The sequence below is a fragment of the Deltaproteobacteria bacterium genome (assembly GCA_029858205.1).
GTDB lineage: Bacteria > Desulfobacterota > GWC2-55-46 > GWC2-55-46 > DRQE01 > JAOUFM01.
Map to the genome: position 1 here is coordinate 1 of JAOUFM010000005.1, position 57671 is coordinate 57671.

Genomic DNA, 57671 nt, shown 5'->3' on the forward strand with positions numbered 1-57671 from the left:
TTGGCGTCCCCACGGGGATTCGAACCCCGGTTACCGCCGTGAAAGTTAGAACCTATAAAAAACTGTAACTCCGCGGCTTGCTTGGCTTTCTTCCAATTTATTGATTTTTAAGGGTTTCTATAGATTCCAATGATTCCGAGGATTCCAATAATTCTGTGGATAACTGCAGGGAGGGGGCACAAAAAGGGGCACAGTAGAGATACTTAGCGCCGTAACCCCTCACCTTAATCCTCTCCCCAATGCGATTGGGGAGAGGAATTTTTGGGGAAAGCCGCAATTGTTTGCGCATGAGAATATCTGCACCTGCATATAAAAATCCCTCTCCACGATAAAATTCGGGGAGAGGGATAAAGGGAGAGGGGCACCGGGCTTGATTTGCATTTCGTAAGCTCCGTGGCTCGGCTGGCCTCGTTTCTAAAAATTTGGTGGGCGGTGCCACCCTACCCGGCTACGCCGAACCATAATTTTTACGATTAACCCAAATATATATTCTTGTCTTTAAAAAAATATAATTGCATAACTTCTTCAGAATCATCGAGAAAATCTGCTGTATACATCAACCCGTAATTACGCCTCTTTCCGGTAAATCTCAATACTATCGGCGTTTCCTTCAAATATATAAAACTCTCTCTCGATGCCTGAAATTTGAACCCATCCGAAGACAAACCTCCATATACACTCTTAAAAACGCGAAAACTCGTACCAACACCAACCCCGTCTTTCAACTTAAACTTCTTGCTACTCGTAATAACACCAAGAACTTTATCTTTACTCCGTATCGTGTCACCTTTAGAGTCCAGAAGAACAATAAACACATCTCCATCCTTTACAATTTCACACCTGTAAAATGAAACAGTTTCACTTACAGACCACTTCCCCCTCAAAGAACCGTCAAAATAACACTTCGCCCTAGGTTCAAGATCCTTATAGGTCATACCCAGTTTTATACCAAGGTAATCTTCGACCTCGGCGATAACCCTAGCATCCCCGCCATGCGCCGCTTGTTCATTATTATTGACACAACCAAAACAAGCCACATAAACGAACATACAAAAACCTATTGTCAGCACTTTTGACACCTTTTTAACTCCTCTCCTATTTTACTTGTCTATAATATCTAATTTCAATATAACCATCCTCATAATATTGTGGCAAAGAATAGGCCCCTTCTGGACTGGTTGTCATAGTTCCCTTTGTATACCCACCTTCACTTGCAACACGTATCCCGTTTTTATCGCTTTGCACAACTATGCCACTATGCACTATCCCATTGGTATACGTAGGCTCCGACCCATCCTCCGTAAATCCTTGCCAATCCCAATAGATCGCCACATCATTAACCTCCGGAATCGAAACTTGCTTATAACCTTCATCCATCAAAAGTGTGGCAATACCAGAAATAATCCACATATCAGACGTACCAAATGTGAACCCGTGACAATTGTTTCTATACTCTTCGTCTCCTTTTATGAATTTAACGGCTTGAAGTGGGTTCCCCCTATCTGTAAATATAAATCCCTTCTGCACCATTGCACTTATTACTGTACCATCCTCTAATTTATACGAATCGAAATAAATCTCTGTACTTGGTACAAAAATAGGCCTTCCCTGGGAATCCCTTTGTCCAACCCCGACGGATCCGTGAACCTCACCGGATTCCCTGAGACGTACGCGTACAGGTTCATGCCACCCTTGAAACCTATCGGGTCCTTCGTTATAAACCGGCCTGCTTCTGCGTCGTAGTAGCGCGCGCGGTAGAAGTAAAGGCCCGTCTCTCTGTCGTACTCTCTTGCAGTATACGTGTACGGCTGCTTAATCCGGTTCTTTAAATCCTTCAGGTCGCCGAAAAATCCGTATTGATAGTCCTGCACAACGGTCTGGTTTTTGTCCGTCAGCGCGACAATCGAGCCCAGTCCGTCCGCATGATAAAAGTATACACCCTTGTCCGTTGTCAGCGCAAGCGGCTCGTCGATCCCCGAGCCGTGCGTATAGCGGTTGCCTACGTTGCCGCTGCCGTCGTACTCTACGAGTATATCCTCTCCGTCATAGAAGTAGCGCGTAGTCTCGCCGGACGATGAGATTGCTTCGCCGCCGCTCGCAATGACAGCCTTTTCGATTCTCCGCCCGAACACATCATATTTAAATTCGACAATGCTTCCATCCGCATTCACAACCTTAATCAGCCTATTCTCAAAGTCATAGCCGTAACGCGTCGTGCCGGTCGCGCTTGTCTTGCTTATGAGGTTGCCGTTTCTGTCGTACACGTAAGTTGCGTCCTTATCGCGCACGAGCTGGTTTGCCGCGTTGTACTCGTATGTCCTGTTCTTCTCGGCAGTGAGGCGGTTGCCGAGCGGGTCGTAGGTGTAATGCTCGGTCTGGTTCCCTATTGCAGTCGCGTTCGCCGTCTTTGCCGCGTTCTTGCCGCTTCCTGCCTTACCCTTTATGCTGCTCTCCACACCGCTCCATCCGGTTGTCGAGTAATTGGCGGACGTGAGGCGGTAGTTATCGTCATACGAGTACGCGGCAGTCCTGGCTTCATTCGTGTTGGTTACGCGGTTGCCGACGTTGTCAAAGGTGTACTCGTTCTTTGCAAAAGTTATTCCCGTAGATGTCGTATTATAAAGGCCCGTAAGGCGTCCGACATTGTCATAGGTGTACGCGGCCGTTACGCCATTCGGGTAGCTAAGACCGCTTCTCCTGCCAAGCGTATCGTATGTAAAGGTAAACGTGCCTGCCACAGAGCCAATCGAGCCCGGGCGGCCGTTACCATCATACACGTAAGACGTGACATCTCCAAGCGGCGACCTCATGGCAGAGAGCCTTCCGGCAGAGTCATAGGCAATTAAAATATGATTGCGCTGGCCGCGCGGCCGAGGTTTGGAAAAATCAAGCGCCGTAACCCCTCACCTTTATCCTCTCCCCAATGCGATTGGGGAGAGGCAATTTTGGAAGAGCAACACATTTATCGTGCAAAAATAAAATCCCTCTCCCTGCATCAACGCGGGGAGAGGGAAAAAGGGAGCGGGGCACCGGGCTTGGTTTGCATTTCGTAAGCTCCGTGGTTCAGCTAACCTCGTTTATAAAAATTTGGTGGGCTGTGCCCACCCTACCCGGCTTTTACATTCAATATCTCCCATGCAAATATCCATAATAAGCTCGTTCTGCATTTTCTTTTAAATATTTAATAGGGCAACTTACGATATAATTACTAAGTTTTTCTTCTGCATCATCAATCGGTCGCTTTTTACCATACAATTCATCTGCTTCGAGAATAGCTTGCATAAGTTTGCGATTCCAAAACGAATGAAAGGACAATATTTTCTCAACGATACAAACAAAATCTTTTGAAGTAATATCTGATGGAAATTTAATATCCATACCAATATATAAAGCCATTTTCTTTGCCAGAGCAATATTTTCGCTATCAAATAAATTCTCAATTTTATCGACACTACAAGAAGCAAACTTTTCCATAAAAGAATTTATAATTTTCATTTCGCTATTAGTACTCAACACACACCTCCCGCATCAATATTTCCAAGGGCACATGCGAAATGGCCAAATATAATCCTGTGCCAAACAATTTCTCAAGCACATTCCACAATCACCAGTCATCTTACCATTCACACACAATAAATATAATTTTTGACAACTATCGTAACCCCCACCGTCTCCACTTTTCCCGGATTCTGTTGAAGAACAATAATCAGGTTCCTCCCAATAAAAACTGGTTTCTTTTCTTGCCGATGACGTTTTATAATAAGGATCTTTACCGTCATGTGCCACAGACTCCGTAGCATTATCCTTACCTAATTCATAAAGCTTATATGTAACATAGGTGCCGACCACTATTGCTACTACATATAAATTGCCTACTCTAGCAGATGCAGGTTGGGGTGCGGGCGCAGGTGGTGCTGGAGCAGGTACAGGGGCAGGTGGTGGAGCAGGTACAAATATTGGAGGTACCGCTTCCTCCCCCCACGGGTCTATAAAGTTCACCGGATTCCCACCGACGTACGCATACATATTCATGCCGCCACGGAAGCCTATCGGATCTTTGGTGATAAAGCGGCCTGCTTCTGCGTCGTAGTAGCGGGCGCGGTAGAAATAAAGGCCCGTCTCTCTGTCGTACTCTCTTGCAGTGTACGTATACGGCTGCTTAATCCGGTTCTTTAAATCCTTCAAGTCGCCGAAAAATCCGTATTGATAGTCCTGCACAACGGTCTGGTCTTTGTCCGTGAGCGCGACAATCGAGCCCAGCCCGTCAGCATGATAAAAGTATACACCCTTGTCCGTTGTCAGCGCAAGCGGCTCGTCAATCCCCGGGCCGTGCGTGTAGCGGTTGCCGACGTTGCCGCTGCCGTCGTACTCGAAAAGTATATCCTCTCCGTCGTAGAAGTAGCGCGTTACTTCGGCGCTTCCCGATGAGATTGCTTCGCTTCCGCTCGCAATGACGGTCTTTTTCTCAATCCTTCTGCCGAACACGTCGTACTTGAATTCCACGCGCGTACCATCGGGGTTTGTCACGCTCACGAGCCTGTTCTCAAAGTCATAACCGTAACGCGTCGTGCCGGTCGAAGAACTCTTTGAAATCAAATTGCCGTTTCTGTCGTACACGTAAGTTGCGTCCTTGTCGCGCACGAGCTGGTTAGCCGCGTTATACTCATACGTCCTGTTCTTCTCGGCAGTGAGGCGGTTGCCAAGCGGGTCGTAAGTGTAGTGCTCGGTCTGGTTCCCTATTGCAGTCGCGTTCGCTGTCTTTGCCGCGTTCTTGCCGCTTCCGGTCTTGCCCTTTATTGCGCTCTCCACACCGCTCCATCCGGTTGTCGAGTAATTGGCGGACGTGAGACGGTAGTTATCGTCATACGAGTACGCGGCAGTCCTGGCTTCGTTCGTGTTGGTTACGCGGTTGCCGACGTTGTCAAAGGTATATTCGTTCTTTGCAAATGTTATTCCGGTAGATGTCGTGTTATAAAGGCCCGTCAGGCGGCCGACATTGTCGTAGGTGTACGTTGCCTTTACGCCATTCGGGTAGCTGAGGCCGCTTCTCCTGCCAAGCGTGTCGTATGTAAAGGTAAACGCGCCTGCTGCAGAGCAATCGAGCCCAGGCGGCCGTTACTATCATACACGTAAGACGTGACATCTCCAAGCGGCGACCTCATGGCCGAGGGCCTGCACCCGAACGAAAAGCTGTCATTGCGAGGCCGTAGGCCGGAGCAATCTCACGTTGTCATTCCCGCGAAGGCGGGAATCCAGTGTCTTACCTTATTTCCTCCCCTTTACAAGGGGAGGCACGGAGGGGTAAAATCTGTCTGTCATCTTGAACTTGATTCAGGATCCATTTTTTCAAAATCGAGATGCTGAAATTAATTCAGCATGACAAATGCCTTTGCGCTGGCCGCGCGGCTTTGGCCGTAAGGTCTGCAAGGCTGCGACCCCGCCGCACAGCCGCCCCGCTCCAAACCCTGCCTTAAATCGCTTCGCTTATGCGCCCTCGGTTTGACGCCCGCCTCCTGCGCGGCCCGCTTAAGCCTTGCGTGACCTCACGGCCGGGGTTTGGAAAGAAACGCGCGCCGTAACCCCTCACCTTTATCCTCTCCCCAATGCGATTGGGGAGAGGAAATTTTTTAAAGAACACCGCTGCTATCGCGCATGAGAATGTCCGTGGCAGCAGGCGTGACGCCTGCACCCGAATATAAAAATCCCTCTCCACGATAAAATTCGGAGAGAGGGAGAAAGGGAGAGGGGCACCGGGCTTGGTTTGCATTTCGTAAGCTCCGCAGATTTTTTGTCGGGTTACGCTTCGCTAACCCGACCTACCCGGCTTCCAAGACGGTATCTACTTGGCTACATATCTTTTACATTTTCAGCTTTCATCTTTTCAATTTTCTCATCACGCCAAACTTCATATTCTTCCCGTAATTTGCTCAAGACAACGTACGGGTCTTCACTAGGATTTATATCCTTCACTATAGAACTTATATCGACAGTAGTACCATAACCTTTCTCTGAACCAACAAAATGTCCCCATACCAAATCACTGCCAGCAGGATCTATACCATTTAAAATCAAAAAAATATCATCCAACATGTCCCATCTAGCCACAAGCTCACCAAGAGAGCCATACATTGCCCCTCTCTTCCTGGATGCTTCCATGTAGCCTTTTATAAAAATAATAATTTTATCTAGTTTTTCTTCCATTTCTTTTCCGATAACATCTCCCTTATTTCGGAATTGTTACTATAACCTCTTCTACTATTGGTGCATATCCGCCAAGTACTCTTTGCCCAAACATGGACAGATATGCTTCGGCCTCCATACCTGCAGGACCAGTAATACCATCATAAATAACGTTTCCGACTCTCACCACAAAGTGTTCACCACGCTCTGCAAATTTTATCCCATTTATCGTGAAAACCTGAGCCCTGTGCGGATCAGTTATTCTTAAAAGCTGTACCGCAAGATCCTTTTCCGCTGCAAACATATTATACAAACTTCTAGCTATATCCTCACATTTACCAGCCGCTAAATTAACCCCTCCCAAGACTCTATTTAAAACAGCCTGCCAATACCGCAACTGATTGACGGTAGCTCCTGTAATTCCTCCCGCTTGAGCAAATGCAATTACATCTCTCACCGAGTTGTTAGCTAATGTCTCTAATAGTTTTGCCCTATACGAATCTCCTCCAAAGAGCCCAGCCTCCCCCCACGGATCCGTGTAGTTCACCGGGTTGCCAGAGACGTATGCATACACATTCCAGCCGCCCTCAAAGCCAATCGGGTCTTTGGTTATAAAGCGGCCTGCTTCTGCGTCGTAGTAGCGGGCCCTGTAAAAATACAGCCCCGTCTCTCTATCGTACTCCCTTGCCGTATACGTATACGGCTGCTTAATCCGGTTCTTTAAATCCTTCAGGTCACCAAAGAATCCGTACTGATAATCCTGCACAACGGTCTGATTTTTGTCAGTCAGCGCGACAATCGAGCCCAGTCCGTCCGCATGATAAAAGTATACACCTTTGTCCGTTACGAGCGCAAGCGGCTCGTCAATCCCCGGGCCGTGCGTGTAGCGGTTGCCGACGTTGCCGCTGCCGTCGTACTCTACCAAAATATCTTCACCATCATAGAAATAACGGGTAACCCCCTCACCCCCACCCTCTCCCGCAAGGGGCGAGGGAGTTGTTTTCTTTTCTATGCGTCTGCCGAACACGTCGTACTTGAACTCCACCCTCGTACCGTCCGGGTTTGTCACGCTCACGAGCCTGTTCTCAAAATCATAGCCGTACGTGGTCGTGCCGGTCGCGCTTGTCTTGCTTATGAGGTTGCCGTTCCTGTCGTACGCATAAGTCGCGTCCTTGTCGCGCACGAGCTGGTTTGCCGCGTTGTACTCATATATCCTGTTCTTCTCGGCCGTAAGGCGGTTGCCGAGCGGGTCGTAGGTGTAATGCTCGGTCTGGTTAGAGATTGCCGTGGCAGCAGGCGTGACGCCTGCACCCGCATATAAAAATCCCTCCCCCCGTTGAAGTTCGGGGAGAGGGAAAAAGGGAGAGGGGTGCGGGCTTGAGGTGCATTCAATAGGCTCCGTGGTTCAGCTAACCTCGTTTATAAAAATTTGGTGGGCTGTGCCCACCCTACCCGGCTTGAAATGATATTTTAGGTAAAACATTTTGCAATATTACTTTCGCCAAATCTTCACCATAAAAAAACAACTCGTCATCAACAGGTTCTATGAAGCAAACTATTTCATCCTTAACAAAAGCCTCTACTTCTTTAATTGTGCTCATTTTCCCTTTGGCAAACGCTTCTATTATTTTAGCTTCCATGCCAATTTTCCCAAAAAACATGTGAAATCGAGAAAAATGCCATACCTTCTTAGATAAAACCTTAACACCTGTCTCTGCAGATGTAATATCTTTTATTATATAAAAAATATTACCCTTATACCTCCCCAATTCTATAGATTTTTTTCTAAAAATATCCAAAATAGAAGGGCTTAAATTTACAATAACTATCGCAAATCCTTCTTCCAAAACTTTATATACTATAGTCTTGAAAAGTTCTTCCTTTCTATGCCTACTATCTAATATCGCAAACGGTACAGGCATTGCTTCCTCCTAATTTCATTTTTTCAATAACCAATGCTTTATATAGCCCCCAAGCGCATCGATATGCCACTTTATAGCCCTTGTGGCTTTTCCTGCCTTGTCATATATAGTAAGCATATGTTTTTCCAATCTAAACAAATTGCCATAATCTATTAAAGTATAGGCTGGAGTGCCATCCGCCAAATACCATATTCTGCCTGCATTCCTCAATCCATATGCACCACAAAGCGTACCTGCTGTAGCAAAGTATGTTTCTGGCGTCCACGCCGACGCAATAACTCCTCCAACCCAATATGTTGCATTACCTGTCTTCTGATATTGTTCTGCATACCACATTGCTGAATCTTCCGCAATTGGTTGCCCCAAAGATTCGGATACTGGCGTAATTGGATCGGCTGATGGATCCCAGTTAGTATCCCATATACAATCCTCACCATAACAAACCTTCAACCCCCACGGATCCGTGTAGTTCACCGGATTACCGCCCACGTACGCGTACAGGTTCATACCGCCACGGAAGCCAATCGGGTCCTTCGTTATAAAGCGGCCTGCTTCGGCGTCGTAGTAGCGCGCGCGGTAGAAATAAAGGCCCGTCTCTCTATCGTATTCGCGGGCAGTGTACGTGTACGGTTGTTTGATTCTATTTTTCAGGTCCTTTAAATCCCCAAAAAATCCGTACTGATAATCCTGCACAACGGTCTGGTTCTTGTCCGTTAGCGCGACGATCGAGCCCAGTCCGTCCGCATGATAAAAGTATACACCCTTGTCCGTTGTCAGCGCAAGCGGCTCGTCGATCCCCGGGCCGTGCGTGTAGCGGTTGCCGACGTTGCCGTTTCCATCGGTCTCGACGAGTATATCCTCGCCGTCGTAGAAATAGCGCGTTACTTCGGCGCTTCCCGATGAGATTGCTTCGCCGCCGCTCGCAATGACAGCCTTTTCGATCCTTCTACCGAACACGTCATACTTGAACTCCACCCTCGTATTGTCAGGGTTTGTCACGCTCACGAGCCGGTTCTCGAAATCATAGCCGTAACGCGTCGTGCCGGTCGAAGAACTCTTTGAAATCAAATTGCCGTTTCTGTCGTACACGTAAGTTGCGTCCTTGTCGCGCACGAGCTGATTTGCCGCGTTGTACTCGTATGTCCTGTTCTTCTCGGCAGTGAGGCGGTTGCCGAGCGGGTCGTAGGTGTAGTGCTCGGTCTGGTTCGCAGCAGGCGTGACGCCTGCACCCGCATATAAAAATCCCTCTCCCCGTTGAAGTTCGGGGAGAGGGTGAAAGGGAGAGGGGCACCGGGCTTGGGGTGCATTTTCTAAGCTCCGTGGTTAGATTGACCTCGATTTAAAAAACACGCGGCGGGTATGACCCCGCCCTACCCGCTTACATTTTCAGCCTTCATCTTTTTAATCTTATCGTCCCGCCACGCTTCGTATTCTTCACGTAGTTTTGTCAAAACGACATACGGATCTTCTTTAGAACCTATATTTTTAACTACCGCATCAATAGGAGCCATGGTGCCATAATTCTTTATAGAACTAATAAAATGCCCCCAATTCAGATCCGTTTTAACCGGGTCTATCTCATTCAAGATAAAAAAGACTATATCCAACGTTTCCCACCTTGCTTCAAGAACATCTAGAGAACCATACATTACTCCCCTCTTTTTGGAGGCCACCATAAAACCTTCTATGAATTCCTTAAGCTTATCTATTTGCTCTCTTGCCTGCATCGTTTATCTCTCTATTTAGGGACCGTTTCTATAACCGTTTCCACGACAGGTGCATATCCACGCAAAACTTTATCCCCAAACATACTGAAATAGGCTTCTGCTTCCATTCCTGCCGGACCAGTGATAGCATCATAAATCCTATTCCCGACTCTTACCACATAATGTTCGCCCCGAATGGCAAACCTTGTACCATTATACACAAAATTCGTAGCATCGTGAGGATCTGTTATTCTTAAAAGCTGTGCCGAAATCCCCTCTTCCGCAGCAAACATATTATACAATCTTTCAGCTATTTGTCTGCATTCACCAGCCGCTAAATTAGCTCTGCCTAGCACTCTACTTAAAACAGCCTGCCAATACCGAACATTCGTTAGTAACTGGGTGACTTCAGCTGTTGCCTTATGAGCACTTAATACCGCCATGGCCCCAGCGAAATCTCCAGATGCAATCAGCGCAAGTGCATCAGTCTTAACCTTAATTATCAACCCCCACGGATCCGTGTAGTTCACCGGATTCCCGGCCACGTACGCATACATATTCATGCCGCCACGGAAGCCTATCGGGTCCTTCGTTATAAAGCGGCCTGCTTCTGCGTCGTAGTAGCGCGCGCGGTAGAAATACAGCCCGGTCTCTCTATCGTATTCTCTTGCCGTATACGTGTACGGTTGTTTGATTCTATTTTTCAGGTCCTTTAAATCCCCGAAAAATCCGTACTGATAATCCTGCACAACGGTCTGGTTCTTGTCCGTGAGCGCGACGATCGAGCCCAGTCCGTCCGCATGATAAAAGTATACACCCTTATCCGTTGTCAGCGCAAGCGGCTCGTCGATTCCCGGGCCGTGCGTGTAGCGGTTGCCGACATTGCCGCTGCCGTCGTACTCTATGAGTATATCCTCACCGTCGTAGAAGTAGCGCGTTACTTCGGCGCTTCCCGATGAGATTGCTTCGCCGCCGCTCGCAAAGACAGCCTTCTCGATTCTCCGCCCGAAGACATCATATTTAAATTCGACAATGCTTCCATCCGCATTCACAACCTTAATCAGCCTGTTCTCAAAGTCGTAGCCGTAGGTGGTCGTGCCGGTCGCGCTTGTCTTGCTTATGAGGTTGCCGTTTCTGTCGTACACGTAAGTCGCGTCCTTATCACGCACGAGCTGGTTAGCCGCGTTGTACTCATACGTCCTGTTCTTCTCGGCCGTGAGGCGGTTGCCGAGCGGGTCGTAGGTGTAGTGCTCGGTCTGGTTCCCTATTGCAGTCGCGTTCGCTGTCTTTGCCGCGTTCTTGCCGCTTCCGGTCTTGCCCTTTATGCTGCTCTCCACACCGCTCCATCCTGTTGTCGAGTAATTGGCGGACGTGAGGCGGTAGTTATCGTCATACGAGTACGCGGCAGTTCTGGCTTCGTTCGTGTTGGTTACGCGGTTGCCGACGTTGTCGAAGGTATATTCGTTCTTTGCAAATGTTATTCCGGTAGATGTCGTGTTATAAAGGCCCGTCAGGCGGCCGACGTTGTCGTATGTGTACGTTGCCTTTACGCCATTCGGGTAGCTAAGACCGCTTCTCCTGCCAAGCGTATCGTATGTAAAGGTAAACGTGCCTGCCACAGAGCCAATCGAGCCCAGGCGGCCGTTACCATCATACACGTAAGACGTGACATCTCCAAGCGGCGACCTCATGGCCGAGAGCCTTCCGGCAGAGTCGTAGGCGTAGGAGATGCTTCTTGCCTCGGAATCCGTGATGCCCGTAACCCTGCCTGCAGAGTCGTAGGCAAAGGAGTACGCCGTGTTCCGATTGCCCGCGTATGTCAGGCGGCCAACAGAGTCGTAGCCAAAGCCCGCTGCAGTGCCGTCTGGGTAGAGCTTTCTCTTCAAGCGGCCGAGTTGGTCGTATTCGTAGCTGATGGTGTTGCCCTCGGCGTCAGTGCGGCTAGCTACGTTGCCGCGCGAGTCGTAGGTGTAATAAATCGAATTCCCGAGCGGGTCGGTCTCGTGCGTCATGCGGCCCATGAGATCGTAGTGGTAAGCAGTCCTGCTGCCGTTTGCGTCGGTAACGCTCGTTAACCTGTCTGCCCCGCCGCCGGAGCCGCACATGCCGCAAGTGCCGGTCTCGCCGTAACCGAGCACGGTAGACTGCCCCATCGCATCCGTCACCTTGATAAGGCGGCCCTTTGAGTCGTATTCGTAATACGTGGTGTTTCCGTTTGCATCGGTCACACTTGTCCTGTTGCCTGCGGCGTCGTAGGTGAACACGGTTACCTTACCGTCTGCCGAGGTTACCTTTACAAGCCTCCTCATCGAATCGTACTCGTAAGTGGTAGCGCCGCCAAGCGCGTCCGTTGCCGTAAGAAGGTTCCCTGCGTTGTCGTAGGTAAAGGTCGTCACGCCGCCATCCGGGGCAGTGACAGTTACGAGGTTATTCTGCTCGTCGTAGCCAAAGCGCGTGACCGTGCCGTCTGCGGCTGTTATGGCCGAGACATTGCCCTTTTCGTCGTATTCGTAAGACGTGCTTGTGCCGTCGGCATTGGTAACGCTTATGAGATTTCCGCTTGCGTCGTAGGCATACGTCGTAGTGCTGCCGTCCGCAGTCGTAACGCTTGTCACCTTAGAATATTCGTTATAGGTAAAGGAGGTCGAGTTGCCTTCGGAGTCCGCGACCGAAAGCACGTTACCCGCGCTGTCATAGGTAAAGTACGACGCGCTGCCGTCCGACCTGGTCTCGCTTATAAGGTTGGCATGGGAGTCGTAGCTGTAGTACGTAGTGTTACCCTCTGCGTCTGTCTTGGATGTGACAACACCCATGTCCGCATCATAGCTGTACGTCCACACGCCGCCGTCCTTTTCCGTAACCGTGGTAGTGGTGGAACCGCTCGTAGCCGGATAGGATACGGTGCGCTTAAGGCCCTCGGGGTCTGTTGCGGATACAACCTTATAGTCAGAATCGTACTCGTAGGTCGTAACCCCGCCCGCGGGAGAGGTCTTGGTCTTCATGTTGCCGTAGGAATCGTAGGTAAAGGCCCAGCCCGTGGAATCGGCAAAGATTATGGACGACACGTACCCGCCGGAATACGCAAGTGCTGCGCTACCGCCCGCAGAGCTAACTCCGGTAAGCAGGCCGCTGCCGTTATATGAGAACTCAACCGTCCTGCCATTTGCGTCTGTAACCGAGACAAGGCGGCCGTTTAAGTACGCGAAGGTCACCGTGCGGCCGTCGAGCGCGACAACTGCGCTTGCCTTGCCGCTTGCGTTGAACTCGATACGCGAGCCGTCCTTGGCGGTGAGCGTGAAGGTGCCGTCGGCGTTCTTCGTAATCGTCGAGTACTCGCCGACAACGTCCGCTGTCCTGTACACCGAGCCGTCGAAGTTATAGAAGTACGGCTGACCGCTGCCTGTGACAAAGAGGAGCCTATCCGAGCCAAGCTCCCTTATCTCCATCTCGTAGCTGTGCCTCCACTTTGTGCCCATGACGCCGGGGACAAAGAGCCTGCTGTTGTACTTAAACCCTACGCCCGGAACCGCGCCGGGCACGCCGAAGTTATCATGCAGCGCGCCGGTAGCGATATTGGCTGCAGAGGCTATCTGCGCAAGCAACCTGCATTCAGGCGTTGCGTCAAGTAGATACGTGGCGGTCTTTGTCTGCTTACAACTTGCATTGTTTTTCTCATGTGCATCCAGAGAAACCGAGAATTCAACTGGCTTTGGAGCCTCACTAGTATTGGTATTCGACGGCAAGAAAGAACTAACTGTAATCAACCAGCTAGCCGTATAGCCCAACGAACTCACACCGCCACTCCCTAACGTATACTGCCATATGGCATCCTCGGCGCTTGCGGGCCCCGTTATGTATGCAAAAAATTCAATATAGTTCGTGGTGGTAACATTTAGCACATCCCCCACGTTCCTTATAACTCCCCCATCTGTATGCGCCTCTATATCGCTAAGCTGCAGAGTGCAGCAACCGGCAGCCGGAGTCTTTGCAGAATCATTATCATCGCAGTCGAAGATGATTCCGCTCTCATCCCTTTTAATACCGTTGAAATATTCGCCATTGATGTTAACATCATACGCCGCACTGTAACCATCTGGCTTGATGCAGGCGGACGTGCTCTCATGACTACCCTCGGCGTTCTTAAAGGCATACAAATCCTGGTCAACGTCCTTTATCCACTCCTTTTCGAGCGTAGCCTCAGGCGCGGCATTCGTATCGTCGCAGTCGAAAACGATAACACTATTGCCATTTTCATCGATCTCGGTCTTTATATCTCTCCTCGCGGTATAATGCAGCAGATTCGGGTTATTACAGGCCAGCACGCTCTGTATAGTGCCACCGGCATCGAATGCATACTTATCCAAATCAGAATCCTTTACCCATTCCGACTTTATACACTTACATCTCTCAGGCACGTCCTCCTTGACGATTCTTTGCACCACTCCAGTCGTCGTGCCCTGGCCGTTTATTGCGTCCACACGATAGTAGTAATCCGTATTAACGGCAAGATTTTCGAAAGTATACGTAACGGTATACGGCTCGACTCCTGTCTTTGAGTTGCCGTCGGGGTACGAGGAAACCTCGGTCATGGCGTTAATATCGGGACTCGTGCCAAAGTAAATCTTATAACTCGAAGAGCAGAAAGTATTGGGCTGGATGGTGGCGTTTATCTTATACTTACCGCACTCAACCTCATCGAACTTGCCTGTAGAATACGTTACCTTTGGCGCAAGATTCTTGGTGGCTACTATAGGCACTTTGACCTTTGCCGTATAGGACGTAAGCACAATATCACCATTATTCTCGTTTGACGGCAACAGCGGAGGATACACTCGTACCGTAGTGCTGCACTCCCCTTTGGTGCAAGTCGTGGAGTACGGAGCAATGGACAACCAGTTCATACTATTATTCGCCTGTTCGTCGCTTGCGCCAATCGTATAATAGCGCCCAGGCGCGCTAACCGTTACATTTAATTTATGCACCCAATCACCGCCGGAATATGTCCATCCGGATTCCGCTGGAATGGTACATCCCGGCACTTGGGCAAAATACAACGCTTGCTCGACAGGCGTAATAACCGGCTCGACAATCTGTTCAATGAACTCAAACTTAAACACATCCTGTTTGACTATGCTACCAGTAAAAGGCGTCACAGTCACATCTGCAGGATATATACCAGGCGGAGCATATATTGTTGGGTAAGGGTACGATGGTGTAAAAACAGTAAGAGAAACCTTGCAGGTCAAATCCACGCTTCCGCCGGTAGCTGCATTATTCGTACAACCGTCGCCCACGCTTGCAAAGCCTTCGTCTCGTATCCATACGACCGTCGAACCTACGTAAAAAGATACCGTCCCTTTACCCGGGCTCTTGACATTATATTCAAATGGCACATCATAATAACTGGCATCGGGCCCGGTAACGATGCCAAACGGCATGGACAAAAGAGTTACCGTAAACGGCACAACCTCCAATGTAACCGGAATGCTCTCAACCATGGCCGAACCGTTTTTCACGGAAACACTTCCGGTATATTCAATGCCATAAGCACCGTCACTATTGTAGGCCCTTGCAACAATGTTTACTTTTATCTTGCCGGAATTTGGGGAACATCCACTTACACACGTTGCCACAATCCAAGTATCCGGCGAAGAAACGGTATAAGCAGTAGTGCTTGTATTTGTTATATCAAGCGTAACAGTTGTATCATTGGTTAACCCTGGGCTTGTTTGCAGCACTACAGATGCAGCAAACGAACTTGCGGAACTTGAGAATAATATGAATACAAAAACCGCCGACCAAAATTTAATCATTGCATTTAAGCGCTGCTCTCTCATGATGGCAAACCCTCCGTCTGGAATTACGACCGTTAAATTCTAAAATCCCCCTCAAAACAAAAAGCCCGCCGATAAATCGGCGGGCTCACGCATTGGCCCTTTGCTGCTTACTTCACTTCGACAGCCCCTCTATCCTTTTTATTCAGGACAGGTGGCTTTGCGTCCCACGATTACCCGTGGTTTGCCCTTATCGGTGAAACTCACTATTCAATTGTCATTGCCATTGTACTACAATTTGTCGTCGTGTCAAGATTTTTTTAAACCAACAGGCCAAATTTCTATTTACAGCTTTGCGTAATACCTGTAACACCGTGAAATCATGTGAAATTATACACGTCAGCAGATGACAATACACTATCCGTCACCATGGAGCATGGTAGCAATAACGGCCCAATCCGAACATTAATTGCCGACCATTTCCATAAAAAAATCTATATACACATCTTCATTTTGAAAAAACATAGCACAAACGCTGGCGGCTTGGGTAGCCAAAACATAAAAATCGCTTTTTACTCCTTGTCGTAGTTCCGGAAAATATCCTACAAAATTTAAAGAAACGAAAAAAATATGGTCTTTTTCAGCATGTCCTCTTAAAGTTTCGATCTCCTAAAGCCTGCTCCAGCCGCGTCTTCTTCAGTGGCAAAACATTGCTCGGGTTTTGTTTTATCATAATATGTTCCGCCGGGGAGGTGGTATATCATCGTTCCTTTTCGTGTGTTGATATTGCCCTTTATAGGATGGTCTTCGGGGCAGTTCCACTCACTTACAGGCGATACTCCTTTGGAAAATGTCGTAGTGGTTTGGATCGGAGATTCTTTCTTCGGGGCGCAGCCGGATAAGTTTGGGTAACAAGCACAATAACGCACTTGATTGTGCACATGGTAGCCGCCGCGCTTGCGGTCGCCATGTCCGCCACAAGAGTCTATTCCGCCGCCATGAGAAAATGCAATAGAAACGGCTGTGAATAAAAATATAAAAAGCAAACAGACAGCAACCGGAACAGTACGTCTACTCACCTGAAAACCTATTCTTTCCTGTTAGGGGTGTTGCTTCTTTTACGCCGTTTGGCACCTGCTCGGGCACAAGGATGGACGGATGACACAGCGGTATGCTCACCTCAAACTCGATAACATGAGGGCAGCTGTATCTACCCTCGAAGAGGAGACAGGGAGGGGGCACAAAAAGGGGCACAGTGAAACACATTTATTTTTTAGCACACCATACAAAAATCTAAATTTATATTCTTATAAAAGCACTCTTTTACGGTGTGCGTGCCGTTGGGAAGGTAGACCTTGCATCTTATACGCCAGCTGCCCGTCTTATGTTTTTACTGGTTCGGCATGGAGGGTTGCCCTTTTTAACCCTTATACCACAGGCAGGAGAGGATGAGTAGGGAAAAAGTGTGATTGATTATCATGGTTGCCTTTTTAGAGGCGTGTGGATATAATATTTTTGCTTGCAGGAGGGGTGGATGAATGGGTTGTCCAAAAACGAGCTTATCCGTACCCTGGAAATAATCGACGCCGCAGCCCGCTGCAACACGCGGGAAGAATTCAAAGAAGCGCTTTGTCTCATGAAGGAACTTGTAGGTGCCGATTATTGTATCGCCGCTTTCGGCGACATGAACTGGCCCCAGGCATTTAATATTATAAAGTGCGATTATCCTTCCGCCTGGGTCAATCAGTACTTCGAAGAAAAATACTACAACATAGATCCAGTCGTAAGATACCACCGTCAATATACAATGGTATTCGACTGGGCTGACAGCTTCAGGGCTTTCGACGGCAAGAAAGAGCGCGGATTTCTTAACGAGGCCCGTTCTTACGGCATAAAGTACGGAGTGACCGGCGGCATATATTCACCTGTATCCGGCATGACGAGTATTGTTTCGTTTGCGCATAAAAACGCCATCGACGCGAGATACCGTAGAGCGATAGATCGCGCCGCGCCGCATTTGCACGGAGCTTTGGAAAGGGTGTTGAAGACAATGTAGCGTTTCTAATGGGGAGGAGCGCATCATGAAACTCAACGGGGTAAGCAAGCCGGATTTACAGGTCATGTTGGATATCATCCATGGTTCTCTCTTATGTAAGACCGAGAGCGACATGACCGGGCTGATAAGAAAGACCAAAGAGCTGTTCGAGGCAGAGCGCGGTATCTGTGCCGTCGGAGACATTGATTCAGTCAAGCTTACGAAAATTATCAACCTGGATTATCCGCCCTCCTGGCAGGAGTTCTATGTCGCGGAAGAGCTGTACAACGTAGACCCCGTTATACTCTACAACAACAAGAGGTTTTCTTCGTTCTTTTGGTGCGAAGCTTTGCGCTCCCTGGATGCCAATAGTTGCCGTGATATGATGAACAAGGCAGGGGAGTTCGGCCTAAGGCATGGCATTGCCAGCGGCAACCACGCTCCAGGAAACGGCCGAGGGACTATATTTTCCTTTTCATCGTCGTCCTTGAAACGCCGGAAGTTCAGGGACGTTCACAAGGAGATGCTGGACGTTCTGGCCCCGCATCTTCATACGGCGTTGCTCAGGGTGTGCGCCGCTTCTCCGGAATGCTCCGCCGATCTTACGGGGCGGGAGCTCGAGGTGCTCAAATGGGCTCGCGAGGGCAAGAGCAACTGGGAGATCGGCGGTATCTTAAAGATATCCGAGCGGACCGTGAAGTTCCATTTACAGAATGTAGCCGACAAGCTCGATGCCGTCAATAAGGCGCATGCCGTTGCCATCGCTATGGAGCGGAAACTTGTTTGAGAACAGGCTTTAATCCCTCCTGCATCCATTCCAGCAATTCGCGTTTTTTCTCGTATGCCTCGGTCTCGAACCTCTTCCAGTCGAGCAGGCAAACGGCCGCTTGCACGCCGTCGGGCATTATCACGAAAGGAGCCACGGCCTCGGTAGGCAGCCCGGTAAGGCACAGCAGCCTGTAAAAACGTTTATCAACGACCATCCACGAATAACGTATATCGTTATATATATTCCAGTGGTACAGTCCTTTGTAAAGCAACAGTGGCACGTTGATGTCGGCAATGGAGCGGTATTCTTTTTGAACGCAAAAGCGTGTTACCTCGGCGGAGTCTGCTGTCTTTGTGATGGTCATGCCATGCGGCAGCATGCACGAGAACTCGCGTTCTATCATATAACGCTCTGTATGGCGTATCAGGCGCATGTAGCCGATAAATCCTTTTGCGGTAAATACGCCAAGCCCTTCTGAGCAGGCGTCGTATCCGTCCACCTCGCGCCGGTCTTCGCGCTCCGGCACCCACTTGAGCTCCTCGGCAAAGACTTCGTGCCTTAAGCGATAGGCTGCCTCTGTCTCGGCCGGTGTGTCGATAGTTTTTATGCGGTATCCATCGTGATGAATATCAAGGCGCATGCCCTATGAGTATCAGATAAATGCTTTGCGCGTAACTGTCCGTCAGGCGTATTGGAAATATACCAGTATGGATATATAATAAAAAGTTCGCCCCTGTCCCTTCGGACAGGGGCGTTTTTTTGCGTAATTCGGTAAAATTCGGATAAAGGCCAATATGGACAACAAGAATTTTTCGACACTGGCCGCGCTGCTCGGCTTCTGCTATCCCCCGGCAGAGGCCGCGGCGCTGGCCGAGAGGCTGTTTCGGAAGTTCAATACCCTGGCGAACGTAGTGGACGCAGGCGTGCGCGAGCTGATGAGCGTGAAGGGCATGACTGACGAATCAGTGAGGCTTCTAAAGATGCAGACCTCCATAGCCGAAGCCTGCCTTGAGGACAAGGTGCGCTCCTCCTCAGACGTCGTAAGGTGTAAAGACGACCTGCTCAAATATCTTAACCTTAAACTCGGGCGGAGCCGCATCGAGAAGCTCATGGCAATTTACCTGAACGCGAAGTGCGGCGTGCTCGGAATGGAGGTGGTGACAAAGGGGTCTGTGGACCATGCGGTTGTATATATGCGGCGCGTGGTTGATTCTGCGTTAAGGCATAACGCGCGAGCTATTATCTTCGTGCACAACCACCCGAGCGGGGATCCATCCCCGTCAAAGGCGGACTGGAACATGGCCGTAACGCTTCGCCGCGTGCTCGGGTCGGTGGATATAACGGTTTACGATTACCTTATCATCGGCAGGGGCAATCACTTCAGCGGCCGAGAGAGAGGGTGGCTCGCCGGCGCGGAGAACTCCGCCATGCCATCATACTTCGTACATGAAGGATAAATATACGGCATTAAAATGAACGCAAAAACAACAAGATAGACATGCTGACAACAACCGTAACAGCAAGGCTACATTACTTTTTTTACCTGTTAGAGGTATTACTTCTTTTTTTCCTTAACCTATATCTCTGCCCTACTTTCCTTTTCGGGTCGACGCTAATAAGCATAGTGATTGTATCGAGCATCCCGATAACAGCCTTCTTAGTGGCCGGATCGCGCATTAGCGAGACCAATTTGTCTATGGCCTTCTTCTCCTCGGCCGAGTACGTTTGGCACAAAACTTTTTTTTCTAACGCACTAATATTTTTGCTAATTTTATTTTCCAAAAATCCTCCGAAACATGATTGACATGTCCCCAATAGTTGTACCGCCATTGTATCATCAGGGTGAATTTCTACGCATTTGAGCACCAATACTTACATTGAAATATACTCCTACCTCAATGAGACCCTTCGACATGCCCACTCTATAATATCTGGGCTTTTGGCTTCCGAGGTGCAAAGATACTTAGAGGCCGGGCGTATCATAACCCTGCCAAGATCCAGCCTGTCGGCATCCCAGCAGGTCATTACAGTAATATCTGCCTCAGTCCTGCCATTTTCATGATCAAGGCAAGCCTCGCATAAAAGCTCAAACTGTGCATCTGTCAAGCATGTCAGATCTTCACGAATAGACCGCGCGAACTCAGCCGCCCTTTTGCCATGCCCTTTATCAATTCCTTCGCTCTGCCTACAACAATCATGTAAATATGCAAAACACTCAACAACTATCACATCCGCACCGGTCATAGGGGCAAGCTTAAGGCCGTTCTCCAGCACACGCCTCCAATGCTTAATGCCGTGAATGCCGTCTATATCCAGCGCATACCTTTCTATTGCCTTTTGAAGTACATGCCTCACAGACAGAACCCCTTACTCAAACGGTTCATTGTTAAAAATTAGAATCATTACTTACCACCTGTCTCGTAAATAATTTTTCTATCGTGGGTAGACATATACTCTCTTACTTCCTTCACCCCACCAGAAGATGTACTTTTAGTACTATTTATATCATCCCCATAGAATTCAAAATACGTGCCGTCATCGAACAACAAAAAAACTTGCTTTGCCGGTGGCCTCTCCCCGGCTTTAGCAATTATGCCACTTATTTTCTTGCCGACTATTCCTTCCAAACCATCATTAATCGACATAATACCCTCCTTTATTTCCGAAATACCTTATCATCTGTTACCATCTCCACTGCCTCATTATATCTACAGTAATCGCAATCATCCGAGGCCTCGGGGATAACGCCTGCATTCAGGCATTTATGGGCATCCAATAGTGCACCTTCTACCCATGAATCATTGCCGGTATAGGGTATTAAAGTAACATCGAAATCCAGTTTCTCGTTAAATGCGTCTCTATCTGCCTTGCCGTTACAATAAACAAAATACCCGGTATCAAACACCGTCAGGCCATTTCTTCTTAGCAACCACTGGTAAAACTCCATCTGGCGCTTATAGCCATCCTGCCAATCTTCATTGAGTTCCACTATCTCTTTTGTCTTGGCCGTTGCCTTGTAGTCAACAACGATATGCTCGCCCTTGGAATTTTGCCAAAGGTCATCGATTGCCCCGAATACCAGGAAGTTTGTTTTTGCATGATGATACTGAACACCTGCAAAATTAGTCCGCCATTCATTCAACTTCTCATGCGGGGCCGGGCGTGCATCTACCTTATAACGCTCTATCAAGGGATGTTTTGTTCCAGCGGCCCTATAGCTGTCGAATTCCTTCTTTAACAGTTGATCCACAGCGCTATTGATGGCAAAAGGGAACCCTGGAGGCCTTCCAACACCAAGCCTCCTGTCTATATAGAAGCACCTCGGGCATTCTATGAACAAATCTATTTTAGAACGGCTGATCTTGAAAGGTTTACCGTCTGCAGGGTCATAGAGATTTCTAATGCGCTGTGGAGTATAGTATTCTGACATGTGTAATTAACCTATAAATTCACACCCCTACCATTCATTCTTAATTTCCTTCACCTTCAAGTTATCTCTTTTATTTTCTATCTTTCATAATCTCTGCTAAGTAATCATACCCTTCACTTCTTTCTGAAAACAATATATGTGCCTCTGCAAATCGCTTCTTACTCCAAGTACCATCATCATATTTTCTACTCAGCACATCATAAGGAGTGCTGGAAATAACAAAAGAATCTAAAATTATTTTCTTGTATCCTCCCCTATCCCCCATTGCCTTTGCCAACTCAGGCAATCTCTCATGCAACCTTGCCTTTTCATCGTGCATATAAGCATTAGCATGGATCATGCCGTGCGGTTCGATAAAAACAATTTTCTGATTGTCATTATTTTTAATCCATAAAATAAAATCGGGGTAAAAGCCGCAACTTTCAAAAAAACCTATCCCCTTTCCTCGACTAAGGTTCCTTAACAGAAATAGTTCTTTAGCAGCAAGAGATTTATTCTTCTCCTCACGACAATAAGCACGCATATCTTCGATAAACTTACGCTCACTATCACTCAATCCTGGCGGTTCACTTTTAAGTTTATCACCACGTTCTACAAGAAGAGGCTGGTAGAGATGCCTGTCGAAGTGGATGCTTGGCAAGTCCATTAATTCTTCTTTGTAGATTCGATTTCCCTCGTCTATCAGATCCTTTACTGCATTTATTAAAGCTGTCTCCGTGCGAGGTATCTTGACCACATAATCATGAAAATTTGCATCACTTGCATCAAGCGGCTTGTAAATCATGTTCTCGGAAGCCCATCTCCCTTGCTTCATACGGTAGAATTTATCAGTGTACTTTCTTATAATGGCCTGGACCGCCTCCTGCAAGAGATACCTATCAGCGAAAGACACGGGGGTTATAATAGATTCATCGGCTACAAGGCTATATAATCTCGCAGGGTCTTTGGTTGTAAAAATTTCCTTTAAAGTATCTTGGCACACAACCAGATTTGTCATCCCTTTTATTTCTTTATACTCAAGAAGGTCGATAAACGCCGCCTCCCAATCAATGAGTTTCAGGCTTTCTTCGGGAATGTGGCATTCCTTTCCGGCATGTGCAACCCCGGCCGTCATACCGCCCTGTCCACCCGCAAAGGTTTGAACCTTTAACGACATGTCCACACGCACTCGCGCAGACTCATTGGGTTCAAGAACAATGGCAACCTCGTTTTCAAAATTTAGATCGTCACGCATACGAGGCACAACGAGGCCTGCCTTTAGAAAATCCTTATTCGGTTTTATGGCAAGCGGCAGTTCGACTCCGCCAAGGGACTCAACGCCTTCTTTCTCAAGATACTCGCGGAATTGGGACATGTAATTGGCGCGAACGGCAAAGATATTCAACGTCTCAAGGTGATTAATGTGCTCAGGATGCTTACCATCGAGAGCAGAACTACGCTTCAAGGTAAAATTCCTGCCGCGTAACCTCACGCCTCTACCAAAAAGCTGGATAATCTCGGACCCTTCCGTACGCCCAATATTCAAAAGTCCCATGTTAGAGACTCGCCATGAATTCCAACCCTCCATGAATTTCTTGGCACCAATCAGTATGTCTATGCTTGTACCGGGGTCATTAATGCCCTTGAACAAAGACCCGGTAATGGCATCTTCTTCCAAAACGACACCCGATTTATCATCCTCAACCAGTTGCTTAAACGTGCCAGTATCGCCAATATAAATGAGTCCGAAGTAATCGCTACTACCGCCGGCCTTTAGACCCAGTTCACCGGGGCAACCACGGATATCGGCCAAATGCAGTCCGCTTCCGCCTGACGCATGGAAAACTTTTGCAAGAATGTCCTGATAAATCTCGGCGGGACTCAACTTGGCAGAACGCAGGTACTTAAATTTATCACTGAAAACATCGATGCCGTCAGACGTAACCAACCCAGTCTTACCCTCAAGAATCTTCTTAATGGCCTTTCCGGCCCAACCAAGCTTGTTTTCAAGTAAATGATGTAAAAAACGAACGACATTCAAGATGTCGCTGCGTTTTTGCCTGTTCTCGGTATAAACCGCGTTCACACTGCTGCCAACAAAGACCCACAATGGCTTTTCAAGATTATACGGTCTGAGCGTATCTGCCTTCTCCTCAAATACGCACTGCTGTTCATAAAAGGAAAGCAGATTGCCAAGCAACAACGTTTCGGTCATGTCGTCCGAAATATCGTCTTGAAGATTTAGAATGTGAAAATCTTTTCCATAACCATCGCCGTGAAAATACCGATAGGAATAATCAAATAAAATGGCCTTACCGTACTCTGCCGTAAGCTCATCTCGCCCGGCAGCAGTGAGGGCTTGACCGAATGTAGCACTGTACTCGAATGTGACGCCTGTCTCGCCGAGTTTATCCCTGAAACTACGCCAAGCTTCTCCGCCCGAACCCTTATGCCCTTCATCGACGAAGATGAGGTTATTGCCCTCGAATGCCTCGACAGGCACGCTTTCACCGCCGCCGCGCTTTTCATGGACCAATTTAGTTATCTCGATAACACGAACCGCGTTCCTTACGTTCACACCCAAGCCGCTTTCATTAAGATCAAAACGACGGCAAGGAATGCCGGACGCGGCCATTTCGCTTAAATGCTGCTCGCTAAGGCCCTCGTTGGGAGTTAGGAGTAGAATGTTGTCGAGCGGCTGCTTATTGTAATGAAGAAATTGACGATAATTCATGTGCATGATAAGCGTCTTACCGCTTCCGGTCGCCATCCAAAAAGCGAACTTCGTAAGGTCTCGGTCCGAAAACCCTTCGTCCTCTGGTTCTCCGGCCGATTTGGAAGCATTGCGTTCTTCAATGAATGTATTGAGATCTCTTAGCAACGTGCCACGATGGTTGAAGAACCTGTCCAGCAATATCTCCGTATAAAGCAGCGCAAGATACTGAAAGTACCGAAGGGTTATCGGCTCCGGCCTTCGTGCGTTCATTTCACGAAGGTGCTCTCTTATGTTATCGTCATAACGCGCAAGGTCAGAGGACAACACCTTTACCTTGCTTCCGCGCGATTCCAAAAGATGATAAATATAACTACGGCCAGAGGCATCGAAGCCCTCTGCGGCTGTTTTTATGTCGGAGAGAAGATCGCGATTGGCGTTATAGCCAAGAAGGCTATTCAGCCATGCAAGCAGGACCAGTCTTTGTTCGAGTTTTACATATTGCGTGCCATTGGCCATGAGCTACGCCTCCACTGGCGAAAACATCCTGGCTTTGAAAACCGGCTCCAGCGCACGGGCATTTACAATGAATGAATCGCCGTTCACAAACACTTCGTCTGCGCCCTGGGCGAGTTTTTTTTCTTCAACAAACTTCTTGTCACGTTCGAAGTCTGCCTTTTTCCAGTCCTTGGTTTCACGCCAGATGACGGCTATCTCGCGACGGTCGATGCGCCCGCGATAAACAAGGTAGCGGCGGTCCTTGTCATGGAAAACCTGCCGCCTTGAGACGTGAAGGCCGAGAAGATAATTGAATGTTTCAGGTATGTCCACTGTCCTCTTGGTCGTCTGTCCATCACGGTGAACATGAAGTGCGTAGCTGAACGGACTGGCGAGTTTTTCCACGTTAAGCATGGTTTCGCTCTTACGCGCCTCCCAATGGAGCATGTACTTAAAGAGATAATCGTCGAATTTAAGCCCCGCCTGGCCCGACGCATCGTCGAGTTGAATGTTATTGAGCGCGTCTTCGTAGCTCTCAAGGCGCATGTACTTTACGATGCGCGGACTGCGCTCCGCCTCCTCTTTCGTTGCCATGCGTGTGGGCTTGCCGTCCTTCCAATCGGGAGAAAAGGTAACTTTTTTGATACGGGGCAAAATAATTGTATCTAAATAATTATTTACTTCTGCAAGAAAAAATTTTCTTCCAACCATATCTTCACGATTAAGTTCTATCACTGCATGCGCAGTTGTCCCAGAACCAGCGAAGAAATCGAAAACAATATCATTGGGCTCACCACACGCTGCCGCAATAAGCGTTCTATATAGCGACACAGGATGACAATAAGGAAAATCCAAGCTCATTTTCGCAACATCCGTCTTGCCTTTCTTTCCATCCTGGATCATCGACGAAATTTGCATGGTTGACTCTGGGGTCAAAAATCGCTTTTGCTGTGGTTGCACTGTTTCATCTTGTCCAAAAATAATCTCTCCTTTTTCTTCCATTGCTTTTAATGTCTCCGGTGTACGTGAAAAGCCATTTGGTGGTACAGGACAAGGCTTTTGGGTAATCGGATGCAAAAGAGGTTCATGAAATTTTGAATCTGTTCTTGGCTCTGGCGCTCTCAAACTCACTCCTCTGTAAACCCGTCCTTGATCATCCAAATATCGATATGCTTTTTCTCCTCCACTTAGTTCTTCATTTGAATTAATCCATCCTGCATATTCTTTTCTGGCCACCTCACTAACACCACCATGTTTTCGAACAATATCAGCGGCCGCTTTCAATATCGACAATATATTTTTATTAGACATGCAAATTGGTGACTCTTTATTGGAGCGCCACACAATATACTCATGTTGTGTAGCAATCCCCCTCCCCGCATTCATAGGGTTTCTTTTATCCCATGCGATTGTTCCAGCATTTGCAACCGAAAAGTTATCAAAAAGAAGTTGGAGACGTTCATACTCGTTTTCGTCAATGTGGCACAAATACGATCCGAATTTCGACAATAAGGACATCCCGGCACTTATTCTGTTTTCCATCATCGCAAGCCAGCTTGAGTGCTGGTAAGTATTCTTGTATAGAAATCCGCTTGTTTGTGTATTGTACGGCGGATCAATATGTATGCACGCTATTTGCCCTCTATATTGCTCTCTTAAGAAACACAGTGCCTGAAAATTCTCACTATGCACAAGCAGGCCATCGGTCATCTCATCCAGATTTTCAAAAGAAGCCAGTAAGCGGTCAGAGAACTCCTGCTCAAAGTGCTTCGTATCCAGCACCAGCGTCGGGTGGGCCTTTAAAAACGCAGCGCGCTTTTCCTTCTTGTTCTTCCCTGCCGTAAAAAGATCGGCCTGCTCATCATTGATGTGGAAAAGCTCCTTCCACTCTGCCCACTGGGACTCACAATCCGCAATCTCCGGGTAAAAATCCTTGTCAACATTACCGACCGTTATGCAGTACTGTGTCTCGGTTATGAACTTCCTCTTCTCCCAAAGCATCTTCTGGAAGTTCTCAATTTGCGAGAGAAACTCGATGATGCTACCGCCAACCGCCTTGATGACACGCATGACCTGGAACCAGCCCTCGGCGCGCCCCTCTCCGGCAGCCTCCATCTCATCGAGACTCAGGACCTCGTTTTTCAGGTAAAAATCCAATTCGCGGGAGAGAAAGCCGTGCAGGTCCTTGTGAATGAAAAAATCGGAGGTATTTGCGCGCGTATATTGCCTTAGATGATGCCCAAGGAAAGTCACGGGATTGTCTTTCGAGTCCTTTCCCCGTTCCGCCATAATGGCGCGCATAGCATCATCGGCCTTTTTAAGTTGCTTTGGAATGTCCTCCAGCGCCTTTGCGTTCACAGCATCCTGCTGGTTCTTCTTACCGTAACTTATTTCCTCCTGCCCGGTCAGAGGCCTGTACTCGAATGGAATGACAAGGAGACTTGCCTTTTCGTCCCATACGATACCCTTACAACAGGGGATAAAGAAACGCTTATCGCCTTTTACGTTGTTCTGCTCGACGTCGGCAGCTTGAATCTCGAACCTGACTGTTACACCCTTTGAAGCGAATGAATAGCTGGTAAAATGCTCGGCTGTCTTTATGTAGTACTGATCATGATTGGCCCAGTGAAGATGGACCTCCTCGCCATTATAGGGGATAGCGTACTTCTGACGCTTGGAATAACGGCGCTTGGAGATGAAATCGCCCTCATGATAATACCGGCTAAAAAACGAATACAGGTGGTTAAAAATGGCCGCTTCGACGGCCCCGTGGCCACGTCCGCCAGCGGCCTTTGCTTTTAAGTCCAAGTACTTCTTACCAAGCGGCGTTTCACGGTAAGTCTCGGCCAGATTCCCGTCTGCGTCGATAGCGTCCTTGCCAAGGGTCTTGCTGATTTGTTCAGAAACTTCCGCCAATTCTTTTGCAGACCGGGACTGCTCGGCCAGGGCACCACTACTCAACTCATCGGAAACGGCCTTTGGCAACTTCTTGGTGATGAACTCCTCCACGGCATCACGCTTGTAATTCATTATGCGGTATATGCCAAAATCAAGGTCCGCACAGTCGAATTGAAAAAGCTCGCGAAGCAGTGTTTGAAATTTTTCGAGTTCAGCGCTCATGCCAATAAATACCACCCTTCTTTCAACACACTAAAGTACCAAGATTTTATACCAAAATACGGTGACAAATGACAAGAAAAACAGCCGACACGCAACCACGCATCCATGCTGCCTCCGGATATATGGGAATTTACCGGCAAATCATATCACTAAAGAACCTAAAATATCAATATGACAAAACCTTCACTGTTGAACTTGTCCGCAATACATGGTATTTTCCAAATAAACACAACAACCAGCAAATCACCTTTCAACAATGCAGAAAAAAATCAAAACAAAATGTTCCTACTGCAATCGCAAATTCCCCAACAAATACGCCTTTGGAGGGCATATAAAAAGTTGCACCGCCAAAAAGAATGCTTTCGAAAGAAACAGAAAAATTATCGACTCACTAAGGCCCCCTAACGATAACGCGCCTATTTTACAGCAAGAAAACAGAACTCTCCCTTTTATGATTTTAAGAGGATGGAAAAATATCGCCAATTTTCTGAACATTCACCCCCAAACAGCAATCAGGTGGCACAAAAAATCTCTTAAAAAATTTCGAAGAACAAAACGCCTATCTGACAAAATGCCGATCAGCAAATTCGGCACAGTCGAGATCTCAACTCATTGTCTTAATGCCTGGCAAAAAGGTCTGCTAGAAGAATATTATGATACTTTTAACGAAATAATAAGGCTAAACAGAGAAATTTTCGACCTCCTCGGAAAATCACATCACAAAAATATTTCCGAAAACTTACTTACTCTAACTGACCAAAGCAAAGCACTCTGGGGGCACCTCGAAGAAATGAATTCTTCCCATAATAAGAACCTTACTTCGAGAACAACACACATTATGTCAAATAATGATAAAGCATCCACCCAAAAACCACCCAAAAAGCACTAATCATTACGCCATTTTCTTACTAAAGTAACTACCTAATCACCGCCCAGCTGCTTTGACAAAACACATCGGGGGGGCTTTAGACTAACAGTAAATACTACAAATTTCTTGGAAGAACAAGACATGAAAACCTATCGTTCTAAAAAATATTCCCGCATGCTAGCATTTGTCGCGCTACCCTGGGAACTCCTTAACAGCAAAGCCTATATTTCACTGCCACCATCTTCAGGAAAGACTTTGCCATACTTCCTTGGCAAAGTAAAACTTCCATTTAACGCCCCCGAACGCTACACCATCCACTTTACATTTTCCTATACCGAGGCGAGGCGATTAGGGTTTTCCAACGGAACACATCACCGAAACATTTCCGAACTAATGGCAAAAGGCTTTATAGACCCGGTCTGCAAAGGTGGAAAAAGAGGCTTCGGCTTAAGTTCCAGCCTGTTCAAGCTCTCCGAACGGTGGAAAAAATTCGGCATGCCGGATTTTAACGAAATTATTTGGAGTGAAATTTTACCGGAATTCAGAAAACCAAAAATCACTCCAAAAACAGAAACGTACAACTCTAAAAATGGGGCGACAAATGCAAATAACAACGTATAACATTTCCAAAATTGATGCTGCAGAAGAACTAAAAGGCCTGGAATCATTTCCAAATTTAGAGAGTATTCTATATATAGCCATTGGTAGGTAGGTTTTTATATGCTCTCTGTCAGTACTGTGCCATAAAGATGATGTAAAAATCCTTAATGATTTCGGAAAGCGACTATGCGGAGACAAAGAAAAGAAACAGTGGAAAATTGCCGAGCATTTAATTTGACGGCCCTAAAAAGCAAGCTACCAAGAGGCACCACTGCAAACGATATTTCCTTAAGCGTATCGTATTCGATACATGAAGAAAATATTATGACATCCATTATGTTAGCAAAAACGCCCTGCCACTTCGGAGGGTTCCGCTGGTGGCTTTTGTGCCCAACTTGTAGCCGAAGGGTTAGAAGTTTATATAGGCCTCACTACGCAAGATATTACTGCTGCCGACACTGTCATGATTTAACATATATCCAGCGACAACTTCACAAACACGCTTGGTTTGAAAATATGCAAAGGACCTTTTTTATGCGACAAAGACTAATAAAAATACTTGAAGGTGTAGGACAAAAAGGCTTTAGCAAGCTCAAAACAGTACAACTTCTTAAACTTGAGCGCCGAATACTGGCTTTTACCAAAAAATCAAAATAAAACTTGGTTTACCTAAAACTACCAAAGAAACGTATGTGGCTAACGATAAAAGACATAGCTGAACACACCAAGATCAAAACAAAGACCATCTACCACCTCGTGAGTATTGGCGAGATACCGCACTTTCGCATAGGCAGGCTCATACGCTTCAAGCTCGACGAAGTGGAGGCATGGATGATTTCTAAAAAAGCCGCTACCCCTGCCCCGGACCTCCGCCTTGAGAAATTCGGCTTCCAGCGGTATAATAATACCGGAAGAAAGCCAGGCAACTTCGGAGGAAAGGAGGTGTAATGGGACTCTACCGAAGAGGCAATGTCTGGTGGACTAAGCTCAAGTGTCGAGGCAAGACCATAAGACGGTCTACCGACACAACGAACATTACGCTTGCAAGGCGTGTTGAGCAGAAGCTCCTGTATGAACTCGCTTCGGGCAAGTGGTTTGAAGTAAACCCTGCCGATGAGATACTCTTTAGCGAGGCATGGGAGCGGTATCTAAGGGAAGACGCGAAGTTCAAGTCAAAGAGCACCTATTCAAGGGCTCTGCAGGTCGGGAAGCTGATAATTCCCTTCCTTAAAGACCTGAAACTTAGCGAAGTGACTCCCTCGATACTCTGCTCATACAGAGCGCACAGGCTCGGACTCGGGCTAAAGCCGAACACGGTAGCAAAAGAGTTGCACTTTGTGCGCCGTGTGTTTTCGCTATGCAAGCGGGAATGGCAGGTTATAAAGCAAAGCCCGTTTGAGTTCTTCACCATGCCGTCCGAGGACGACAGGCGCGTGAGGTATCTCGAACCGGGCGAGATTGACACCCTGCTTTTCCATAGCCCGGCCTGGCTTAAGCCGATGCTCGTACTTGCCAGGAACACGGGAATGAGACGGGGTAACATCCTTGGTCTTACATGGAGCGAGGTTAATATGCAGGAACGCGTCATAAACCTTGAGCGCACTAAGAACGGCCAGCGCCTTACCATACCGCTAAACAATGCGGCCTACGACGTCCTGGACGGCCTTAAAAACGCCAAGATCAAGCTCCTGCACTATCCAAACGTGTGTTTCACATGGACGGCAAGCCGTTTGACCCTTACAGGGTCTCTATGGCCTTTAAAAGGGCTTGCAGACGCGCTGGCATAGAAAACTTCCGCTTCCATGACTTAAGACATGACTTTGCTTCGAAGCTTGTACAGAACGGCAATGACCTTTACGTCGTTCAGAACCTGCTCGGGCATAAGGATGGACGGATGACACAGCGGTATGCTCACCTGAAGCTCGACAACATGAGGGCAGCGGTATCTACCCTCGAAGAGGAGACAGGGAGGGGGCACAAAAAGGGGCACAGTCAAAATGAAAAAGGGTTAGCAAGCACGCTAACCCCTTGATTTAATTGGCGTCCCCACGGGGATTCGAACCCCGGTTACCGCCGTGAAAGGGCAGTGTCCTTGGCCTCTAGACGATGGGGACGTATAAAAAACAGTTGCCGCTTATCCGTTATTGGCAACCAATTACTTACCGATATCTCACTTCTCTTTTTTATAAAAATAACGCGACAATTGTATTTTCTTAACTTAACGGCTGCTAACCGCCTTCAATAACCCGGCAATTACAACCTGCCAATAACTACCGCCGACAACCGATAACCGTCAGCCGATAACTTTTCTGGTGAGGCGCCCGGGATTCGAACCCGGGACCACCTGCTTAAAAGGCAGATGCTCTACCGGCTGAGCTAGCGCCTCGCTAGGATAACTCCAAAACGCCGAATTATATTATTTAACATACGCCGCAGTTTTTGTCAAACCCAAAACCCGATTGCCCGCCAACACAACCTCAACCAAAAACTTGCAACATACGCCGCAAAAATGTATAGTATATCTTCCCTGAAACACGCGCCTATTTGCTTGCGCACGGCCCTTATTCTGGTATAATCACCGGGCCCGGGGTTCGTAAAGTTTTCTCTGCTGGCACACACCTTAATATATAACTCTTCGGAGGTCTTGGACATGGCAAAGAAAAAATTCGTATACTTCTACGGCGGCGGAAAAGCCGAGGGCAAAGGCACCATGAAGGAGCTCCTTGGCGGAAAGGGCGCCGGGCTCGCCGAGATGACCAACATCGGGCTCCCTGTTCCCGCAGGCTTCACAATCACCACAGAGGTCTGCGACCTCTTCTACAAGAACAATAAAAAGCACCCGGCCGGATTGAAGGAAGAAGTCGCCAGCCACCTAAAGAGGCTCGAAAAGCTCGTTGGCAAGAAGCTTGGCGACCCAAACGACCCACTTCTCGTATCGGTGCGCTCCGGAGCGGCCATGAGCATGCCGGGGATGATGGAAACGATACTGAACCTCGGACTAAACGACAAGAGTGTCGAGGGGCTTGCCAAAAAGACCTCCAACAGGAGATTCGCGCTAGACGCGTACCGCCGCTTCATCACGATGTACGGCTCGACCGCGATGGGGATTGCCAGAGAAAAGTTCGAGGCCGAGTTCGAGGACGTAAAAGAGCGCCGCACAAAGGTCAGGCTCAAAATCCGCACAGCGCACGTCGTCGACACAGACGTTAACGAAGAAGAGCTCGGCGAGCTGATTGGCAGATACAAGGGCATATATAAAGACCACACCAAAAAAGACTTTCCGCAGGACCCTGTCGAGCAGCTCTGGGGCGCGATAGACGCGGTCTTTAATTCATGGATGGCAGAGAAGGCCGTCACATACCGCCGCGTTGAAAAAATCACCGGCCAGCTCGGCACCGCTGTAAACATCGTGCAGATGGTCTTTGGCAACATGGGCGAGAACTCGGGCACCGGAGTGTGCTTTACAAGAGACCCGAACTCCGGCTCCGACGAATTCTACGGCGACGTATTAATGAACGCGCAAGGCGAGGACGTTGTCGCCGGCATCAGGACCCCTATACAGCTCTCAGACCTCAAGGGCACCATGCCAAAGATATACAAGCAGCTCGTTGACGTAAGAGCAAAGCTCGAGCGCCACTATAGGGACATGCAGGACATCGAGTTCACTATCGAAGAAGGCACTCTCTACATACTGCAGACAAGAAACGGCAAAAGGTCTCCGCAGGCCGCGTTTAAAATTGCGGCAGACATGGTAAAGGAAAAGCTCATTGCAAAGGAAGACGCGGTACTTCGGATAAAGCCCAAGGACATCGAGGGCCTATTCTACCCGGTAATCGACTCATCCATCTCCCCTGACGAACTTAAGTCCAAGCTCTACGCAACAGGAATCGCCGCGGTCCCGGGCGCAGCCGCGGGCCAGGTCGTATTCAACGCAAAGGACGCAGAAGAGTGGACGGCAGCGGGCAAGAAGGTAATACTTGTAAGAAAGGAAACAAGCCCCGAGGACGTCGGCGGCATGCACGCGGCAAAGGGCATACTCACGGCAAGGGGCGGCAAGACCTCTCACGCCGCGGTCGTTGCAAGAGGCTGGGGCAAGTGTTGCATCGTCGGGTGCGAGGACCTTCGCATAGACTATAACACGAAGACGATCACCGTTGGCAAGACCGTCATCAACGAAGGCGACGACATAACGCTAAACGGCTCTACCGGAGAGGTATACCTCTCAGCCCTTCCGCTTAAAAAACCAGAGCTGCCAGAGGCATACAACACAATCATGGCCTGGGCGGATTCGATAAGAAGGCTAAAGGTAAGGACCAACGTCGACACCCCGTACGACGCCGAGAACGCGATAAAGCTCGGCGCAGAGGGCATCGGCCTTTGCAGAACAGAGCACATGTTCTTCGATACCGACGAAAGACGCCTTGCCATACAGAAGATGATAGTTGCAGAGGACGTTATGTCGCGTAAGGTCGCTCTCGCAGAGCTTCTGCCCATGCAGAAAAAGGACTTTATCGGCATATTCCGCGCGATGGAAGGCAAGCCCGTTACAATAAGGCTCCTTGACCCGCCTCTTCATGAGTTCGTACCGCACACAGAGAACGACCAGAAGCACCTTGCGCAGGCCCTTGGCATTCCGTTCCACATGGTCAAGTGGAAGATAGAGCGTCTCTACGAGGCAAACCCCATGCTCGGGCACAGGGGCTGCAGGCTTTGCATCACGTACCCGGAAATACTCGAAATGCAGGTCAGAGCCATAATCGAGGCAGCGTGCGAATGCAAGAAAATCGGCGTAAAGGTCATGCCGGAGATCATGCACCCGCTCGTCATAGACAGAAAAGAGCTGCAGATACTTGCGGACACGACAAGAAAGGTCGCTTCCGAGGTCATGGAAGAGTGCGGCCTGAAGGTGGACTACCTCGTCGGCACCATGATAGAAGTGCCGAGAGCGGCGATACTTGCACACAGGATTGCCGAGGTTGCCGAGTTCTTCTCCTTTGGCACGAACGACTTAACACAAATGACGCTTGGCATGAGCAGAGACGATGCCGGACGCTTCCTGCCCGACTACGTGGACGAGAAGAAGACCGGGATATTAAAGGACGACCCGTTCCAGTCGCTAGACCAGGAAGGTGTTGGAGAGCTCATTACAACGGCAATCGCAAAAGGCCGTTCAACGAGAAAGAACTTGAAGATCGGAATATGCGGAGAGCACGGCGGAGACCCGGCAACTGTTGAGTTTTGCCACAGAACCGGGTTCGATTACGTCTCTTGCTCGCCGTTTAGGGTGCCGATTGCGAGGCTTGCGGCAGCACAGGCTGTGCTTAAGGATAAGCCTAAGAAGGCTTCGAAGAAAAAATAAAGCAGCGATTTTGCCGTGATGCTTCGTTGCACAGGAATTTTTGATCCTCGACGTATCTGACGTGATACGCCTGCGGTCAAAAATTCCGTGCGCCTCGCCTAACGGCAAACTTGCCGCTTTGATGGGTTGGAAACAATCTCCTACACCATTTTATTGACAAACAATACTAGTTCTGCAAACTATAAAATTATGGCCCACTTCAACCAACAACAAACAACAATAACTCCTTGGGATAACTTGGCAGATAGTGACTTGAAATCATTTTTTCGTAACTGGCAATGGCTAAATAGGCCCATGCGGCAAACTACTATAGATTTTAAAAAAACAAACTTCTTAGCACCATGGGCAATTACATTATTTGCCACCTACACACTATGGCTCAAAAAAACTTTGCACAAAAATATCACGATCGACATTAATTTAAACTCATCTTCTGGTGGCTATCTTATCCGCACAGGTTTTTGCGATCTATTAGAAGTACCATACCAACAGGAGCAAATAGATGCCCACATTGCCGACAAAACAGCAAAACTCAAATTAATTTCTAACAGCTCAGAAATATACCCTGCCGTGCAGGAATTAATGCGCCTACTTGAAATCGGCGATACAGAAATAGAAGGCGCAATTAGATATGTCCTAATCGAACTACTTAGAAATGTAGTACAACACTCGCAAAGCTCTATTGGTGGAATATGTATGGGGCAATACTATCCCAATACCGGGCTGGTTGAACTTGTTGTTGCTGACATAGGCGTGGGAATACAAAAGACCCTTCATAGCAAATATCCCGAGATTGATAATGATTTAAAAGCAATAAAATTTGCTCCTCAACCACACATTTCCGGTACATTTCCCAAAGCTGCGTATTCATCTATGAGTGAAAATGCCGGATTAGGACTTTTTTTCATAAAAGAAATCGTGACTCGTTCTGGCGGAGGATTTTTTCTGGGGTCGGGAAGTGCACTTGTTAATATATGGGGAACCGAATCGGCAGACCCTTACAAAGAGTATACTATTGCTGACAAGAACGGTTGGGCTGGCACCTTCGCTGTAATACAATTCAAACGAAATAGTATCCTCGAATTCGAAGCAGTTCTTAGTACCTGTAGAGAACTAGCCGCAAAATCTAGGAATTTACCAGAAAAATATTTAATAGACTTTATAGAAGGAATTCCAGCGATACCGGGTCTTACCATTATACCAGTGGCTGAATTCGAAGAAGATGTTGAGCGGGCTTCAAAAATACGCGATACCACTATATTCCCAGCACTCTCAGAAAGAAAAATAGTCGTTCTCGATTTTACAGGAATTAAATTTGCAACCCAATCCTTTGTACATGCGCTTATCTACAAAATATTGCGAGACAACCCTGAAGCAACTACCGGTCTTTCTATAGCAAACTGCACAACCTCGACTCGAGAATCAATTCTTACCGTTGCCGCCTATGCAACAACAAAACCTAAATCATAAACTCTACAGTCCGTAGGGCTGGCACTGCCCGCCCTTCATTACCGTCCCATTCTACCACACCGAAAAAAATTTTATTGTTTTTCTGAAACCACGGGTATGGGGCTAAGCGACGGGCTTAAGCGGGCCGCCAAGGAGGCAGGCGGCAAGCCGGGGCTGCATGAGCGAAGCGATTTAAGGCGGGGCTTGCCGCGAGGAGGCTTGGCGGCGGGGCCGCAGCCCTCGCACGCCCCATACCCAAAAGCCGCCCCGCAGGGGCAAAACATCGAAGACACTGGATTCCAGCCTTCGCGAGAATGACGGCCTGCGAGATTGCTTCGCTTTGCTCGCAATGACCGCCCACACTCACCCCTCACAGGCCGCCAAGCCTGTCCCGTACTTGATACGGGATTTCGCGTCAGGTGAGGAAGCGGTATTCTGTCTGTTCCACCCATCATAAGGCGGCAAGTTGGCTGTCAGGCTAGGCGCGCGGGGATTTTCGACCGCAGGCGTATCACGTCAGATACGTCGAGGATCGAAAATTCACGCGCAACGACGCATGGCAGCCAACTCGCCGCCTTACTTACATCAAGCCCAGCGCCCTCTTCTACTTAAGTATCTCCACTATCCCCTTAAACCCATTGGCTGCCGCGAGCTCGGCAGCAGTCTGGTTAAAGGCACGGGTGCGAAGTTTCTTATCCGCGCCTTTATTCAGGAGCAGCCGCACCAGATCCATGCGTCCGTACTCGGCTGCGTAGTGGAGCGCGGTGTACCCGAAGTCGTCCTGTGCGTTCACGTTCGCGCCGCGCGAGATAAGCAGTTCCATGGCCCTGTCCTGTTTGCCATACGTCGCGACATGGAGCGGCGTCATACCGCCGCCGCCTTTTATATTCACATCAACGCCCTTATCGAGAAAAAGCGGCATGAGGTATATGCTGCCCGCACTGGAGGCGCGGTGAAGCGGCGTATACCCATCCGCATCCTTTATGGCCGGGTCAAGCCCCTTATCGAGAAGGTGCTTGATAGAAACTTCGTCGTTGGTTTTTATGGCGTTGAAAACATCCTGGTCGTACTTTTGGCAGAACTTTGGAATAAGCACCAAGGCTGCAATAACCACAACTGCTATTATGATGTTAAGCTCAGGCTGATGTCTCGGGAATCCGCTCATAGGCACACTCCTTTTTTAATGCGTCATGTGCCGATTATACCGCCGCAGGGCTCAAAAAATCAACGCCATATATCTTAATGTACCGGCGAAACCACCACCCCGTCCCCCGCCCATCCACGCAAGCGATTTTACTGCCAGACGAAGCTTTGCGCCTCTTAGCAGTTGCATAAATTTTCGGGTGCAGGCGTAACCCCTGCACCCGAATAAAAAATCCCTCTCCCCGCATCAACGCGGGGAGGAGTCGCTTGACTCACAGGAGAAAGGGAGCGGGGTACCGGGCTTGTGGTGAACTCAACAAGCTCCGTGGTTTGGCTGGCCTCGATTATAAAACACGCGGCGAGTGTGCGCCGCCCTACACGACCGAACATTTTCTAACGACCCAGACCCAAACGAAAAAGGGACCGTAAAAACAGCCCCTTTTTCCTATTCCTGCGTCTCCACTGGAACGACGCACGCGCATATCCTTAAGGCCCGAAACAGCCTCAACAACTCATCACACCTATAACGACTTATGTTTTTCCAGATACTGCAATACGGTCCATACGAACGCTGAGTGACTCCATGTAAGAGGGGAAACTGAAAGAGAAGAACCGTCTAAAGGATGCACCTGTTCGGCAAGCACGCCAGATGGCTGTGCGTTCTTCACGCACCATTCGAGGTACGGTATGGCCTGATTGAGCTCCCGAAGGTTACTGGCGCTGGCGATACTATACTCCCCCAGCCAGAGCGTGGAGATAAACCAGGGATTGCCCGTAATGCCATCGGGTATACCATCGGGCCGCTGGTATACATCGTTACTGTAGCGGGCACAACCCCCGACAAGAGTATCGAGCCACAGTTGGCGGCGTATCGCCTCCATGGTCCTCGTCATCCGAGGGTCGTTCGGAGCCACTACTCCGAAAAAGACCAGTGCGGCTATACTGATATCAATGACTTCATCCAACTCGTACCCGTATTCTCTTCTGTAACCAGAACGGGCATACCTCTCAAGCCCCTCATGGTACAGGTGCCTGGTCAATCCCTCCACTATCCGCACGGCCACGCCTTCATACTTTTCAGCCAGAGAAACATCCTGGAATAGTCTCGCGAATTTCGCTGCCGCCCTAAGTCCTGCGACCACCGCGGCAACAGTAAACGTGTGCACTCCGAACCGCTCTTCCCACAAGTCATAACACGGGATTGGCAACCCGGTCCCGGCATCGATGTGTGTCGCCATAAAGTCGGCCGCTTTTCTGATAAGCTTTCTGTAAAGCGTCCTGATGAATTCAATATCATTTGAATTTTCGTAGTGTATCCAAAGCGCCCAAAGGATCAAGGCGGTCGAGTCCTCCTGTATAGGGAGCACTTCCTTGTCCTCATGCAGCCATGAATGCCAGTTGCTGGCCAGCGAGCCGTCTGGGTTGTAATGCTGGTAAAGGTAACCTTCCTCGGAAATGATGCCGGCGCAGAAATTGAAATACTTCATGCACAGGTGCGTATGTCCGGCTTTTGCCAGCGCGGCGGCTACAAAAGCCCCGTCACGCCCCCACATATACGAATAGGTGTCTCTCCCGAAGCGCACTATGTCCGAATCATTCGCCGCGATTATCGCACCCTTATTGTCTATCTGTGTTCTCAAAACAAGAAGACTGCGTTTATAGATATCGACAACTGCCGGCGGGAGATCCGCGAAGGACCTGGCCGCTTTATTGGCCCAGGCTCTCCAGTAATCGGATGAACGTTTGATAAGCTCGTCGGGTGTGTTGCCTATCACGTCACGGTTGAGTTGAGCCACCTCCTCATAGTGCGTTCCTGCCGCTATCCAGTAAGATGTATCTGCTTTCCCCTTTGCCGGAAGATGCAGCCATATGCCTATCGCGGAATCGGCAGAACCCCACGATGCCGGGTTGCCGCTGAGTTCGCCATCCTCGGCATCCTTCCACACTCCCTCTCTTCCAGGCGCCCCTTTGTCACCGCATGCGTAGTGGTCTATGCCCCATTTCTCGCGCGTACCGCAATTGATCAGAAAGTACCGGTTTTTCTTGTAATGTATTATGGAGCGTGTCCTGGGGTCAAAGTAGGCGGTATCTCCGATATCTATGCCGTAAAGATGAAAGTCGTGACAAAAAAAGAGTCTTACCCGACGATCGTAATCATATAGATTTACTACCTCTATCTTTTTGATATATACGTTCAGGTCCACATCAACCACGTCATGACAACGCAGTTCCAGACCCATGGACTCGTTTTTCAGATATACATCGGTAACGAGGCTGTCCTCATGATACCTCAGATCCTTTTCCCATTCCGGGCCCATCCACGACAAATGTCCGTCCGCCCAGACACCGAATCTGAAAATGGCCCCGTTTGAATGGTTCTCCTGGCCGACAAAAGGAAAATACACGTCTCTGATCTGATAGTCGGAGTCGAAGTTCAGGAGAAAACTTCCGTTGCTTACCGGGATGTCTTTAGGCATCTTGTATCCTCAGGTATCTGCGCATTTGATATACCGGCGCTCAAGATTCTTTTACTCAACGACGGCTGCATCCGTACGACACTTTCATGTTCGCGGATTGCTCGTTGGTACAGAGCCGAATATTTGCCGGCCATCCTCGTGATCGAAAACATAGTTTCTACGCGTCTCCGGCATTCTCGCGGGTCCACTTCGTTGACGCGCGCAACGGCTCCGACCATCTCATCCATCGTGTCCACCACGAAACCTGTCTTTCCATCCACAATTATTTCAGGAACAGAACCTTTATTAAATGCAATGACCGGTGTGCCGCACGCCATGGACTCTATCAACACAAGACCGAACGGCTCTCCCCACTGTATCGGAAATAAGGTGGCGCGCGCATGATGATACCAAAGTTTCGCGTGTTCGCTACCGAGCTCTCCTATGTAGACAATCTGACTATCGCTGTCCAGCAGGGGTTTCATTACCCTGTCATAGTAGTCTTTATCCGGCAAAACTTTGCCGGCTTCAACAACCAGGTCCAAGGAATCCTTGATGCTGGCAAAAAACTTTCTGTCTGCGGCCTTGTTCTGAACACATCCTGCAATAATAAGCTTGGCGCCTGTTCTTCTGGCAACCTCTATGGCTCTATTCTGCCCCTTGTCAGAGGTTATCCTGCCGATGGTAAACAGGTAGCTGTCTTTCTTAGGCGAATCCTTGACAGGAAACTCGTCAACAGCGACTCCATGATGGACCACCGTGGAATCGTAAAGTAAAGAGCCGTACTGTTTCTTCTGGTATTCGCTTATCGCGGCGCAGTAGACCAGGGGCTGCGACAGGGGCTTGCACCAGCGCTGGTACGCTCTGTGAAACAAGCCGGCCTTCGCGGATACGTGCAATGTCTTGATAATCGGGATATTCAGGTCGAATGCGTGGTCATACATTCGTTCGACCGCGTCCGCGTCATGCATATGAATAATATCGATATCCCCCATCATCGCTCTGAATATCGCACTTGACATATGTTTATCAATGATACTGAGGTAGGCGGGTGTTTTGTCGCTGCAATAATCACCGATGCTATGTTTTACTGTCGTGTACTGTTCCCCGGCGACACTGGAATCTCCCGAGCAGGCGACAATAGACCTGTGCCCCAGCGCTGTAAGCCCTTTGTCTATGTTATAGATGACGGTTTCTATCGGAGCGTAACCGAGGTTTGCTCTTATCGAATGGTTGACCGTTGCTACGTGCAAAACTACAGGTCTTGCATTACCACCTTTTGCTATCATACGCCTCCTGTCCCAATGAAGATGGATTTCATCAGACTGACCCGGAGGTTGATGACAGATTTATCTGGTGATAGTCTCTATTAGGTTACTTAATTATACCATTAAATCGGCCAAGTGAATCACTTAATTTGATTATCTCGAATCAAGCAATTCTATCAGGCGAAGTGGGCATCTAGCTGCTAATGCCCAGGGGGTTCGATTTATTATTCTTATCCTGCTTCTTTTTCAATTCTTGCACTTCTTTTTTCGCCTTTTGCTTCTGTGTTTTGTCTTTGTCCTTTTTCCCGCCCTTATCTCCCATTGCATGGCTCCTTTTTGTAGTCAGTTGAATTTGCTGCTGTTAAGACAGCATACCACAGAATGGGGATTAAGGGTGGTTAATAAGTCGCGGGGTATATTCCCCGCCTTCGCAGGAACGAAGGAATGTGCCAATAGACAGGAGATTGCTTCGCTTCGCTCGCAATGACTGCATTAACATTCGGTGCAGGCGTGACGCCTGCACCGAAATATAAAAAATCGTCATTCCCGCGAAGGCGGGAATCCAGTGTCTTTTAAAAGAGTCGCTTGACTTACGGAAGAAAGGGAGAGGGCGCTGGGCTTGGGGGGGGGGGTGAACTCAACAAGCTCCGTGGTTTGGCTGGCCTCGACTACAAACCACGCGGCAAGCATGCCACATCCTGCGCCGCATTTATAATTTATGGCAATAACATTTTATCAATTTTGTAGACCGCAATACCATTCTTACTTATGCTTTTGTTCTTTAAAATTATTTCAGGGTCGACAACTATAGAAAAATCGCTCTCGGGTTGATCCAAATAATCATATCTTATACTGTCGATCTCGCAGCCAAGACAACCAATATAATTCCCTTCATTTTCAAATATAACGTCTTCCCAGTGTATGGTAATACTAAATTCTTTTCTGTCCCCCTTCCCATAGAGAAATCGTTTCCACATGTTATCTGCGGCCAATTCATCCTTACCCAAGACATCGGGCTGATGTTGCAAGACTTCGCCAGGCCACTTAACAAGTAGCTCCGGATTGTTTGGGTAGCCCTTGATAATTATTTCCTTAAGAGATGGTTCGATGCTTACCGTTCCTACATATTCAAGATTAACATGACGTATTGCATAGCATCTCCAAAAAAACACTCCAAACAAAATACCTATTAGTAATATAATCCAACCATACCGTGTCGCTATGAATGAGCGGCTTCTTTTAATGGCACCTTCCACAATAACACCACCCTTCATACATACACCTCTGTGCCTACAAATCTGCGGGGTGGGCATCGCCCCGCCGTTCCTTAACACCCCCATTCTACCACGCCGGAAAAAGAATTTTTATTGTTTTTCTAAAACCCCGGGTATGGGGCTAAGCGATGGGCTTAAGCGGGCAGGCTCCGCCTGTTTAATAACGCATAGCAGGCAACGTGGCACTTGCAACTCATGGGCTAATAGAAAAATATTCGGGTGCAGGCGTCACGCCTGCCGCACGCCCCATACCCAAAAGCCGCCCCAGAAGGGCAAAACATCTTGTCATGCTGAACTTGGTTCAGCATCCCGCTCTTATATAGAGACGAGATCCCGAAACAAATTCGGGATGACAAACAGATTTTACCCCTCCGCACCTCCCCTTGCAAAGGGGAGGAAATAAGGTAAGACACTGGATTCCCGCCGGAGTTTACCCCGTACTCGATACGGGGCGGGAATGACGGCCTGCGAGATTGCTTCGCTTCGCTCGCATTGACCGCCCTACCAACTATACAAGTTTCGCATCCGTATCACCGGCTATCTTTCGCATCATGCTGCGCTTCATGTTCCTTCAATCTTTCAAGCGTAACGTCCGCGCCCCATCCGGTTTTGGCAAAACCAAGCGCCTTGCCACAGCTTTCATCGGCCAAGGCCTTCTCGCCAACCTTTGTATAAAGGCCGCATAAACGGTACAAAGTTACCGCCCGTTCCTTATCAAGAAAAGCCGTATTTATCACATAACCCTTTGCATCTGCCGCAGTCTTAACTTCCTCATCCAGAAAAACAAGCCAGCTCCTGAGCTCGTGAATGCCGATTTGCGGATTTGCATCCATGTATCCTGCAGCCATATGTTTTTGCATGCGATTGTACACGCGTTGCTGCAACTCAAAGTCCCAACTCCTTTTATATTTAATACTTGCAATCACGGTTCCAAACGCCACACCAATAAAAACTAAGAATAAAGAGAAAATAAATTTCTGATACCAGTTCATAAACCCTCCGAACATGACTCATGCGTTTCTTCCGCCTTAAGAACAATTTCGTTTCCGCCGTCAGAGAGCAGCACTGCGTCGCTGACATTCCAAATATCGCTTTGTTGAACCAGTATAAAATAAACCTTCCCTTTATTTTTAGAACCATGCACGACCAGGGAAAAAGAAAAAGTAGCACCATCTCCCGGCCCGTGATACTGATAAGCCGCAATGCGCGGACTTACCCGGTTTATCTCGCCCAATTCTTCTTTAACCTTATCCGACGACAAAATAAAATCCCTCGCAACATTATATGACTTTGTTCCAGGGAAATACCAAAGTAAAAATATCGCCTCCCCCGCGAAAACAACTGCGAAAATCAATGAAAGCCTGACAAAGATTTTTTTATATTACTTTTTGTCAGTATCCCCATATAACTCCGCAGTCATCAAGGCTGTAGGGTGGCACCAACCGTCATTTTTTACCACCCCATTCTACCACCCCTCACAGGCCGCCAAGCCTGTCCCGTACTTGATACGGGATTTCGCGTCAGGTGAGGAAGCGGTCTTTACCCCATCATAAACCCGCAAGTTTGCTGCCAGACGAGGCAGCGGTATTCTATCTCTTCCACCCGCCCAAAACCGCCAAGTTTTGTGCGAGACAAGGCGGCAAACCAGCCTCACCCATCCACGCGTGCAAGTTTGGCGTCAGACGAGGCAGCGCGGCGGTTTTGTCCGCAGGCGTATTTCGTTAATACGTCGAGGAACAAAAACGCCGTGATAACGAAGTATGGCGGCAAAATCGCGCGTGTGCCCACCCCCAGATTTTATTTGACCCCAGTATCCCGATTATGTTATAAAAACATGTCGATTTCCGGTAACACATTGCCAGTGAGTAACGAACAACATAATAAAGACAGCGTCAAGGGCAGATTAATGCTCGCCTCACTCGGGCTGACGCTTGCCTTAACAACTATCGTAGGGTTCTTTGCCGGGTATTATCTGGACCAGTGGCTGAAAACGTCGCCGTGGCTCGCTATAATATGTCTGGTGCTCGGCGTGCTGGCCGGTTTTAAGAGCGCGCACTCGACACTCAAGAAGTATGGCAACTGAGGCGGTGGAAAGAAACGAAGTAGAAACAGCGTCGGCCCTTATCGGCGCGGTGGCAACAAAGGCGTTATACTTAACACTCGCGGCGTCGGGGGCAGGCACACTCATCGCCCTGGCCTTTGGACAGGAGACCGCGGTAGCTTACGCAGCGGGCGCCCTCTCCGGGCTCGTTACGCAGAGGATGCAGATAAAGAGCGCGGCAAAGTCCGTGCTCCTTGGCCCAAGCAAGGCCGCGCTGTACTCGCAAATCAGGTTTTACTCGCGCATAGCATTAACAGCACTGCTGCTTGGCGCGTTCATAGGCATAGTAAAGGTAGCTGCGCTGCCGCTTCTTATAGGGTTTTTCGTAACGCACGCGATAACAATAGCTGCGGCAGTGGCCGCGCTCAAAAAGGAGCTTAAGACCTAAGATGGAAGAACACGGCCTGACATTCCCTACGATACCGGGGCTCCCGGTGCACACGAGCTTCATGATCTACTCAAGCGTGCTGCTCATCATCTTCTCCTTCATAGTAAGGGGCTCTCTTGCTCTCGTACCCGGAAAGCTCCAGAACATAGTCGAGTACATCATCGAGGGCTTCTCGAGGCTTGCAGAGGACATGATGGGGCATAAGGGCAAGGCCTATCTCCCGCTTGTTTTAACGCTCTTCCTTTATATACTCGTATCCAACTCTTTTGGGCTTTTCCCGACACTTGTGCCTCCGACAGCCAACCTGAACACAACGCTCGCGTTGGCGCTCATGGTGTTCATACTGACGCACATCGTAGGGCTAAAGGAGCACGGCTTTGCTTACATAAAGCATTTTCTCGGGCCAATGCCGATACTTGCACCCATAATGTTTCCTATCGAGGTATTCGGACATCTTGCACGGCCCGTATCCCTCTCGATGCGTTTATTCGGAAACATATTTGGCCACGAGCTTCTCGTATTTTCGATACTCGGCCTTATGCCTTATGCGTACCCGCTTCTCGCGTTCGTAACGGTGCTTGGCGTGCTGACAGTCGTTATACAGGCATTCATATTCTCGCTTCTTACGATGGCGTATCTCGGAGGCGCGATAGAAGAAGCGCACTAAAGACGCATTTGCCGAAAAAGCTTGACATTTTTACGCCAGACAGATATTATTTGACACTCAATACCACGGAGGTGACGTAACAATGACACTGAAGACATTCTACAAAGGCATAACGCTCGCGATATTTGCGGCTATCGCCATACTCGCAACCAGCCAGGGCGCATGGGCAGGCGAAGGAACGGCGGAAGCAGCAGGGTCATCGGGCAACAGCCTGATACTCGCGGCGATATTCCTCGGCGCAGGCCTTGCAATAGGTCTTGGCGCCATCGGGCCTGGCATCGGTCAGGGAAGTGCGGTAAGGGGAGCCTGCGAAGGCATGGCAAGGAACCCGGGCATGGCAGGCAAGCTCACGACCACCATGTTCATCGGTCTCGCCATCATGGAAGCGCTCGCTATCTATGCGCTAGTTGTAGCGCTGATGCTGCTCTTCCTGTTTGCACCGAAGTTCCAGTAAAAGACGCTTTCCCGAATCAAATCAAGAAGTTACCCAAAGGCGTGCCCTTAAAAGCACGCCTTTGGTTCTTGACAAAACGGGTTTCAATCCATATAATAGTACAGTACGCTGGCACACGGTATTATCGTCTGCCAGCTTCTTAATTCTAAAGGCTTTTTCAACACGCACGCAGGAGAACGCATTATGGGCACGGCACTTCCTGTATTAAACGACAGCCTCGGCGCATACCTGGCCGAGATAAACCGCTACCCCCTTCTCTCAAGAGATGAGGAATACGGCCTTGCCGTGCGCCTTCGTAAGCACGGCGACATAGATGCCGCAGAAAAACTCGTCACAGCCAACCTAAGATTCGTCGTAAAGATAGCGCTTGAGTACCGCGACTACGGCGTAAACCTCAAAGACCTTATCCAGGAAGGCAACATCGGCCTCATGCACGCGGTAAAGAAGTTCGACCCTGAAAAGGGGGTGCGCCTCATAAGCTACGCCGTGTGGTGGATACGGTCGTTTATCCAGGAGCACATCGTAAAGGCCAAGGGGCTTGTATCCAGAGCTACAAGGGCCGCCAAGAAGGCGCTCTTCTACAAGAACGAAAATAGCGAGGCCGCGCTCCCGGACGTTTCTCTCGACGCGCCAATCCTTAGCGGCAGAACTGCAACGCACCTTGACATGCTGGCCGATACCTCGCCCGGACAGGAAGAGCTCATGGCCGAAGGCCAGTTAAATGACGCCAACACTGTAATGGCCACAAAGGCCCTTGCCGTGCTAAATCCTAACGAACGCTTTGTCATAGAGCATCGAATAATGGCGGAGACGGAAAAAAGCCTTCAGGAAATCGGCGACTCGCTTGGCATATCGAGAGAGCGCGTAAGGCAGATAGAGGCCGCTGCCATGAAGAAGCTTAAAAAGGCCATTACTAAGAACTAAAACACACCGCTTACCAAGGCTCTAAACACAGCCGGGCGGCTGCCGTACTTTCCTTTTTATTCCCCTTAGGTTTTCCCTTTACCTGTACCCGAATAAATGCTATTAATATCATTAGGAAAATCAGCACCTTAAGTAATCCGGAGGTAGCAATTTGGCGTATAAAAGACCAACCATAGCGCTCATCGATACAGCTTCGCTAAAGCATAACCTTGGCGAGATAAAGCGGCTTGTTGGCTCTGATACCGCCGTAATGGCCGTAATCAAGGCCAATGCCTACGGCCACGGAGATTTAATGACCGCAAACGCCCTTACAGAGGCAGGGTGCGAGATGTTTGGCGTTGCGTATGTGGAAGAGGCAGTGCGCCTTAGAGAAGGCGGCGTAGAAGGGAAAATATTCGTCCTTGCCGGCATATTCGAAGGCCAGTACGATGACATAATCGAGTACGCGCTTACCCCCGTTGTCTGGGACAGCAAGACAGCAGAGGAGATAAACTCATCTGCCGCAAAAAAGGGCGTAACGGTCCCCGTGCACGTAAAGATAGACACGGGCATGGGAAGGCTCGGAGTTCTTACGCCGGAAGCGCCGGAGTTCTTTAAAAAACTGAAGAACTTAAAACACCTCGAGGTAGAGGGCGTGATGTCGCACCTTGCCGAATCAGAGGCCGAGGATAAAAGTTTCTCGCTTGAGCAGATAAACGCCTTTGAAAAATGCCTGGCAGAGATAGCCTCGCTTGGCATCAAACCCAAATACACTCATATCGCTAACGGCGCGGCTGCAGTATCCATACCAAAGAGCCGCTATAACCTCGTAAGGCCCGGGCTCATGCTCTACGGCGTGTACCCGTCGCCTTCTCTAAAGAACCTCGTAGCGCTAAAGCCGGCACTCGAGTTCAGAACGGCTGTTTCGGCGCTTAAGACAGTAAAATCGGGCACACCCGTTAGCTATTCGCGCACATTCACGGCCAAACGGGACTCTACCCTTGCGATCCTTCCCATAGGCTACGGCGACGGCTTACGCGTAGCCCTATCTAACTCCCTAAACGTAATCATAAACGGCTCATACGCGCCTGTAGTCGGGCGCATTTGCATGGACCTCTGTGTAGCCGACGTAACGGACGTAAAGAACGTAAAGCCCGGAGACGAGGCCGTTATAATAGGCAGGCGCGGCGACAAGGCCGTAACGGCAGAAGACCTGGCCCTCACGGCAAAGACCATACCCTATGAGATACTTACCGGCATCTCGGTTCGCGTAAACAGGGTAAAGGCATGAGATTTAGCTTTCGTGAAAGATACCACGGCTTTTTCGAGCACCTTGGCAAGCGCGCCAGGAACTGGGTCGAGACCACTGGGGCCGTTGCCATAATGTTTGGCGAAGCTCTATTTCACTCCGTAACCCCGCCCTTCAAGTTCAAGAACATGCTAAAACAAATGGAAGGCGTGGGTGTCGGAAGCCTGTTTGTCGTGATCCTTACCGGCTCCTTTACCGGCATGGTGCTCGCGATGCAGGGCTATACCGCGCTAAAGCGCTTTGGCGCCGAAAGCCTTGTTGGCCCGACAGTGGCGCTAAGCATGGCTCGCGAACTCGGGCCCGTGCTTACAGGGCTCATGGTCACAGGCAGGGCAGGCTCTGCAATGGCAACGGAACTTGGCACCATGCGCGTAACAGAACAGATAGACGCAATAACGACGATGGGGCTAAACCCGGTAAGATACCTTCTCTCGCCGCGCGTCATAGCAGGCGCTGCGATGCTTCCAATCCTTACGATAATATCGGATTTTACCGGCGTAATCGGCGGCTACCTCGTCGGAGTGAAGCTTCTCGATATAAATTCGGGCGTGTACATAGGCCGCACCATCGACCATGTCGACATCTGGGACATCTTTAACGGCCTTCTAAAGGCCTTTTTCTTCGGCATAATAATATCGGTCTCTGCCTGCTACCACGGCTTTAACACAACAGGCGGCGCCGAAGGGGTCGGAAGGGCCGCCACAAGGGCCGTTGTCATGGGGTGCGTGCTGATACTTATGGTCGACTATATACTTACGTCCATAATGTTCTAAGCCTTGAAAAGACGGCATAATGTATGATAATAATTAAGGATTTGAAAAAGAGCTTCAGAGGCAAGCGCGTTCTAGACGGCGTGAACCTCACAATCGAAGAGGGCAAGATAACGTTCATCATCGGCAGAAGCGGAGAAGGCAAGAGCGTGCTGATAAAGCACTTAATCGGCCTTATAAAGCCGGACTCCGGGCAGATACTTCTAGACGGCAAGGATCTCGTTACCATGAACGAGCGGGACCTAAACGAGGCAAGAAGAAAGTTCGGGATGCTTTTCCAGGGCGCGGCGCTCTTCGACTCCATGACAGTCGGGGAGAACGTGGCCTTCCCGCTAAGGGAGCACACGGACTTCGACGACTCGAAGATAATGGAGATTGTAAAAAGCAAGCTCGCGCGCGTGGGCCTTCCAAACATAGAGCACATGATGCCGTCGGATCTAAGCGGCGGCATGAAAAAACGCGTGGGCCTTGCCAGGGCCATAGCCATGGATCCGTCCATAGTCATATTCGACGAACCGACTACCGGGCTCGACCCAATCATGAGCGACTCAATCGGTTCTCTAATGCTTGAAACACAGCACGCGCTAAAGACGACTTACGTGGCCATATCGCACGACATACCGCTAACCTATAAGGCCGCTGACATGGTGGCAATGTTGCATGAAGGCAGGATAATAGCAACCGGCACGGTAGAGGAAATGAAGGCAAGCGACAGCCCCATAATACGGCAGTTCCTCGAAGGCAGGGCCGAGGGGCCTATAAAGGTATTCTAAGGGAATAGACACTATGGAAAGACTCAACGCAGAAGCAAAGGTCGGCATATTCGTCTTCATGGGGCTAATCCTCCTCGTCTACATGTCGCTAAAGGTAGGAGGCCTCACGATTGGAAGGGAAAAGGGCTACGACCTGTACGTGAGCTTCGAGAACGCCACGGGCCTCGACGAGAACGCGTCTGTCTATATCGCCGGCGTCAAGGTCGGGCGCGTCAAGGCCATTGCCCTCGAAAACAACAAGGCGCGCATGGTGCTTAGAATAATACCCGAGGTCGGGATAGGCAAGGACTTCATGGCAGCGCTTAGGTCAAAGGGGCTTCTCGGAGAAAAGTACGTCGAGCTCATCCCCGGGAGCCCGGATGCGCCGCTACTGGCCGACGGAGACGAAATCATAAACGTAGAGCGCCATCAGGACATCGACAAGCTCGTCGGCACCCTCTCCTCGGTTGCAGACGACATAAAGCAGATCAGCCAATCGCTCTCGAACGTGCTCGGCGGCGAGGAAGGCGAAGCAACGCTTAGAAACATCGTCTACAACATCGAGGACATGACCGCCAAGCTCGACCGCATGATAACGGTGAACGACGAAAAACTCTCGACCGCCATGAACAACATGGCAGAGTTCTCCAAGACCATGAAGGAAGTGGCGGCCTCGATAAATACGATAATAGAAGGCAACCAGGGAGATATAAGAAACGGCATAGCGGACCTAAGAAGCGCTGCGGCAAAGCTCGAGGACGCAATGGACAAGCTCGATAAGATTGCGCCGGAGATAAAGGAAACGGTTGCCTCCATAAAGAACGTCGCAGGAAAAATCGACAAGGGCGACGGCACCATCGGCAAGCTCATAAACAGCTCGGACATCCACGACAACATCAACAAGACCCTTGGCGGCATATCGAGCTACATGGAAAGGGCCGAACGTTTCCGCACCTATGTCGGGTACCGCGCCGAATACCTCTTTAGCCCAAGCGACACGAAACACTACGTAACGCTAAGGCTGCAGCCAAAGGCCGACAAGTACTATCTTATCGAGGTCATAGACGACCCGAGGGGCAAGGTGAACCACAAATCCTACTACATCGCCCCCAACCCGCCTATCGAGATAACCACCACAAGCGACTCAATCAAGGTCTCGGCAGAGGTGGCAAAGCGCTTTGGCAACGTCGTTGTGCGCGGCGGCTTGATAGAATCCACCGGAGGAGCAGGCATAGACTACTATCTACTTTCCGACAGGGTAAAGGTGAGCTTCGAGGCCTTCGACTTCGACAAGGAGAGAAAGCCCCACTTAAAGGCCGGGGCCATGATATTCCTTAACAGGTACTTCTTTGTCTCGGGCGGCATAGACGACTTCGCAAACAAGGACACAAGGAGCTCGTACGCAGGCGTTGGCTTCCAGTTCGAGGACGAGGACCTCAAGTTCCTTTTCTCGAGCTCGCCGCCGATAAAGCCCTGACATCCGGAACCGTAAAGATGCCTCGCAAAAAAACAGCACCGGCAAAAAAACACCGCGCCTTGGGCATTGCCTTTGACATCGGCACGACTACCCTTGCCGCGAGGCTCGCTGTAAAGGGCGCGGCAAAAGACGCCGCTACGGAGGTCGCGGAGCCAAACCCTCAAAAAGAATTCGGAACCGACGTTATAGCGAGAATCGAGGCTGCGAAAAACGGCAATACCGAAAAGATGCAGGCCGCCCTGCTCTCTGCCATGAATTCCATGACAAAGACGCTCATTAAAGAGGCCGGGGCAAAGGCCGAAGAAGTTAAACACATCACGATTGCCGGCAACAGCGTCATGGAGCACATATTCTTCGGCGTATCTCCGGAGCCAATTGGCAGGCCGCCCTACAAGGCGGCATTCAAAGAGGCCCGGGGCCTACGGGCTGCAAAATCAGGGCTTACATTTCTACCCGAAACTATGCTATACTCCTTCCCGCTTATCGGAGGGTTCGTTGGCGGCGACGCAGTGGCTGCGGCGCTCTCAATCGGGATGGAGGGGAAAAAGCAGCGCACGCTCCTTATAGACATAGGCACGAACTCAGAGGTGCTTTTGTCAAAGGACGGCGTAATATACTCAACTGCCGCTGCCGCAGGGCCTGCATTCGAGGCCGCGTCCATAAGGCACGGCATGGCCGCAAAAAAAGGCGCGATAAGCTCGGTAGAGACAAAGGGCGGCTCGCTAAAGGTATCGGTAATCGGCAGCACTGCGGCAAAGGGGATTTGCGGCTCAGGGCTTCTGGACGCAGTGGCAGCGCTTCTTAGACTCGGCGTAATAGACAAAAGCGGCAGGATAGCGGATGCACACGAGGTGGAAACCGTAATATCTGCCTCCATAAGAAAAGACAACAGCGCAAACTCGGTTGTGCTATATAAAAGCGCTTCGGGCGAGATAACGCTTACGCAGGAAGACGTACGGGCCCTGCAAACGGCAAAGGCCGCCATACGCGCCTCCATAGAGGTTCTAATGGAAAAGGCCGGGCTCAGGGAAGAAGAGATTGAAAAGATCTTTATCGCAGGCGCCTTCGGGAGCTCGCTTAAAAAGGAATCTCTCGAAGCCATAGGGCTCTTGCCGGGCTCGCTTGCAAAGAAGGCCATGTTCCTGGGAGATGCAGCACTGGACGGAGCGGCAATGGCGCTTTTCTCCGCTGCTGCAAGGAAACGGGCCGAAACAATTGCGGCAACGGCAAAATACGTGCCGCTATCTGGCTCCATGCACTTCGAAAAACGCTTCATAGCAGCCATGGGCTTTTAATAAAAAAACGCAAAGAAAGGACGCAGCAAAAGCATTATGAGAAAAATTCAGCGCGCAATCATCAGTGTAACCGACAAAGCAGGCATAGCCGCCTTTGCAAAGGAACTAAGCTCCCTGGGAGTCGAAATAATATCCACCGGAGGCACGGCAGAGCTTCTAAAAAAGGAAGGCATAAAAGTAATCCCCATACAATCCTACACGGGGTTTCCTGAGATGCTGGATGGCCGTGTAAAAACCCTTCACCCAAAGATACACGGCGGCATACTCGCCATCCGCGACAACGCCTCTCACTCAAAGCAGACCGAGGAACACGGCATACTGCCAATCGACATGATAGTCGTAAACCTCTACGCATTCGAGGAAACGGTAAAGAAGAACCCTCCGCTAGATGAGGCAATCGAGAATATAGACATCGGCGGCCCGACGATGCTTCGCGCTGCTGCAAAGAACTATAAAGGTGTGGCAGCTGTCACAGACCCGGCTGACTACGCCTCCATCATCGAAGAAATGAAAAAGAACTCTGGCGGGGTATCGAGAAAGACCCGCTTTACGCTCGCAAAAAAGGTATTTCAATTGACCGCGCGCTACGACGCCGCCATATCGAACCACCTTGGGACATATTCCGAGGAGGAGGAAAAGCAGGATGGCTACCCCGAGACCTACGGCGTGCAGTATAAGAAGATTCAAGACCTTCGCTACGGCGAGAACCCGCACCAGAGCGCGGCCTTCTACGCACGCCATAACGCAGAGCCTGGCACCCTCGCCGCAATGAAGCAGTACCAGGGAAAGGAGCTTTCCTTTAATAACATACTCGACCTTAACAGCGCTCTCGAGATATCGAGAGAGTTCAAGGAACCTGCCTGCGTCATCATAAAGCACAACAACCCGTGCGGCGTGGCATCCAATAAAGACGGGCTCTTCAAGGCATACGAGCTCGCGCTCTCGACAGACTCGAGGTCCGCATTCGGCGGCATAGTCGGGTTTAATGCTTCAATAGACGCCAAGCTTGCCGAGAAGCTAAACGAGCTCTTTCTCGAGGCCGTAATCGCGCCGTCATTTTCAGCCGACGCGCTAAAGATATTCGAGAAAAAGAAGAACCTTCGCGTAATAGAGGTAAAAAACCCCGAGGGAGCAATCGACCCGGGAGTTGACATAAAGCGCGTTACCGGAGGAGTGCTTATCCAGGGCGTTGATACAGGGAGCGCATCGGATCTAAAGACTGTCACAAAGCGCGGGCCAACGGACAAAGAGCTCGAGAACCTGATGTTCGCGTGGAAGGTATGCAAGCACGTAAAGAGCAATGCCATAATATTCGCAAAGGATTTGCGTAGCATCGGTATAGGCGCTGGCCAGATGTCGAGAATCGATTCAACGAACATCGCAGCCATGAAGGCGGCCGATGCAGGGCTTGAGATAGCAGGCTCGGTCATGGCCTCTGACGCGTTCTTCCCTTTCAGGGATAACGTGGACATGGCGGCTGAGAAGAAAATCACGGCAATCATACAGCCCGGCGGCTCGATAAAGGATAACGAGGTCATAGCAGCAGCCGACGAGCACGGCATAGCAATGGTATTTACCGGCATAAGACACTTTAAGCACTAAGGAGCCAAGATGATAGACGTACTGATAATAGGCGGCGGCGGCAGAGAGCACGCCCTTGCGTGGAAAGCAAAACAGAGCCCTCTTACAGGCAAGCTCTATATCGCTCCGGGGAATGCCGGAACGGCAGGGATTGGCGAGAATGTTGCCATAAAGGCAGAGGACATCGCGGGGCTAAAGAAGTTCGCCGTTGATAATAAGATCGGGCTAACGATTGTCGGCCCCGAGGTTCCGCTAACACTTGGCATAGTGGACGAATTCGAGGCAGCAGGGCTAAAGATATTCGGGCCTTCGAAAAGAGCTGCGGAGCTCGAAGGAAGCAAGGTCTTTTCAAAAGAACTCATGACCAAGTACTCCATACCAACGGCGCACTTTAAGAGGTTTACGGACGCGGAGGCTGCCAAGGCATACGCCGAAACCCTTGAAACCCACAACGTGCCGCTGGTAGTTAAAGCAGACGGCCTTGCCGCAGGCAAAGGCGTGCTGATTTGCAACACCATGGACGAGGCATTCTTGGCAATCGACCTCATCATGAAGGACCGTGCCTTCGGGGACGCCGGCAATTCAGTAGTCATAGAGGATTTTCTCGTTGGCGAGGAGGCAAGCTTCATGGCCATAACCGACGGCACAACCATACTGCCGCTTGCCCCTGCCCAGGACCACAAGGCCATCTACGATAATGACAAGGGCCCCAACACCGGCGGCATGGGCGCGTACAGCCCTGCCCCGGTAATCACAAAAGAGCTTCAAGCAGAAGTAATGGAAGACGTAATGGAGCCCATGGTGGCTGCCATGGCAAAGGAAGGCAGGCCGTATAAAGGTATCCTCTACGCAGGGCTCATGATATGCCACGGTAAGCCCTATGTGCTCGAGTTCAACTGCCGCTTCGGCGACCCTGAAACCCAGCCCGTGCTCATGCGTTTAAAGACCGACATCGTGGAGCTGATGCTCTCCTGCATAGATAAAAAGCTTTACAACGTAAAGCTCGACTGGGACGAGAGGTTCGCGCTCTGCGTTGTCATGGCCTCCGAGGGCTACCCCGACGAATACGAAAAAGGTTTCGAGATAACCGGGCTTGAGAGCGTAAAGGCGGCTGACAATGCCGTGGTGTTCCACGCAGGCACCGCGCTAAAGGACGGCAAGGTCGTTACCTCGGGCGGCCGGGTGCTTGGAGTTACGGGGCTTGGGGCAGACGTAAAGGACGCAATCAAAACGGCTTACAAGGCCGTTGAAAAGATAGAGTTCAAGGGCGCGTACTATAGACGCGACATAGGCGCAAAGGCTCTTATAAAATAAAAGTCTCAAAAAAACTTACTTATAAGGAGACTACAACATGGCAAAACCTCTTGTACTAATCCTCATGGGAAGCGACTCTGACATCCCCGTCATGGAGGAGGCATCGAAGGCTCTAAAGGAATTCGGGATCCCGCACGAGATGACGATATCGTCTGCGCACAGGACGCCTGAGAGAACGCTCGATATAGCCAAGAACGCCGAAGACGAAGGCGTGAAGGTCATCATAGCGGGCGCGGGCGCGGCCGCGCATCTGGCAGGTTTTCTCGCGGCCAAGACAACGCTTCCGGTAATAGGCGTGCCCATAGATTCGAGCCCCTTAAACGGCCTCGACTCCCTTCTCTCAACCGTGCAGATGCCTGGCGGAGTGCCGGTAGCAACGGTAGCGATTGGCAAGGCAGGCGCAAAGAACGCCGGAATACTCGCGGCACAGATACTCGCGACATCGGACAAGGCGCTATCGGAAAAGCTCAAGGCCCACAGAAAGGCCCAGGCCGATGCCGTAGTGGCCAAGGCCGAAAAGCTCAAATCAAAGTAACGTGGCCAGCGTGGCTAAAAAGCCGCCCATAATGCTTGGCACGGACGATGCTTCGCTAACGGCCGCTGCCGCCGTAATAAAGAACGGCGGCATAGTGGCCTACCCGACAGAAACATTCTACGGACTTGCAGCCGATCCCTTTAACGAAGACGCGGTTGAAACTCTCTTCATACTTAAAGGCAGGGACAAGACAAACCCCATATCGCTTATAGCCGCCGACACGGCCATGGTAAAAAAGGCCGTGTCCTACGTCTCTCCGCTTGCGGAAGTACTTATGCATAAGTACTGGCCAGGCCCGCTAACGATAGTCTTCGACGCCGCGCCATCTATACCGGAGGTCATAACCGCAGGCACCGGCAAGGTAGGCATACGGATACCGTCGTCAAAGACAGCGCTCGAACTTACGCGCCTTACCGGGCACGTAGTCACGACAACGAGCGCGAACCCGTCGGGCAAGGCCCCTGCGAGTACCGCTTCGGAGGCCATGAACTACTTTCACGCACGGATAGACGCTATAATAGACGGCGGGGAGCTTACCTCAAGGCTTGCCTCGACGATAGTAGACGCAGCCGGAGATACGCCGCTTGTAATCAGGGAAGGCGTCATAGCGAGTAAAGAAATCCTTAAAACCACCGGAGGCTCCAGATGAAAAAGCTCATAAAGTACTTTCTCGAAGGCCTTTTGATATTCGTCCCTCTGGCCGGAAGCGTGTACGTCATATACACGGTTTTCACGAAGATAGACGGCATGCTCGGCATACCTATACCAGGGCTCGGGTTCGCGATAACGATAACCGTAATCACGCTTTGCGGCTTTCTTGCCTCCAACCTGTTCACCAAGGGATATGTCAAGCTTGTCGAAAAGATATTCGAAAAGCTTCCTCTCGTAAAGCTCATATATACGTCCTTAAAAGACCTGCTAGGAGCGTTCGTTGGCGACAAGAAGAGCTTTGATAAGCCAGTCATGGTAACACTCGATGAGACAACTGGGGCAAAGGCCCTCGGGTTCGTTACAAAAGAAGATCTCGATTTCCTCGGCATAAAAGGCCATGTCGCGGTATACATGCCGCAGTCCTACAACTTCGCAGGCAACCTTATGCTATTCCCGGCGTCAAAGGTAACGCCAATAAAGGCCGAATCCTCGGACGTAATGGCATTTCTCATATCCGGCGGAGTGTCGAGCCCAAAAAAGGACGCATAGCTCCTCATTGACAACGCTGTCATTTTGTGTAACACTCTATAAAAATTCCCAGGAGGTTTTAAAGGTGAAAAAACTGGTTCTGGCAACAATAGCGGCATTATTTATCCTTACGGCAACAAACGCCACGGCAGCGGAGCAGTACCCGCTTGGCAAGGCGCACGCGGCCTTGAAGATCGACTACATCACCTTCGGCGACAACTATATGGACAATTCGTGGTGGAGCTCAACAGACCTAAGCGGCGGCTTTATCGGCGCAGAGTACTACCAGGCAATACAGCCCAACCTCTACGTAGGCGGCGAAATCGGGTACTCAAGCGTTGACGATACGGGGGTATCGTGGTGGTTTGGCGACCCTATGAAGCTCGAAGTAACCTACATACCG

At 49.5% G+C, this 57671-nt stretch carries 50 protein-coding genes, 2 tRNA genes, 1 pseudogene and 1 riboswitch (1 of these 54 running past the window's edge); of the genes and pseudogenes, 26 read left to right on the forward strand and 27 right to left on the reverse strand.

The annotated features are described in order from the left end of the window. Positions 1 to 473: 473 nt before the first annotated feature. From OEV59_05225 to OEV59_05280, 12 genes and pseudogenes are all read right to left on the reverse strand, one after another. Positions 474 to 1079, reverse strand: a complete 606-nt coding sequence (locus OEV59_05225; protein ID MDH4227138.1) for a hypothetical protein — start codon at positions 1077 to 1079, stop codon at positions 474 to 476. Positions 1080 to 1095: 16 nt separating this feature from the next. Then, positions 1096 to 1530 carry a hypothetical protein gene (locus tag OEV59_05230; protein MDH4227139.1) on the reverse strand — a complete coding sequence of 145 codons (435 nt, stop codon included), beginning with the start codon at positions 1528 to 1530 and terminating at the stop codon, positions 1096 to 1098. 23 nt (positions 1531 to 1553) lie between these two features. Then, a complete protein-coding gene (locus tag OEV59_05235) occupies positions 1554 to 2843 on the reverse strand; it encodes a hypothetical protein (GenBank protein ID MDH4227140.1) in 1290 nt (429 codons plus the stop codon). Between the two features lie 280 nt (positions 2844 to 3123). After that, positions 3124 to 3513: a hypothetical protein gene (locus tag OEV59_05240; GenBank protein ID MDH4227141.1), complete on the reverse strand. Its 390-nt coding sequence runs from the start codon at positions 3511 to 3513 to the stop codon at positions 3124 to 3126. 15 nt (positions 3514 to 3528) lie between these two features. Further along, positions 3529 to 4809: a hypothetical protein gene (locus OEV59_05245; protein MDH4227142.1), complete on the reverse strand. Its 1281-nt coding sequence runs from the start codon at positions 4807 to 4809 to the stop codon at positions 3529 to 3531. A 1038-nt stretch (positions 4810 to 5847) separates the two neighbouring features. Further along, positions 5848 to 6201 carry a hypothetical protein gene (locus OEV59_05250; protein ID MDH4227143.1) on the reverse strand — a complete coding sequence of 118 codons (354 nt, stop codon included), beginning with the start codon at positions 6199 to 6201 and terminating at the stop codon, positions 5848 to 5850. 22 nt (positions 6202 to 6223) lie between these two features. Next, a complete protein-coding gene (locus OEV59_05255) occupies positions 6224 to 7393 on the reverse strand; it encodes a hypothetical protein (GenBank protein MDH4227144.1) in 1170 nt (389 codons plus the stop codon). A gap of 235 nt (positions 7394 to 7628) precedes the next feature. Next, entirely contained in the window at positions 7629 to 8102 is a 474-nt protein-coding gene (locus tag OEV59_05260) for a hypothetical protein (protein MDH4227145.1), read from the reverse strand. A 15-nt stretch (positions 8103 to 8117) separates the two neighbouring features. After that, entirely contained in the window at positions 8118 to 9215 is a 1098-nt protein-coding gene (locus tag OEV59_05265; GenBank protein ID MDH4227146.1) for a hypothetical protein, read from the reverse strand. A 257-nt stretch (positions 9216 to 9472) separates the two neighbouring features. Next, the gene (locus OEV59_05270) at positions 9473 to 9829 is read right to left on the reverse strand and encodes a hypothetical protein (GenBank protein ID MDH4227147.1); all 357 of its coding nucleotides are present in this window, start codon (positions 9827 to 9829) and stop codon (positions 9473 to 9475) included. A gap of 11 nt (positions 9830 to 9840) precedes the next feature. After that, positions 9841 to 15324 carry an RHS repeat protein gene (locus OEV59_05275; GenBank protein ID MDH4227148.1) on the reverse strand — a complete coding sequence of 1828 codons (5484 nt, stop codon included), beginning with the start codon at positions 15322 to 15324 and terminating at the stop codon, positions 9841 to 9843. A 437-nt stretch (positions 15325 to 15761) separates the two neighbouring features. Beyond that, positions 15762 to 15841, reverse strand: a riboswitch (cyclic di-GMP riboswitch). 394 nt (positions 15842 to 16235) lie between these two features. Further along, positions 16236 to 16379, reverse strand: a pseudogene (locus OEV59_05280) (nuclease). A 737-nt stretch (positions 16380 to 17116) separates the two neighbouring features. Here OEV59_05280 and OEV59_05285 point away from each other — a divergent pair. Next, positions 17117 to 17638, forward strand: a complete 522-nt coding sequence (locus OEV59_05285) for an autoinducer binding domain-containing protein (protein MDH4227149.1) — start codon at positions 17117 to 17119, stop codon at positions 17636 to 17638. 25 nt (positions 17639 to 17663) lie between these two features. After that, positions 17664 to 18404 (forward strand): autoinducer binding domain-containing protein, encoded by a 741-nt coding sequence (locus OEV59_05290; GenBank protein MDH4227150.1) that lies wholly within the window; start codon positions 17664 to 17666, stop codon positions 18402 to 18404. Here OEV59_05290 and OEV59_05295 read toward each other — a convergent pair. Further along, on the reverse strand, positions 18382 to 19026 hold the full coding sequence (locus tag OEV59_05295; GenBank protein MDH4227151.1) for a GNAT family N-acetyltransferase: 645 nt from the start codon (positions 19024 to 19026) through the stop codon (positions 18382 to 18384). The two genes, OEV59_05290 and OEV59_05295, sit on opposite strands and share 23 nt — an antisense overlap. A 154-nt stretch (positions 19027 to 19180) precedes the next feature. Between OEV59_05295 and OEV59_05300 the strand changes: the two genes are divergently transcribed. Further along, a complete protein-coding gene (locus OEV59_05300) occupies positions 19181 to 19843 on the forward strand; it encodes a hypothetical protein (protein MDH4227152.1) in 663 nt (220 codons plus the stop codon). A 433-nt stretch (positions 19844 to 20276) separates the two neighbouring features. Here OEV59_05300 and OEV59_05305 read toward each other — a convergent pair whose 3' ends face one another. The 5 genes from OEV59_05305 to OEV59_05325 form a co-directional block, all read right to left on the reverse strand. Then, on the reverse strand, positions 20277 to 20741 hold the full coding sequence (locus OEV59_05305; protein MDH4227153.1) for an HD domain-containing protein: 465 nt from the start codon (positions 20739 to 20741) through the stop codon (positions 20277 to 20279). A 47-nt stretch (positions 20742 to 20788) separates the two neighbouring features. Continuing rightward, positions 20789 to 21031 carry a hypothetical protein gene (locus OEV59_05310; GenBank protein MDH4227154.1) on the reverse strand — a complete coding sequence of 81 codons (243 nt, stop codon included), beginning with the start codon at positions 21029 to 21031 and terminating at the stop codon, positions 20789 to 20791. Between the two features lie 11 nt (positions 21032 to 21042). Then, positions 21043 to 21816 carry a PD-(D/E)XK nuclease family protein gene (locus OEV59_05315; protein MDH4227155.1) on the reverse strand — a complete coding sequence of 258 codons (774 nt, stop codon included), beginning with the start codon at positions 21814 to 21816 and terminating at the stop codon, positions 21043 to 21045. A 70-nt stretch (positions 21817 to 21886) separates the two neighbouring features. Beyond that, a complete protein-coding gene (locus OEV59_05320; GenBank protein ID MDH4227156.1) occupies positions 21887 to 25027 on the reverse strand; it encodes a DEAD/DEAH box helicase family protein in 3141 nt (1046 codons plus the stop codon). A 3-nt stretch (positions 25028 to 25030) separates the two neighbouring features. Beyond that, positions 25031 to 28126: a site-specific DNA-methyltransferase gene (locus tag OEV59_05325; protein MDH4227157.1), complete on the reverse strand. Its 3096-nt coding sequence runs from the start codon at positions 28124 to 28126 to the stop codon at positions 25031 to 25033. A 256-nt stretch (positions 28127 to 28382) separates the two neighbouring features. On the opposite strand from OEV59_05325, the gene OEV59_05330 reads away from it, so the two are divergent. The 5 genes from OEV59_05330 to OEV59_05350 all read left to right on the forward strand — a co-directional run bounded on the left by OEV59_05330 (position 28383) and on the right by OEV59_05350 (position 31626). After that, positions 28383 to 29015 (forward strand): hypothetical protein, encoded by a 633-nt coding sequence (locus OEV59_05330; GenBank protein MDH4227158.1) that lies wholly within the window; start codon positions 28383 to 28385, stop codon positions 29013 to 29015. A gap of 105 nt (positions 29016 to 29120) precedes the next feature. Continuing rightward, a complete protein-coding gene (locus OEV59_05335) occupies positions 29121 to 29615 on the forward strand; it encodes a hypothetical protein (GenBank protein MDH4227159.1) in 495 nt (164 codons plus the stop codon). Positions 29616 to 30284: 669 nt separating this feature from the next. Beyond that, positions 30285 to 30542 carry a helix-turn-helix domain-containing protein gene (locus OEV59_05340; GenBank protein ID MDH4227160.1) on the forward strand — a complete coding sequence of 86 codons (258 nt, stop codon included), beginning with the start codon at positions 30285 to 30287 and terminating at the stop codon, positions 30540 to 30542. After that, positions 30542 to 31381, forward strand: coding sequence for a site-specific integrase (locus OEV59_05345; protein MDH4227161.1), 840 nt, complete (start codon positions 30542 to 30544; stop codon positions 31379 to 31381). The genes OEV59_05340 and OEV59_05345 overlap by 1 nt, the downstream gene beginning before the upstream one ends. After that, on the forward strand, positions 31345 to 31626 hold the full coding sequence (locus OEV59_05350) for a site-specific integrase (protein MDH4227162.1): 282 nt from the start codon (positions 31345 to 31347) through the stop codon (positions 31624 to 31626). The genes OEV59_05345 and OEV59_05350 overlap by 37 nt, the downstream gene beginning before the upstream one ends. A 6-nt stretch (positions 31627 to 31632) precedes the next feature. Here the strand turns inward: OEV59_05350 and OEV59_05355 are convergent. Together OEV59_05355 and OEV59_05360 are read right to left on the reverse strand one after the other, a co-directional pair. Then, a tRNA-Glu gene (locus tag OEV59_05355) sits at positions 31633 to 31708 on the reverse strand. A 196-nt stretch (positions 31709 to 31904) separates the two neighbouring features. After that, a tRNA-Lys gene (locus OEV59_05360) sits at positions 31905 to 31980 on the reverse strand. A 264-nt stretch (positions 31981 to 32244) separates the two neighbouring features. Here OEV59_05360 and ppdK point away from each other — a divergent pair. Next, positions 32245 to 34953 (forward strand): pyruvate, phosphate dikinase, encoded by a 2709-nt coding sequence (ppdK, locus tag OEV59_05365; GenBank protein MDH4227163.1) that lies wholly within the window; start codon positions 32245 to 32247, stop codon positions 34951 to 34953. A 126-nt stretch (positions 34954 to 35079) separates the two neighbouring features. Beyond that, complete coding sequence (locus OEV59_05370; GenBank protein ID MDH4227164.1) at positions 35080 to 36423, forward strand: STAS-like domain-containing protein; 1344 nt, start codon at positions 35080 to 35082, stop codon at positions 36421 to 36423. 583 nt (positions 36424 to 37006) lie between these two features. Here the strand turns inward: OEV59_05370 and OEV59_05375 are convergent. The 7 genes from OEV59_05375 to OEV59_05405 form a co-directional block, all read right to left on the reverse strand. Next, positions 37007 to 37567: an ankyrin repeat domain-containing protein gene (locus tag OEV59_05375; protein ID MDH4227165.1), complete on the reverse strand. Its 561-nt coding sequence runs from the start codon at positions 37565 to 37567 to the stop codon at positions 37007 to 37009. Between the two features lie 499 nt (positions 37568 to 38066). Then, on the reverse strand, positions 38067 to 40022 hold the full coding sequence (locus tag OEV59_05380; GenBank protein ID MDH4227166.1) for a glycoside hydrolase family 15 protein: 1956 nt from the start codon (positions 40020 to 40022) through the stop codon (positions 38067 to 38069). Further along, the gene (locus tag OEV59_05385; protein MDH4227167.1) at positions 40001 to 41290 is read right to left on the reverse strand and encodes a glycosyltransferase; all 1290 of its coding nucleotides are present in this window, start codon (positions 41288 to 41290) and stop codon (positions 40001 to 40003) included. Before OEV59_05385 ends, OEV59_05380 begins: the two co-directional genes overlap by 22 nt. A 172-nt stretch (positions 41291 to 41462) precedes the next feature. Beyond that, positions 41463 to 41591, reverse strand: coding sequence for a hypothetical protein (locus OEV59_05390; protein ID MDH4227168.1), 129 nt, complete (start codon positions 41589 to 41591; stop codon positions 41463 to 41465). 394 nt (positions 41592 to 41985) lie between these two features. Next, positions 41986 to 42543, reverse strand: coding sequence for a hypothetical protein (locus OEV59_05395; protein ID MDH4227169.1), 558 nt, complete (start codon positions 42541 to 42543; stop codon positions 41986 to 41988). 530 nt (positions 42544 to 43073) lie between these two features. Beyond that, positions 43074 to 43535, reverse strand: a complete 462-nt coding sequence (locus OEV59_05400) for a hypothetical protein (GenBank protein MDH4227170.1) — start codon at positions 43533 to 43535, stop codon at positions 43074 to 43076. Beyond that, on the reverse strand, positions 43532 to 43897 hold the full coding sequence (locus tag OEV59_05405; GenBank protein ID MDH4227171.1) for a cytochrome c oxidase assembly factor 1 family protein: 366 nt from the start codon (positions 43895 to 43897) through the stop codon (positions 43532 to 43534). Before OEV59_05405 ends, OEV59_05400 begins: the two co-directional genes overlap by 4 nt. 507 nt (positions 43898 to 44404) lie before the next feature. Here OEV59_05405 and OEV59_05410 point away from each other — a divergent pair. The 16 genes from OEV59_05410 to OEV59_05485 form a co-directional block, all read left to right on the forward strand. Beyond that, a complete protein-coding gene (locus tag OEV59_05410) occupies positions 44405 to 44626 on the forward strand; it encodes an AtpZ/AtpI family protein (protein MDH4227172.1) in 222 nt (73 codons plus the stop codon). Then, a complete protein-coding gene (locus OEV59_05415) occupies positions 44616 to 45032 on the forward strand; it encodes a hypothetical protein (protein MDH4227173.1) in 417 nt (138 codons plus the stop codon). The genes OEV59_05410 and OEV59_05415 overlap by 11 nt, the downstream gene beginning before the upstream one ends. Position 45033: 1 nt before the next feature. Next, positions 45034 to 45699 (forward strand): F0F1 ATP synthase subunit A, encoded by a 666-nt coding sequence (atpB, locus tag OEV59_05420; GenBank protein ID MDH4227174.1) that lies wholly within the window; start codon positions 45034 to 45036, stop codon positions 45697 to 45699. Positions 45700 to 45781: 82 nt separating this feature from the next. Then, complete coding sequence (gene atpE, locus OEV59_05425; protein MDH4227175.1) at positions 45782 to 46153, forward strand: ATP synthase F0 subunit C; 372 nt, start codon at positions 45782 to 45784, stop codon at positions 46151 to 46153. A 183-nt stretch (positions 46154 to 46336) separates the two neighbouring features. Further along, entirely contained in the window at positions 46337 to 47077 is a 741-nt protein-coding gene (locus OEV59_05430) for a sigma-70 family RNA polymerase sigma factor (GenBank protein ID MDH4227176.1), read from the forward strand. A 151-nt stretch (positions 47078 to 47228) separates the two neighbouring features. Continuing rightward, positions 47229 to 48347: an alanine racemase gene (alr, locus tag OEV59_05435; GenBank protein MDH4227177.1), complete on the forward strand. Its 1119-nt coding sequence runs from the start codon at positions 47229 to 47231 to the stop codon at positions 48345 to 48347. After that, positions 48344 to 49138: an ABC transporter permease gene (locus tag OEV59_05440; GenBank protein MDH4227178.1), complete on the forward strand. Its 795-nt coding sequence runs from the start codon at positions 48344 to 48346 to the stop codon at positions 49136 to 49138. The genes alr and OEV59_05440 overlap by 4 nt, the downstream gene beginning before the upstream one ends. 23 nt (positions 49139 to 49161) lie before the next feature. Continuing rightward, complete coding sequence (locus OEV59_05445; protein MDH4227179.1) at positions 49162 to 49908, forward strand: ABC transporter ATP-binding protein; 747 nt, start codon at positions 49162 to 49164, stop codon at positions 49906 to 49908. A 13-nt stretch (positions 49909 to 49921) separates the two neighbouring features. After that, on the forward strand, positions 49922 to 51364 hold the full coding sequence (locus OEV59_05450) for an MlaD family protein (GenBank protein MDH4227180.1): 1443 nt from the start codon (positions 49922 to 49924) through the stop codon (positions 51362 to 51364). 17 nt (positions 51365 to 51381) lie between these two features. Further along, positions 51382 to 52659 carry an ASKHA domain-containing protein gene (locus OEV59_05455; GenBank protein MDH4227181.1) on the forward strand — a complete coding sequence of 426 codons (1278 nt, stop codon included), beginning with the start codon at positions 51382 to 51384 and terminating at the stop codon, positions 52657 to 52659. A 36-nt stretch (positions 52660 to 52695) separates the two neighbouring features. Further along, on the forward strand, positions 52696 to 54261 hold the full coding sequence (gene purH, locus OEV59_05460) for a bifunctional phosphoribosylaminoimidazolecarboxamide formyltransferase/IMP cyclohydrolase (protein MDH4227182.1): 1566 nt from the start codon (positions 52696 to 52698) through the stop codon (positions 54259 to 54261). Positions 54262 to 54273: 12 nt separating this feature from the next. Then, a complete protein-coding gene (gene purD, locus OEV59_05465) occupies positions 54274 to 55554 on the forward strand; it encodes a phosphoribosylamine--glycine ligase (protein MDH4227183.1) in 1281 nt (426 codons plus the stop codon). Between the two features lie 37 nt (positions 55555 to 55591). Next, positions 55592 to 56089: a 5-(carboxyamino)imidazole ribonucleotide mutase gene (gene purE, locus OEV59_05470; GenBank protein ID MDH4227184.1), complete on the forward strand. Its 498-nt coding sequence runs from the start codon at positions 55592 to 55594 to the stop codon at positions 56087 to 56089. A gap of 10 nt (positions 56090 to 56099) precedes the next feature. Continuing rightward, the gene (locus OEV59_05475) at positions 56100 to 56738 is read left to right on the forward strand and encodes an L-threonylcarbamoyladenylate synthase (protein MDH4227185.1); all 639 of its coding nucleotides are present in this window, start codon (positions 56100 to 56102) and stop codon (positions 56736 to 56738) included. After that, the gene (locus tag OEV59_05480) at positions 56735 to 57289 is read left to right on the forward strand and encodes a DUF502 domain-containing protein (protein ID MDH4227186.1); all 555 of its coding nucleotides are present in this window, start codon (positions 56735 to 56737) and stop codon (positions 57287 to 57289) included. Before OEV59_05475 ends, OEV59_05480 begins: the two co-directional genes overlap by 4 nt. 64 nt (positions 57290 to 57353) lie before the next feature. Next, positions 57354 to 57671 carry the 5' portion of a porin family protein gene (locus tag OEV59_05485; protein ID MDH4227187.1) on the forward strand. Its footprint extends 294 nt past the window's final position, so only the first 318 of its 612 coding nucleotides appear in the window; it begins with the start codon at positions 57354 to 57356; the stop codon falls past the right edge of the window.

What these genes read in the sequence shown, in the direction of transcription:
- OEV59_05350 (MDH4227162.1), top strand. Translation starts at nt 31,345, where the DNA reads ATGGCCTTTAAAAGGGCTTGCAGACGCGCTGGCATAGAAAACTTCCGC.
- OEV59_05480 (MDH4227186.1), top strand. Translation starts at nt 56,735, where the DNA reads ATGAAAAAGCTCATAAAGTACTTTCTCGAAGGCCTTTTGATATTCGTC.
- OEV59_05375 (MDH4227165.1), bottom strand. Translation starts at nt 37,567, where the DNA reads ATGAGCGGATTCCCGAGACATCAGCCTGAGCTTAACATCATAATAGCA.
- OEV59_05400 (MDH4227170.1), bottom strand. Translation starts at nt 43,535, where the DNA reads ATGAACTGGTATCAGAAATTTATTTTCTCTTTATTCTTAGTTTTTATT.
- OEV59_05260 (MDH4227145.1), bottom strand. Translation starts at nt 8,102, where the DNA reads ATGCCTGTACCGTTTGCGATATTAGATAGTAGGCATAGAAAGGAAGAA.
- OEV59_05230 (MDH4227139.1), bottom strand. Translation starts at nt 1,530, where the DNA reads ATGGTGCAGAAGGGATTTATATTTACAGATAGGGGGAACCCACTTCAA.
- OEV59_05450 (MDH4227180.1), top strand. Translation starts at nt 49,922, where the DNA reads ATGGAAAGACTCAACGCAGAAGCAAAGGTCGGCATATTCGTCTTCATG.
- OEV59_05445 (MDH4227179.1), top strand. Translation starts at nt 49,162, where the DNA reads ATGATAATAATTAAGGATTTGAAAAAGAGCTTCAGAGGCAAGCGCGTT.
- OEV59_05390 (MDH4227168.1), bottom strand. Translation starts at nt 41,591, where the DNA reads ATGGGAGATAAGGGCGGGAAAAAGGACAAAGACAAAACACAGAAGCAA.
- OEV59_05270 (MDH4227147.1), bottom strand. Translation starts at nt 9,829, where the DNA reads ATGCAGGCAAGAGAGCAAATAGATAAGCTTAAGGAATTCATAGAAGGT.
- atpB (MDH4227174.1), top strand. Translation starts at nt 45,034, where the DNA reads ATGGAAGAACACGGCCTGACATTCCCTACGATACCGGGGCTCCCGGTG.
- OEV59_05295 (MDH4227151.1), bottom strand. Translation starts at nt 19,026, where the DNA reads ATGCGCCTTGATATTCATCACGATGGATACCGCATAAAAACTATCGAC.
- OEV59_05430 (MDH4227176.1), top strand. Translation starts at nt 46,337, where the DNA reads ATGGGCACGGCACTTCCTGTATTAAACGACAGCCTCGGCGCATACCTG.
- OEV59_05290 (MDH4227150.1), top strand. Translation starts at nt 17,664, where the DNA reads ATGAAACTCAACGGGGTAAGCAAGCCGGATTTACAGGTCATGTTGGAT.
- OEV59_05455 (MDH4227181.1), top strand. Translation starts at nt 51,382, where the DNA reads ATGCCTCGCAAAAAAACAGCACCGGCAAAAAAACACCGCGCCTTGGGC.
- OEV59_05345 (MDH4227161.1), top strand. Translation starts at nt 30,542, where the DNA reads ATGGGACTCTACCGAAGAGGCAATGTCTGGTGGACTAAGCTCAAGTGT.
- atpE (MDH4227175.1), top strand. Translation starts at nt 45,782, where the DNA reads ATGACACTGAAGACATTCTACAAAGGCATAACGCTCGCGATATTTGCG.
- OEV59_05395 (MDH4227169.1), bottom strand. Translation starts at nt 42,543, where the DNA reads ATGAAGGGTGGTGTTATTGTGGAAGGTGCCATTAAAAGAAGCCGCTCA.
- OEV59_05320 (MDH4227156.1), bottom strand. Translation starts at nt 25,027, where the DNA reads ATGGCCAATGGCACGCAATATGTAAAACTCGAACAAAGACTGGTCCTG.
- ppdK (MDH4227163.1), top strand. Translation starts at nt 32,245, where the DNA reads ATGGCAAAGAAAAAATTCGTATACTTCTACGGCGGCGGAAAAGCCGAG.
- OEV59_05330 (MDH4227158.1), top strand. Translation starts at nt 28,383, where the DNA reads ATGCAGAAAAAAATCAAAACAAAATGTTCCTACTGCAATCGCAAATTC.
- OEV59_05440 (MDH4227178.1), top strand. Translation starts at nt 48,344, where the DNA reads ATGAGATTTAGCTTTCGTGAAAGATACCACGGCTTTTTCGAGCACCTT.
- OEV59_05385 (MDH4227167.1), bottom strand. Translation starts at nt 41,290, where the DNA reads ATGATAGCAAAAGGTGGTAATGCAAGACCTGTAGTTTTGCACGTAGCA.
- OEV59_05415 (MDH4227173.1), top strand. Translation starts at nt 44,616, where the DNA reads ATGGCAACTGAGGCGGTGGAAAGAAACGAAGTAGAAACAGCGTCGGCC.
- OEV59_05340 (MDH4227160.1), top strand. Translation starts at nt 30,285, where the DNA reads ATGTGGCTAACGATAAAAGACATAGCTGAACACACCAAGATCAAAACA.
- OEV59_05315 (MDH4227155.1), bottom strand. Translation starts at nt 21,816, where the DNA reads ATGTCAGAATACTATACTCCACAGCGCATTAGAAATCTCTATGACCCT.
- purH (MDH4227182.1), top strand. Translation starts at nt 52,696, where the DNA reads ATGAGAAAAATTCAGCGCGCAATCATCAGTGTAACCGACAAAGCAGGC.
- OEV59_05380 (MDH4227166.1), bottom strand. Translation starts at nt 40,022, where the DNA reads ATGCCTAAAGACATCCCGGTAAGCAACGGAAGTTTTCTCCTGAACTTC.
- OEV59_05300 (MDH4227152.1), top strand. Translation starts at nt 19,181, where the DNA reads ATGGACAACAAGAATTTTTCGACACTGGCCGCGCTGCTCGGCTTCTGC.
- OEV59_05285 (MDH4227149.1), top strand. Translation starts at nt 17,117, where the DNA reads ATGAATGGGTTGTCCAAAAACGAGCTTATCCGTACCCTGGAAATAATC.
- OEV59_05325 (MDH4227157.1), bottom strand. Translation starts at nt 28,126, where the DNA reads ATGAGCGCTGAACTCGAAAAATTTCAAACACTGCTTCGCGAGCTTTTT.
- purE (MDH4227184.1), top strand. Translation starts at nt 55,592, where the DNA reads ATGGCAAAACCTCTTGTACTAATCCTCATGGGAAGCGACTCTGACATC.
- OEV59_05250 (MDH4227143.1), bottom strand. Translation starts at nt 6,201, where the DNA reads ATGGAAGAAAAACTAGATAAAATTATTATTTTTATAAAAGGCTACATG.
- OEV59_05310 (MDH4227154.1), bottom strand. Translation starts at nt 21,031, where the DNA reads ATGTCGATTAATGATGGTTTGGAAGGAATAGTCGGCAAGAAAATAAGT.